This window comes from Streptomyces sp. NBC_00659, from assembly GCF_036226925.1.
In the GTDB taxonomy this organism is placed as follows: domain Bacteria; phylum Actinomycetota; class Actinomycetes; order Streptomycetales; family Streptomycetaceae; genus Streptomyces.
Genome location: NZ_CP109031.1, coordinates 7,406,687 through 7,461,906 on the forward strand (window position 1 = coordinate 7,406,687; position 55,220 = coordinate 7,461,906).

General features: G+C 71.5%; 59 protein-coding genes (1 of these 59 cut by a window edge). 30 read left to right on the forward strand and 29 right to left on the reverse strand.

Translation table 11 applies throughout. The features are described 5' to 3' along the window. The first annotated feature begins 60 nt into the window (after positions 1-60). Positions 61-699: a TMEM175 family protein gene (locus OG410_RS32300; protein ID WP_329302330.1), complete on the forward strand. Its 639-nt coding sequence runs from the start codon at positions 61-63 to the stop codon at positions 697-699. Here OG410_RS32300 and OG410_RS32305 read toward each other — a convergent pair. Next, positions 639-2,066, reverse strand: coding sequence for an MFS transporter (locus tag OG410_RS32305; RefSeq protein ID WP_443063920.1), 1,428 nt, complete (start codon positions 2,064-2,066; stop codon positions 639-641). The two genes, OG410_RS32300 and OG410_RS32305, sit on opposite strands and share 61 nt — an antisense overlap. 211 nt (positions 2,067-2,277) lie before the next feature. Between OG410_RS32305 and OG410_RS32310 the strand changes: the two genes are divergently transcribed. Both OG410_RS32310 and OG410_RS32315 read left to right on the forward strand, forming a co-directional pair. After that, complete coding sequence (locus tag OG410_RS32310; protein ID WP_326784745.1) at positions 2,278-2,679, forward strand: winged helix-turn-helix transcriptional regulator; 402 nt, start codon at positions 2,278-2,280, stop codon at positions 2,677-2,679. Positions 2,680-3,018: 339 nt separating this feature from the next. Next, positions 3,019-3,579, forward strand: coding sequence for a GNAT family N-acetyltransferase (locus OG410_RS32315; protein ID WP_329302331.1), 561 nt, complete (start codon positions 3,019-3,021; stop codon positions 3,577-3,579). On the opposite strand, the gene OG410_RS42665 is transcribed toward OG410_RS32315, so the two are convergent. The 5 genes from OG410_RS42665 to OG410_RS32340 all read right to left on the reverse strand — a co-directional run bounded on the left by OG410_RS42665 (position 3,531) and on the right by OG410_RS32340 (position 6,956). After that, positions 3,531-3,698 (reverse strand): hypothetical protein, encoded by a 168-nt coding sequence (locus OG410_RS42665; protein WP_443063921.1) that lies wholly within the window; start codon positions 3,696-3,698, stop codon positions 3,531-3,533. The genes OG410_RS32315 and OG410_RS42665 overlap by 49 nt on opposite strands. Positions 3,699-3,796: 98 nt before the next feature. Continuing rightward, the gene (locus tag OG410_RS32325) at positions 3,797-4,219 is read right to left on the reverse strand and encodes an acyl-CoA thioesterase (protein WP_329302332.1); all 423 of its coding nucleotides are present in this window, start codon (positions 4,217-4,219) and stop codon (positions 3,797-3,799) included. A 76-nt stretch (positions 4,220-4,295) separates the two neighbouring features. Then, positions 4,296-4,931 carry a hypothetical protein gene (locus OG410_RS32330; RefSeq protein WP_329302333.1) on the reverse strand — a complete coding sequence of 212 codons (636 nt, stop codon included), beginning with the start codon at positions 4,929-4,931 and terminating at the stop codon, positions 4,296-4,298. A 54-nt stretch (positions 4,932-4,985) separates the two neighbouring features. Further along, positions 4,986-5,636: a histidine phosphatase family protein gene (locus tag OG410_RS32335; RefSeq protein ID WP_329302334.1), complete on the reverse strand. Its 651-nt coding sequence runs from the start codon at positions 5,634-5,636 to the stop codon at positions 4,986-4,988. 102 nt (positions 5,637-5,738) lie between these two features. Continuing rightward, on the reverse strand, positions 5,739-6,956 hold the full coding sequence (locus OG410_RS32340; protein WP_329302335.1) for a pyridoxal phosphate-dependent aminotransferase: 1,218 nt from the start codon (positions 6,954-6,956) through the stop codon (positions 5,739-5,741). 84 nt (positions 6,957-7,040) lie between these two features. Between OG410_RS32340 and OG410_RS32345 the strand changes: the two genes are divergently transcribed. Then, positions 7,041-7,679: a winged helix-turn-helix transcriptional regulator gene (locus OG410_RS32345; RefSeq protein ID WP_329302336.1), complete on the forward strand. Its 639-nt coding sequence runs from the start codon at positions 7,041-7,043 to the stop codon at positions 7,677-7,679. Positions 7,680-7,845: 166 nt separating this feature from the next. On the opposite strand, the gene OG410_RS32350 is transcribed toward OG410_RS32345, so the two are convergent. Genes OG410_RS32350 through OG410_RS32360 form a run of 3 tightly spaced genes read right to left on the reverse strand, consistent with a single transcriptional unit; the run spans position 7,846 to position 11,528 of the window. Next, a complete protein-coding gene (locus OG410_RS32350) occupies positions 7,846-8,697 on the reverse strand; it encodes a hypothetical protein (RefSeq protein WP_329302337.1) in 852 nt (283 codons plus the stop codon). Then, complete coding sequence (locus OG410_RS32355; RefSeq protein WP_329302338.1) at positions 8,697-9,959, reverse strand: VWA domain-containing protein; 1,263 nt, start codon at positions 9,957-9,959, stop codon at positions 8,697-8,699. Before OG410_RS32355 ends, OG410_RS32350 begins: the two co-directional genes overlap by 1 nt. A gap of 57 nt (positions 9,960-10,016) precedes the next feature. Further along, positions 10,017-11,528: an IucA/IucC family protein gene (locus OG410_RS32360; protein ID WP_329302339.1), complete on the reverse strand. Its 1,512-nt coding sequence runs from the start codon at positions 11,526-11,528 to the stop codon at positions 10,017-10,019. A 94-nt stretch (positions 11,529-11,622) separates the two neighbouring features. Between OG410_RS32360 and OG410_RS32365 the strand changes: the two genes are divergently transcribed. Continuing rightward, positions 11,623-13,152: an IucA/IucC family protein gene (locus tag OG410_RS32365; RefSeq protein WP_443063821.1), complete on the forward strand. Its 1,530-nt coding sequence runs from the start codon at positions 11,623-11,625 to the stop codon at positions 13,150-13,152. A 142-nt stretch (positions 13,153-13,294) separates the two neighbouring features. Here OG410_RS32365 and OG410_RS32370 read toward each other — a convergent pair whose 3' ends face one another. The 4 genes from OG410_RS32370 to OG410_RS32385 all read right to left on the reverse strand — a co-directional run bounded on the left by OG410_RS32370 (position 13,295) and on the right by OG410_RS32385 (position 17,078). Continuing rightward, the gene (locus OG410_RS32370; RefSeq protein ID WP_329302340.1) at positions 13,295-14,266 is read right to left on the reverse strand and encodes an aldo/keto reductase; all 972 of its coding nucleotides are present in this window, start codon (positions 14,264-14,266) and stop codon (positions 13,295-13,297) included. A gap of 48 nt (positions 14,267-14,314) precedes the next feature. Next, positions 14,315-15,175 (reverse strand): SDR family oxidoreductase, encoded by an 861-nt coding sequence (locus OG410_RS32375; RefSeq protein WP_329302341.1) that lies wholly within the window; start codon positions 15,173-15,175, stop codon positions 14,315-14,317. 61 nt (positions 15,176-15,236) lie between these two features. Further along, positions 15,237-16,292, reverse strand: coding sequence for a ParB N-terminal domain-containing protein (locus tag OG410_RS32380; RefSeq protein ID WP_329302342.1), 1,056 nt, complete (start codon positions 16,290-16,292; stop codon positions 15,237-15,239). 420 nt (positions 16,293-16,712) lie between these two features. Continuing rightward, positions 16,713-17,078, reverse strand: a complete 366-nt coding sequence (locus tag OG410_RS32385; RefSeq protein WP_329302343.1) for a YybH family protein — start codon at positions 17,076-17,078, stop codon at positions 16,713-16,715. 101 nt (positions 17,079-17,179) lie between these two features. On the opposite strand from OG410_RS32385, the gene OG410_RS32390 reads away from it, so the two are divergent. Continuing rightward, positions 17,180-18,100 carry a LysR family transcriptional regulator gene (locus OG410_RS32390; protein ID WP_329302344.1) on the forward strand — a complete coding sequence of 307 codons (921 nt, stop codon included), beginning with the start codon at positions 17,180-17,182 and terminating at the stop codon, positions 18,098-18,100. A 79-nt stretch (positions 18,101-18,179) separates the two neighbouring features. Here the strand turns inward: OG410_RS32390 and OG410_RS32395 are convergent, their stop codons facing one another. The 8 genes from OG410_RS32395 to OG410_RS32430 form a co-directional block, all read right to left on the reverse strand. Continuing rightward, positions 18,180-19,745 (reverse strand): MFS transporter, encoded by a 1,566-nt coding sequence (locus tag OG410_RS32395; protein WP_329302345.1) that lies wholly within the window; start codon positions 19,743-19,745, stop codon positions 18,180-18,182. 46 nt (positions 19,746-19,791) lie between these two features. After that, positions 19,792-21,204 carry an FAD-binding oxidoreductase gene (locus OG410_RS32400; RefSeq protein ID WP_329302346.1) on the reverse strand — a complete coding sequence of 471 codons (1,413 nt, stop codon included), beginning with the start codon at positions 21,202-21,204 and terminating at the stop codon, positions 19,792-19,794. A gap of 142 nt (positions 21,205-21,346) precedes the next feature. Beyond that, positions 21,347-22,006 carry a 4'-phosphopantetheinyl transferase superfamily protein gene (locus OG410_RS32405; RefSeq protein WP_329302347.1) on the reverse strand — a complete coding sequence of 220 codons (660 nt, stop codon included), beginning with the start codon at positions 22,004-22,006 and terminating at the stop codon, positions 21,347-21,349. Beyond that, a complete protein-coding gene (locus OG410_RS32410; RefSeq protein ID WP_329302348.1) occupies positions 21,999-22,850 on the reverse strand; it encodes an alpha/beta fold hydrolase in 852 nt (283 codons plus the stop codon). Before OG410_RS32410 ends, OG410_RS32405 begins: the two co-directional genes overlap by 8 nt. 94 nt (positions 22,851-22,944) lie before the next feature. Further along, a complete protein-coding gene (locus tag OG410_RS32415) occupies positions 22,945-23,784 on the reverse strand; it encodes a hypothetical protein (protein ID WP_329302349.1) in 840 nt (279 codons plus the stop codon). Further along, positions 23,784-24,029, reverse strand: coding sequence for an acyl carrier protein (locus OG410_RS32420; RefSeq protein WP_329302350.1), 246 nt, complete (start codon positions 24,027-24,029; stop codon positions 23,784-23,786). The genes OG410_RS32415 and OG410_RS32420 overlap by 1 nt, the downstream gene beginning before the upstream one ends. Continuing rightward, the gene (locus OG410_RS32425; protein ID WP_329302351.1) at positions 24,026-24,904 is read right to left on the reverse strand and encodes a diiron oxygenase; all 879 of its coding nucleotides are present in this window, start codon (positions 24,902-24,904) and stop codon (positions 24,026-24,028) included. Before OG410_RS32425 ends, OG410_RS32420 begins: the two co-directional genes overlap by 4 nt. A gap of 31 nt (positions 24,905-24,935) precedes the next feature. Continuing rightward, on the reverse strand, positions 24,936-25,634 hold the full coding sequence (locus OG410_RS32430) for a class I SAM-dependent methyltransferase (RefSeq protein ID WP_329302352.1): 699 nt from the start codon (positions 25,632-25,634) through the stop codon (positions 24,936-24,938). A gap of 521 nt (positions 25,635-26,155) precedes the next feature. Here OG410_RS32430 and OG410_RS32435 point away from each other — a divergent pair. From OG410_RS32435 to OG410_RS32490, 12 genes are all read left to right on the forward strand, one after another. Continuing rightward, positions 26,156-27,307, forward strand: a complete 1,152-nt coding sequence (locus OG410_RS32435) for an acyl-CoA dehydrogenase family protein (protein ID WP_329302353.1) — start codon at positions 26,156-26,158, stop codon at positions 27,305-27,307. Positions 27,308-27,603: 296 nt separating this feature from the next. Next, on the forward strand, positions 27,604-28,065 hold the full coding sequence (locus OG410_RS32440) for a PhzA/PhzB family protein (RefSeq protein WP_329302354.1): 462 nt from the start codon (positions 27,604-27,606) through the stop codon (positions 28,063-28,065). A 45-nt stretch (positions 28,066-28,110) separates the two neighbouring features. Then, the gene (locus OG410_RS32445; protein ID WP_329302355.1) at positions 28,111-29,277 is read left to right on the forward strand and encodes a 3-deoxy-7-phosphoheptulonate synthase; all 1,167 of its coding nucleotides are present in this window, start codon (positions 28,111-28,113) and stop codon (positions 29,275-29,277) included. A gap of 86 nt (positions 29,278-29,363) precedes the next feature. Continuing rightward, positions 29,364-29,987: an isochorismatase family protein gene (locus tag OG410_RS32450; protein ID WP_329302356.1), complete on the forward strand. Its 624-nt coding sequence runs from the start codon at positions 29,364-29,366 to the stop codon at positions 29,985-29,987. Continuing rightward, positions 29,984-31,906, forward strand: coding sequence for an anthranilate synthase family protein (locus OG410_RS32455; protein ID WP_329302357.1), 1,923 nt, complete (start codon positions 29,984-29,986; stop codon positions 31,904-31,906). Before OG410_RS32450 ends, OG410_RS32455 begins: the two co-directional genes overlap by 4 nt. Continuing rightward, entirely contained in the window at positions 31,903-32,250 is a 348-nt protein-coding gene (locus tag OG410_RS32460; protein ID WP_329302358.1) for a hypothetical protein, read from the forward strand. The genes OG410_RS32455 and OG410_RS32460 overlap by 4 nt, the downstream gene beginning before the upstream one ends. 40 nt (positions 32,251-32,290) lie before the next feature. After that, a complete protein-coding gene (locus OG410_RS32465) occupies positions 32,291-33,124 on the forward strand; it encodes a PhzF family phenazine biosynthesis protein (RefSeq protein ID WP_443063822.1) in 834 nt (277 codons plus the stop codon). Between the two features lie 48 nt (positions 33,125-33,172). Beyond that, a complete protein-coding gene (gene phzG / locus OG410_RS32470; protein WP_329302360.1) occupies positions 33,173-33,811 on the forward strand; it encodes a phenazine biosynthesis FMN-dependent oxidase PhzG in 639 nt (212 codons plus the stop codon). 18 nt (positions 33,812-33,829) lie between these two features. Then, positions 33,830-34,738, forward strand: coding sequence for a flavin reductase (locus tag OG410_RS32475; protein ID WP_329302361.1), 909 nt, complete (start codon positions 33,830-33,832; stop codon positions 34,736-34,738). Between the two features lie 25 nt (positions 34,739-34,763). Continuing rightward, on the forward strand, positions 34,764-35,873 hold the full coding sequence (locus OG410_RS32480; RefSeq protein WP_329302362.1) for a phenazine antibiotic biosynthesis protein: 1,110 nt from the start codon (positions 34,764-34,766) through the stop codon (positions 35,871-35,873). After that, positions 35,873-37,252, forward strand: coding sequence for an aldehyde dehydrogenase family protein (locus OG410_RS32485; protein ID WP_329302363.1), 1,380 nt, complete (start codon positions 35,873-35,875; stop codon positions 37,250-37,252). The genes OG410_RS32480 and OG410_RS32485 overlap by 1 nt, the downstream gene beginning before the upstream one ends. Before the next feature lie 51 nt (positions 37,253-37,303). Next, entirely contained in the window at positions 37,304-38,128 is an 825-nt protein-coding gene (locus tag OG410_RS32490; RefSeq protein ID WP_329302364.1) for a class I SAM-dependent methyltransferase, read from the forward strand. Between the two features lie 63 nt (positions 38,129-38,191). Here OG410_RS32490 and OG410_RS32495 read toward each other — a convergent pair whose 3' ends face one another. Further along, positions 38,192-38,815 carry a pyridoxamine 5'-phosphate oxidase family protein gene (locus OG410_RS32495; RefSeq protein WP_329302365.1) on the reverse strand — a complete coding sequence of 208 codons (624 nt, stop codon included), beginning with the start codon at positions 38,813-38,815 and terminating at the stop codon, positions 38,192-38,194. A gap of 216 nt (positions 38,816-39,031) precedes the next feature. Continuing rightward, positions 39,032-39,994 carry a zinc-dependent alcohol dehydrogenase family protein gene (locus tag OG410_RS32500; protein ID WP_329302366.1) on the reverse strand — a complete coding sequence of 321 codons (963 nt, stop codon included), beginning with the start codon at positions 39,992-39,994 and terminating at the stop codon, positions 39,032-39,034. Positions 39,995-40,160: 166 nt separating this feature from the next. Between OG410_RS32500 and OG410_RS32505 the strand changes: the two genes are divergently transcribed. Genes OG410_RS32505 through OG410_RS32515 form a run of 4 tightly spaced genes read left to right on the forward strand, consistent with a single transcriptional unit; the run spans position 40,161 to position 42,347 of the window. Continuing rightward, on the forward strand, positions 40,161-40,805 hold the full coding sequence (locus tag OG410_RS32505) for a TetR/AcrR family transcriptional regulator (protein WP_329302367.1): 645 nt from the start codon (positions 40,161-40,163) through the stop codon (positions 40,803-40,805). A gap of 47 nt (positions 40,806-40,852) precedes the next feature. Continuing rightward, positions 40,853-41,077, forward strand: a complete 225-nt coding sequence (locus tag OG410_RS42670; RefSeq protein ID WP_443063922.1) for a hypothetical protein — start codon at positions 40,853-40,855, stop codon at positions 41,075-41,077. A gap of 56 nt (positions 41,078-41,133) precedes the next feature. Continuing rightward, on the forward strand, positions 41,134-42,048 hold the full coding sequence (locus OG410_RS32510; RefSeq protein ID WP_329302368.1) for a HipA family kinase: 915 nt from the start codon (positions 41,134-41,136) through the stop codon (positions 42,046-42,048). Further along, a complete protein-coding gene (locus OG410_RS32515; protein ID WP_326784733.1) occupies positions 42,045-42,347 on the forward strand; it encodes a SelT/SelW/SelH family protein in 303 nt (100 codons plus the stop codon). Before OG410_RS32510 ends, OG410_RS32515 begins: the two co-directional genes overlap by 4 nt. 6 nt (positions 42,348-42,353) lie before the next feature. Here the strand turns inward: OG410_RS32515 and aceB are convergent, their stop codons facing one another. Both aceB and OG410_RS32525 read right to left on the reverse strand, forming a co-directional pair. Then, the gene (aceB, locus tag OG410_RS32520; protein WP_329302369.1) at positions 42,354-43,988 is read right to left on the reverse strand and encodes a malate synthase A; all 1,635 of its coding nucleotides are present in this window, start codon (positions 43,986-43,988) and stop codon (positions 42,354-42,356) included. A 283-nt stretch (positions 43,989-44,271) separates the two neighbouring features. After that, on the reverse strand, positions 44,272-44,871 hold the full coding sequence (locus OG410_RS32525; RefSeq protein WP_329302370.1) for a nucleotidyltransferase family protein: 600 nt from the start codon (positions 44,869-44,871) through the stop codon (positions 44,272-44,274). 209 nt (positions 44,872-45,080) lie between these two features. Here OG410_RS32525 and OG410_RS32530 point away from each other — a divergent pair, with 209 nt between their 5' ends. Continuing rightward, positions 45,081-45,404, forward strand: coding sequence for a DUF5955 family protein (locus tag OG410_RS32530; protein ID WP_329302371.1), 324 nt, complete (start codon positions 45,081-45,083; stop codon positions 45,402-45,404). 81 nt (positions 45,405-45,485) lie between these two features. Here the strand turns inward: OG410_RS32530 and OG410_RS32535 are convergent, their stop codons facing one another. After that, positions 45,486-46,118 carry a response regulator transcription factor gene (locus OG410_RS32535; RefSeq protein ID WP_329302372.1) on the reverse strand — a complete coding sequence of 211 codons (633 nt, stop codon included), beginning with the start codon at positions 46,116-46,118 and terminating at the stop codon, positions 45,486-45,488. Further along, positions 46,115-47,482, reverse strand: coding sequence for a sensor histidine kinase (locus tag OG410_RS32540; protein ID WP_329302373.1), 1,368 nt, complete (start codon positions 47,480-47,482; stop codon positions 46,115-46,117). The genes OG410_RS32535 and OG410_RS32540 overlap by 4 nt, the downstream gene beginning before the upstream one ends. Before the next feature lie 223 nt (positions 47,483-47,705). Here OG410_RS32540 and OG410_RS32545 point away from each other — a divergent pair, with 223 nt between their 5' ends. Then, on the forward strand, positions 47,706-48,743 hold the full coding sequence (locus tag OG410_RS32545) for an ABC transporter permease (RefSeq protein WP_329302374.1): 1,038 nt from the start codon (positions 47,706-47,708) through the stop codon (positions 48,741-48,743). Positions 48,744-48,762: 19 nt separating this feature from the next. After that, positions 48,763-49,449 carry an ABC transporter ATP-binding protein gene (locus tag OG410_RS32550; protein WP_329302375.1) on the forward strand — a complete coding sequence of 229 codons (687 nt, stop codon included), beginning with the start codon at positions 48,763-48,765 and terminating at the stop codon, positions 49,447-49,449. Between the two features lie 240 nt (positions 49,450-49,689). Here the strand turns inward: OG410_RS32550 and OG410_RS32555 are convergent, their stop codons facing one another. Then, positions 49,690-50,493 (reverse strand): IclR family transcriptional regulator, encoded by an 804-nt coding sequence (locus OG410_RS32555; protein ID WP_329302376.1) that lies wholly within the window; start codon positions 50,491-50,493, stop codon positions 49,690-49,692. A 373-nt stretch (positions 50,494-50,866) separates the two neighbouring features. Between OG410_RS32555 and allB the strand changes: the two genes are divergently transcribed. Both allB and alc read left to right on the forward strand, forming a co-directional pair. Then, on the forward strand, positions 50,867-52,207 hold the full coding sequence (allB, locus tag OG410_RS32560; RefSeq protein ID WP_329302377.1) for an allantoinase AllB: 1,341 nt from the start codon (positions 50,867-50,869) through the stop codon (positions 52,205-52,207). Positions 52,208-52,244: 37 nt separating this feature from the next. After that, positions 52,245-53,384, forward strand: a complete 1,140-nt coding sequence (gene alc, locus OG410_RS32565; protein ID WP_329302378.1) for an allantoicase — start codon at positions 52,245-52,247, stop codon at positions 53,382-53,384. Positions 53,385-53,510: 126 nt separating this feature from the next. Here the strand turns inward: alc and OG410_RS32570 are convergent, their stop codons facing one another. Further along, positions 53,511-54,260 (reverse strand): 3-oxoacyl-ACP reductase family protein, encoded by a 750-nt coding sequence (locus OG410_RS32570; RefSeq protein WP_329302379.1) that lies wholly within the window; start codon positions 54,258-54,260, stop codon positions 53,511-53,513. A gap of 119 nt (positions 54,261-54,379) precedes the next feature. Between OG410_RS32570 and OG410_RS32575 the strand changes: the two genes are divergently transcribed. The 3 genes from OG410_RS32575 to OG410_RS32585 all read left to right on the forward strand — a co-directional run. Beyond that, entirely contained in the window at positions 54,380-54,709 is a 330-nt protein-coding gene (locus tag OG410_RS32575) for a transposase (protein WP_329302380.1), read from the forward strand. Between the two features lie 82 nt (positions 54,710-54,791). Next, positions 54,792-54,971 (forward strand): IS3 family transposase, encoded by a 180-nt coding sequence (locus OG410_RS32580; protein WP_329302381.1) that lies wholly within the window; start codon positions 54,792-54,794, stop codon positions 54,969-54,971. After that, positions 54,932-55,220, forward strand: partial view of an IS3 family transposase gene (locus OG410_RS32585; protein ID WP_329302382.1) — the 5' portion only. The gene runs 269 nt beyond the window's last position; the window shows 289 of its 558 coding nt (coding positions 1-289); it begins with the start codon at positions 54,932-54,934; the stop codon falls past the right edge of the window. The genes OG410_RS32580 and OG410_RS32585 overlap by 40 nt, the downstream gene beginning before the upstream one ends.

The window sequence follows — 55,220 nt, forward strand, 5'->3', positions numbered from 1 at the left end:
CCCGCGGAACCCATGTGCGGAAACCACGTGAGGACGCGGTCACAACGGGGAGAGTCGGGCATGAACGAGTCGGGCCGCGTGGAGGCCTTCAGCGACGGCGTCTTCGCCATCGCCATCACCTTGCTGATCCTGGAGATCAAGGTCCCCGAAGCCGGTGAGGACGGCGGACTGTGGCACGCGCTCGGAGAGCAGTGGCCCTCCTACGCCGCCTACGTCGTCAGCTTCCTGGTGATCGGCATCATGTGGATCAACCACCACCAGGTGTTCGGTTACGTCGCTCGGGTCGACCGCACCCTGATGTTCCTGAACCTGCTCCTGCTGATGGTGGTGGCCGCCATTCCCTGGCCGACGGCGATGCTCGCGGAGTATCTGCGCGAGGGCGAGGCGTCCCATGTCGCCGCAGCCGTCTACAGCTTGGTCATGGTGGTCATGGCCCTCGCGTTCCAGGCGGTGTGGTGGCACCTCACCCGCACCGGGCGCCTTCTCGACAGCCGCGTCGATGTGGAAGCCGCCCGGCGCACCCGCGTCCGCTTCGCCCTCGGCTCCCTCGCCTATCCGGCGACGGTCGCGCTGTCCTTCGTCTCGGCGCCGCTGACCCTGGCCGCCCACGGGCTGCTCGCGATCTACTACGGCTTCAATCAGGTTCCGGTGCCCATCCGTACGCCCGACGCCGTCGGGCCGGCGGAAGAGGGCTTGTGAGGAGGTTCTTCCTCCGCCGAGGCGGTCGAGGAGTCCCGCCCGGGGCGCAGGAGGGCGGCCGTCAGCGTCAGGGCCGTCGCCGCGATGACCGTGGCCACCGTGAACGCCAGCCGGTAGCCGTCCGCCGTCGCCGCCACGATGTCCTCGCCCGCACCGGTCAGGCGCTCGGTGCGGCCCGCCGCCAGTGTCGTCAGCACGGCGAGACCCAGTGAACCCCCCACCACCTGTGTGGTGTTGAAGAGTCCGGAGGCCAGGCCGGCGTCCTCGGCGCGGGCACCCGACATCGCGAGTCCCGTCACCGCGGGCATCGCGGCCGCGAATCCCGCGGAGAGCAGGAGGAGCGCGGGCAGCACGTCGGTGAGGTACGCCCCCTCGGTCGGGACGCGGCCCAGCAGGGCCAGACCGGCCGTGATGAGGGCGAGTCCGGCGAGCAGGACGCGGTACGGGCCGAAGCGGGCGACCGTGCGCGCCGACAGACTCAGCATCAGCGCGCCGATGACCACCGGCGCGGGCAGGAACGCCGTTCCGGTGAGCAACTCGCCGTAGCCGAGCACCCGTTGGAGGTAGAGGGCGCCGATGTACTGGAAGCCGTACATCCCGGCGATCATCAGGATCTGCACGCCGTTCGCGCTCGCCAGGGTCCGGGAGCGCAGCAGGCGCAGCCGCAGCAGGGGGCGGGCCGCCCGCGCCTGACGGACGGTGAACCCGGCGAAGAGGGCGAGGGTGAGCGCGCCGAGGGCGAGGGTGCCGCCGAGGCCCCGCTCGCCGGAGCCGACGATCGTGTACACGGTCAGCATCAGAGCGCCGGTGACCAGGGCGGCGCCGGGGAAGTCGGCGCCCCGGCCGAGGCCGGACCCCTTGTCGGGGGCGAGGATCCGGAGCGCGGCGACCCAGGCCGACACGCCGATCGGCAGGTTGATCAGAAAGATCCAGTGCCAGCCGAGGGTCTGCGTCAGCGCACCACCGAGGAAGGTGCCGAGCGCCCCGCCCGCGGCACCGACCGCGCTGAACACCGCGATGGCGCGGCCCTGTTCGCGGGGCTCGGGGAAGAGTGCCACCAGCATGCCGAGGACGACGGCCGAGGTCATCGCCCCGCCGGCGCCCTGGAGGGCGCGGGCGGCGATCAGCGTGCCCTGCCCGTCGGCGACCCCGCACAGCACGGAGGCCGCCGTGAACACCGCGAGGCCGGCCGTGAACATCCGCCTGCGTCCCACCAGGTCGCCGAGCCTCCCCGCGAGCAGCAGCAGTCCGCCGAACGGGATCAGATAGGCGTTCACGACCCAGGCGAGCCCGGGAGCGGAGAAGCCGAGGTCCCCCTGGATCGCGGGCATGGCCACGGTGACGATGTTCCCGTCCAGGATCGTCATCAGCGTGCCCGCGCACAGGACGGCGAGCGCGGCCCACCGGGAAGGTGTTCGGGGTGTCGACGGGTTCGCCGGTCCGGTCCGGGGCAGCATGACGGTGACCTCCGTGTTCTCCATGGACGGTGTCGGATCCATGGACGTTCTCCCTTGGTGCACGACTTGTAACGGGGTACATCGTCAGTGACCATGGAGACCGGCATAAGGAGGCACTTCGATGTCCCAGGGGAACACCGGTGTTACCTCGCAGGCAGTGCTCGCGCAGGCGTGCCCGGTCCGCGAGGTTCTTGACAGGGTCGCGGGAAAATGGAGCGTGCTGATCATCGTGGCCGCCGCGCACGGTCCGATCCGCTTCACGGAACTGGAGCGCAGCATCGAGGGGATCAGCCGCCGGATGCTGACGCTGACCCTGCGCAATCTCGAACGCGACGGCCTCGTCACCCGCACCGTGCATCCCACGGTGCCGCCAAAGGTGGAGTACGAACTGACCCCGGTGGCCCGGGAGTTGCACGCCACACTGCTCTCCCTGACCGACTGGGCCGAGCGGAACCGCGTCACCATCGCCGAGTCCCGCGCGGCCTACGACGCAGAGCACCGGCCGGAGTTGCTCGACGCCTAGGAACTCCACCGCTCCAGGCAGTGCCGCCCGTGCGGGGTGAAGGCGGCCGGCCACGGCAACGGTCCCCCGCACGGGCCGCGGCGGAGTCGTCCGTACGAAAACCATGCCGATGATCCAGCCACCAGCCACCGACAGTCCACTGCCACCTCAACTGGCGTCAACGCTCAACTGGTTGCAACGCTCACCAACCCAGCCGCGGCGGCAACAAGTCTGCCTACGTGGCAACAATCGTGCCTCTGCTCGCTCTGACAGGGAACCAAGGCTTGCACCACCCGAAGTACGGCATCGCGTGGCTGTCGGCACCGCCAGGGTGGTTCGCTTCCGTGGGAAGATCGCGATGTGAACGGCATACGATTTCGCTTCGCCGCTGATGCCGACTTGGCTTCCATCGTTCGTCTACGTGACGATGCCGCTCGATGGATGCTCGCTCAGGGGATCACCGGCCAGTGGCAGCCAGGTGAACTGGACGAGGGACACTTCCGCCAAGTCATGACGAGCGGAGAGGTCTGGGTCGCGGAAACCGTCGACCGTTTGGTCGGGGCTTGGGAGCTGTGGTGGGCTGATGAAGACGCCTGGGGGCCACAACCACCCCTGGCCGGTTACGTCCACCGCCTCATGGTGGACCGGACCAATGCTCCGCCGGGAACGGGGCGGCTGCTGCTCCAGGCCGCCGAGCGTCGTGTAGCCGCGGCAGGGCGGGCGTTGGTGCGCCTGGACTGTCTCGCCGGAAATACGCGCCTGAACTCGTACTACCTGAACGCCGGATATCAGGTCGTCGGACACAAGGCGGGCAAGCCCCAACCGGGCGGCATACGCAAGTCGTTCACCCTTCTCGAAAAGGCCGTGCCGGTTCACGGCGCGCGGCCCGCGCCCGCCTCCACGGTGACGATCGAGGGCTGACGGAAGGTCATTGCTCGCTGACCAGGGTGGGCAGCACGGGCGGCCTTGACGCCGGGCCGACTGTCTTCGATTACCGCACAAGCTGCCGGATCGACGCCCATTCGCTGCGCGGCGTACAGGAAAAGCGAAGCTTAGGCCGGCCGGTCGGTTCAGGCCGGTCGGGGCACCGGAGAGCCGCCGTGCTCGCGGGTCGGGTCCGGCAGAGAGGTGCGGGGGCTCAGTTCTCGTAGAAGGCCGGGTCGGTGGCCATCGACGCGAAGTGCTTCCGGGCGTCGGGCAGCAGTCTGCGTTCCGTGAGGTCCATCAGACCAGCGACCGCCGTGATCTCGGCGGCCACGGTGCCGTCCGCCTTGATGATGGTCTGCTCCACGCGGAAGCTCTTGCCCGTCCCCCAGAGGAAGGCGCACGTGACCTCGACGTCGTCGCCCGCGAGCAGTTCACGCCGGTAGCGGATCGTCGTCTCCAGCACGACAGGGCCCACCCTGCGGGCCGCCAGATCGGCCTGACCGATCCCGGACGCGTGCAGCAGCGACCAGCGGGCGTGCTCGGCGTACTGGAGATACACGCTCTGGTTGAGATGCCCCTGCACATCGGTCTCGTACCCGCGAACGGTCACGGGGACGGAAAACGGTTCTGCCACGACTGTCCTCTCGATCACTGCGACGACTGCGATGATTCTGACGGCGTCAACGGCTTGAACGGTGCCCCGGCGCGTCTCACGCTCGCCGGGGTGAGGCCAGGACGTACCGGGCGCCCGTGCGCGGCTCCGTGTGCTCACCGGCCTGCCAGCCCGCCTTCTCCAGGGCCGCCGCGCAGGCCCGCAGTGCCCCGGGGTCCGGCTCGTGCACGGCGATGGCCTCCGGCTGCGGTGTCGGCCGTACGCGGTAGCCCCCGCCCTCCGCTCCGGCGGGCCGGTGACCGGCCGCCTCCAGCGCGAGTGCCGCGGCCTGCACCAGATGCGTACGCTCCCAGGCGCACGGAAGGTCGGTCGCGCCGTCCGGACGGGTCATCCGGCGCAGCTCCAGGAGCCCCTGCCAGGCGCTGCGCACCTCTCTCAGCCGCGCGGGGCCCGCCTCGGGCCCCTCCTCGCCGCCGGTCCGCGCCGCGAACACCCCCGACGCCGCCGGAGCGGACGGCTCCGGAGCGCCGGCATCGTCCGAAGCACCGGGCGTCTCGCGCAGCCGGTGCCCGGCCGGGGTCAGGAAGTGGTCGCGCGGGGGACGAGGATGGCGGAAGGCGAGCCCGCGCTTCACCAGGGCGGCGAGCTGGGCCTCCGTGCCCTTCAGTCGCCCGGTCACGGGGTCGGCTGCCTCGATGACGTGCCGCTGCGCGGCGGTCGGCGGTCGTGTCACGGCGCGCTCCCTCCACCACCCGGTGGTGCCACGGCGCTCCGGCCCGGCCGCGGCTCAGTGTTCCTCCACTCCCTCTCCCGCCGAGGAGGGGAAGTCATGGGAACAGTACGCGTCGGGTCTGACATTCCAGCCGGCCACGACGTGCCGGCGGTGCTCCGTGCTGAGCCGGCTCATCGTCCCGGTGGCGAGCTGGAAGAGGGCGCCGGACCGGGCGCTCAGACCGAGCCGCCGCGCGGTCAGCACCCGCAGGAAGTGGCCGTGCGAGACGACGACCACGCTGCCCTCCGACTCGGAGAGCGCCGCGTCGATCCGGGCCAGCACCCGCTCGGCGCGCGCCCCGACCTCGTCCGCGTTCTCCCCCGGGTGTTCGGGCGGCCCGGGGGAGACACCGTCGGTGAACAGGAACCAGTCGGGCCGCTCCCGGTGGATCTCGACGGTCGTGACCCCCTCGTACCCGCCGTAGTCCCACTCGCGCAGGTCCGCGTCGACGCGCGCGTGGCCGATCCCGGCCAGCTCGGCCGTCTCCCGCGCCCGGCGCATCGGGCTGACGAACGCGGCCGCGATGTGGTGCCGGGCGATCAGCGGACGGAGCCGCCGCGCCTGTTCGCGGCCGTTGTCGGTCAGCGGGACATCGGTCGACCCCGTGTGCCGCCCGGACATCGACCATTCGGTCTCACCGTGCCGTACGAGGAGCAGGTCACCCATCGCCGTGCCTTTCCGTCCCTGCGTCGGCTGCTGTCCCTCGTACGGTGACACCGGGCGGGCCGGACCGCAGCACCGGATCCTCCGGTCGGCCCACCCGGCACCTCAGCCCTTCTCCTGCCGGTACCCGCTCAGGAACCGCCCGATCCGGCCGATCGCCGCGTCCAGGTCGTCGGCGTGCGGGAGCGTGAGGATGCGGAAGTGGTCGGGGCGCGGCCAGTTGAAGCCGGTCCCCTGGACGACCTGGATCTTCTCGCGCAGCAGCAGGTCCAGGACGAACTTCTCGTCGTCGTGGATCGGATGCACGGCCGGGTCGATGCGCGGGAACGCGTACAGCGCGCCCTTGGGTTTCACGCACGAGACCCCGGGGATCTCGTTGAGCTTCTCCCAGGCGCGGTCGCGCTGCTCGCGGAGCCGGCCGCCGGGCCCGGTCAGCTCGTGGATCGACTGGCGGCCGCCGAGCGCGGCCTGGATGGCGTACTGCGCCGGGGCGTTGGCGCACAGCCGCATGGAGGCCAGCATCGTCAGCCCCTCCAGATAGCTGCTCGCGTGCCGCTTGGGGCCCGTGACGACCATCCAGCCGGAACGGAAGCCGGCGACGCGGTAGGTCTTCGACAGCCCGCAGAAGGTGAGGACGACCAGGTCGGGGGCGAGGGCCGCGGCCGAGTGGTGGACTTCGTCGTCGTACAGGATCTGGTCGTAGATCTCGTCGGCGAACACCATCAGGCCGTGGCGTCGCGCGAGATCGAGGATGCCCTCGACGATCTCCTTCGGATAGACCGCGCCCGTCGGGTTGTTGGGGTTGATGATGACGACCGCGCGGGTCCGGTCGGTGATCTTCGCCGCCATGTCGTCCAGGTCCGGGTACCAGTCGGACTGTTCGTCGCAGAGATAGTGAACGGCCTTGCCGCCGGCGAGCGTTGTGACCGCGGTCCACAGCGGGTAGTCCGGGGCGGGGACGAGGACTTCGTCACCGTCCTCGACCAGGGCCTGTACGGCCATGGAGATCAGCTCCGAGACACCGTTGCCGAGGAAGACGTCGTCCACGCCGACCTCCAGGCCCCGGTCCTGGTAGCGCTGGGCGACGGCTCGGCGGGCGGACAGGATGCCGCGCGAGTCGGTGTAGCCGTGCGCCCGGGGCAGCATCCGGATCATGTCCTGGACGATCTCCTCCGGCGCCTCGAAACCGAAGAGGGCGGGATTGCCGGTGTTCAGGCGCAGCACGCTGTGGCCCGCCGCCTCCAGTGCGTCGGCGTGCTCGATCACCGGGCCGCGGATCTCGTAACAGACCTCGCTGAGCTTGCTCGACTGCCGGAACTCCATGCGCTGCGCCCTCCGGTTGTGGTGTTGCTTGGTTTTACCAAGTATGAGCTTGGAAAGTCCAACAAGATAGCTAGACTGCCTCACATGCCAGTGCGCCGAAGCTACGACCAGTACTGTTCCGCCGCCCGCGCCCTCGACGCGGTCGGGGACCGGTGGACCCTCCTGATCGTCCGCGAACTGCTCGGCGGACCGCGCCGGTACACCGATCTGCACGCCGATCTGCCGGGCGTCAGCACCGACGTCCTCGCCTCCCGGCTCAAGGACATGGAGCGCGACGGGCTGGCCGGCCGTCGGCGTCTGCCGCCTCCGGGCGCCGCCTACGTCTACGAACTCACCGCCCGCGGAAGGGATCTGCTGCCCGTCCTCCAGGCGCTCGGGGAGTGGGGCGCGCCTGCGCTGGGCGAGCCGCGGCCCACCGATGCCGTACGGGCCCACTGGTTCGCGCTGCCGCTGCTGCGCCAGCTGGACGCCGCGGGGGCGGGGGAGGGGCTGGTCGAAGTCCGCCTGGACGAAGGCCTGTTCCATGTGTGGCTCGGTGCCGGGGAGGGACCGCTCTACGGCGACGGGCCGGCCCCGCGGGAGCCGGACGCCCGTCTGGCGCCGGACGCGCGCGCGTGCGAGGCCATGAACCGGGGAGCCCTGACGCTGCTCGACGCGCTGCGCGGGCGGAGCGTCGACGTGACGGGCGACGGACCCCTGGCCGAAGCGCTCCGCCAGGCGTGACGCGTCCGGGGCGGGACGGGCACCCGCCCCGCGTCCCGCCGTCCCGCCGCCCCCCGCCCCGCGTCCCGCCGCCCCGCGCGGCTCCGTCCTGCCCCGTACCGCAGACGAGAGGCCCGCGCCGCTCCCCGTCAGGGAGCGGCGCGGGCCTCGGTCGACGGCCTGCGGGTCAGGCGCCCGGCGGAATCCGCGAGGGCCGCCCGCGGCCCTGCGTCAGCGAGTACCCCCAGATACCGGCGAGAGCCGCGAGGACGCCGCCGATCGCGGTCCACACCCAGCGGTCGGACCACCAGTCCGAGCCGTCGGGCCGGAGCGAGGACAGCACCGCCGTCCTGGAGCCGGAAGCGTCGTCGGAACCGTCCTCCTCGGGATTCTCCGCCGCCGTGATGGCGATGCCCGGGACCAACGGCTCGGCGAGCGAGCCGTCGACCGCCGCCGAACCGCCGATGTCCTTGGAGTCCACCTGGAGTTGCGCGCTCATCGGCAGACCCAGATCGGCCGCGCCGAGACCGGTGGCGGTGAGCCGGACGTAATAGGTGCCCGGCAGCGGGTCGTTGGCCCAGGTCTCCGACCAGGCGCGCACCGTGCGCAGGGTGCAGGACAGCTCCACGGAGGACGCGTCCGCCCCCGCCGTCCGGGTCTGCGCCCCGTACTGGCAGGCCTGACGGCGCCGCAGTCCGTCGTACACGTCGATCTGCCAGGTCTCGGCGCCTGCGCGCCTGGACGCCTCGGGCAGCTTCACCGTCGCCTTCACGGTGGGGCGCTGCCCCGCGTCCGCCGCGAACTGCCAGTACAGGTAGTCACCGGCGGAGGCGCCGGCCGTGGCCTGCACGCCCTGCTCGATCTCGGTCGCCGTACGGAAGGACGTACCGGCCTCGGTGGGCGCGGAGTCGTCACCCGAAGGGCTCGCGGACGGCGTGGAGTCGGCGAGGGCCGGGGAGGCGGCCGCGCCGAGCAGCGCGGGCGCCGCGGCGACCCCCGCGAGGAGGGCGGCGGTGCTCAGTACACGTCGGATACGCATCAGTTGGTCCTCCAGACCGAGAACCGCCAGCGAGAGATCCAGCCCCACAGCAGACCCGCGAGGAAGCCGGTCAGCACCAGGGCGCCGAGCAGCCACCAGCCGCGTCCGAGGCCGAAGGAGGCCACGTCACTCGCCTGGTCGGGGCCGTCGACGACGTCGACCGTCAGTTCCAGCGGCAGACCGGGCGTGGTCTTCACGCCGGACGTGGCCGAGAAGGAGTTGGACACCTGCAGGCACACGACCTCTGCGGGCGCGTCCTCGTCGTCGCTCTCCGCCTTCGGGTAGCGCAGGCCGGTCGAGACGACGTCCGTGCGGCCGTTCCCGGCCGACTCGCCGCGCACGATCTCCCGGCCGTGCACGGTGACGGCGCGCAGCAGCACCCCGTAGTCGCGGTTGACCTGACGGTCGGCCGCGATGCTCACCGAGGCACGCAGCTCCTTGCCCGGCGCGACCTCCACGCGGTACCAGCGGTGCTGCGCGAACTCCTCGCGGTCGGTGTAGAGACCCGACTTGACGGCGGGCGCCCCGGTGCACGAGTCGGCACCCTGCACGGCCACCGGCTTCACCACCGGATCGGCGGCGCGGTCCACCAGCTGGTTGACGCGGTCGCTGAGCTGCTCCTTGTGCTCCACCGAGGTGTACGTGCCCCCGGTGGCCTCGGCGATGCAGCTCAGCTGCCTGCTCACCTTGACGTTGGGGACCAGCCCCAGGGTGTCGATCGTCAGGCCGATGCCCTTGGCGGCGATCTCGCGGGCCACCTGGCACGGGTCGAGCGGCTGGCAGGTGTCCTCGCCGTCGCTGATCAGCACGATGCGACGGGTGCCCTCACCGCCGTCGAGGTCGTCGGCCGCCTTGAGCAGGGCGGGTCCTATCGGGGTCCAGCCGGTCGGGCTGAGGGTCGCGACGGCGGTCTTGGCCTCGGTGCGGTCCAGCGTCCCCACCGGGTAGAGCTGGGCCGTGTCCTTGCAGCCGGTCTTGCGGTCGTCCCCGGGGTAGTTGGCGCCGAGGGTGCGGATGCCGAGTAGTACCTCCTGCGGCGTAGCGTCGAGCACTTCGTTGAACGCCTGCTTCGCCGCGGACATCCGCGACTCGCCGTCGATGTCCCGGGCCCGCATCGAACCGCTGACGTCCAGCAGGAGTTCGACCTTGGGCGCGGTCGCCGTCGTTTCGTCGGCGACCGCTCCGGCCGGGTGGGCGATCCCGGCGGCCAGGGCGGCGAGCAGAGCGAAGGCGCCCGCCGCCAGCCGTTGTCTTGTGATCATCGGCGGATCCTATTGATCAAAGGTGCCGCTCGTAAAAACGAGAGGTGTCCCGCGACATCACATACCGGCTCCGGCGAGTGGCCGGGGAAGCCGTGTCCACAGGTCACCGGGGGTCTCGGGGGAGAGCCGCATCAAAGTGAGCGCTTTGGCGGGGAGCGGCTCACCGAGGAGCGCGGGAAGGTCCGCGGTGCGCGGGAGATCCGCCGCGACGCTGTCAAGTGCCTCGCGGAGCGCGGCCGTCGAACCCGCCGTCGCGCCCAGGGCACCGCCGACGAGGGAACCGAAGAGCTTGCGGCGCAGAGCGGTCTCGTCGTCCGTCACGATGCGCCCGGACAGCCGCGGGGCCGGGACGCCGTGCCGGGCCAGCCGGGCCGGGCTCACCCGGATGTCGGCCAGGTCGCGGTAGACGAGCCGGACGGGGGAGCCCGCGCGGTCGAGGATCACGAGCAGGTTCTGGCCGTGCGCCTCCAGCGCCACCCCCGACTCCAGCAGCCGCAGCCCCGTGGTGAGGACGAGACGGGTGAACTCGGCCAGCCAGGAGGCCTTTTCGGGCAGCGAGGTCAGCGGAAGGGCGGCTACCGGCACGCACCTCTCGCCCGCGTCCGCGTAGCCGTCCGGGGACTCCCGCACCACCGCCGCGAGATCGGGGAACCCGGCGGAGGCCGCGCCGAGGGTACGGGTGATGTGCAGCGGAACGTCCAGGACCGCCAGCATCCCCTCCATGAACGCCGAGACCGTCTCCGCCGTTTCCACCGAGTACACCGAGATGTCCCGCACCGACGAGGTCAGCCGGGCACTCAGCGCGGTCTTCACATGCGGCCCGTCCGGCACCGCGAGGGTCCTCAGCGACATCAACGGGTGAGCGGCGAAGCCCTCCTGGACCGGGGCGTCCAGCACATGAGCGGTCTGCCAGGGATGCACCGGGATCAGCACCCGCTCCCCGTCCCGCAGCCACTTCGGCCACTCGCCCGTGACGAGACAGCCGTCCACCGCCACCAGGCCCAACTCCACCGACGGCCGGTGCTCCGGCCCGTACGCGAGCTGTTCGGCCACCGAGAACCCGGGCCGCGCACGGCAGTTGGGGTGATACGGGTGCCCGTCGACGATCCGCTGTTCCCACACCCAGCTCGCCTCGGGCTCTTCGGAAGTGCCCCAGGACGCCGCCCGGTCCGCCCGCGACAGGGCCATGGAGGCGACGCTGTGCGCGAGTTCGGCCGCGAAGGCGGGACCGTGCGGTACGCCGAGGGCGTCGACGAGCAGCTCCGGACGGTCGTACGTCCGCCCGGCGAGCCGCACTTCGGTCACATAGGCGGAGGTCGCGTACGGGTCGGCGTGCGGCCCGCGCAGCCGCCGGCCGTCCGTCAGGCTCAGCGTGAGACCCTCACGGTCCGTGTCACGGCGGGCGATCCAGGGCAGCGGCTCGTACGCCAGCGCGCGCCACAGCCGGGTCAGCACGGCCGCCCGGGCACCGGGCAGAGCCTCCGCGTACGGCGCCGACAGCCCGGGACGTACGACGCTCAGCTCCTCGGCGAACGCGGTCTCGGTGTCGGGCGTGGAGGGATGGGGCACAGGCGGGCTCCTTGGGTACGGGGACTGTGTCGTGATCACCCGCCGCGGCGGACATACTTGATCACCAGTGCACCGCATGAATCGAATGGACCGGATGGATCGCGTGGACTACAAGCCGACCGTGTTCCCCCAGTTCACCGCGGGCGACATGGACGAGGCCGCCGACGCGTACGCCGCCGCGCCGTTGCTCAATTGTCTCCTTCGCGAGCTGGCGGAACCCACACCGGAACCGGGCGTCCACCGGCTCCGCGCCGATGGCCGGATGCTGCGCGTGCGGGGGACGCGGCGCCCCGTCGAGCCCGAGGTGTACACCGGGAGAGCCTGGCACCGGCTCACCCACCGGGAACTGGTCGCCTTCGCCGCCGAGGAACTGCGCCGGTCCACCGGAGCGGCCAACTCCGAGCTGCCCGCGGAGATGACCGACAGCCGGGACGTGGTCGCCGCCCTCCTGCGCGCCCGCGCCGGGGCGACGCCCCCCGAGGACCCGTATCTGCGTTCCGAACAGTCCCTGATCACGGGGCACCCGTACCACCCGGCGCCCAAGACCCGTGGTGGCGGCCCGGTCACCGGCTGGCTGCCCTACGCGCCCGAGGCGTACACCCGCTTCCCGCTGGAACTGCTCGCCGTGCGGGAGGACATGGTCGTCGAGGAGGGCGACACGAGGGCCCTCGACACCCTGGGCAGGGCCCCCGCCGGATACCGGCTGCTGCCCGCCCACCCCTGGCAGTCGACCCTGACCGGCGCCGGCCGGGAGATCCGGGACGCCTTCGCGGACGGCCGGCTCCTGCGCCTCGGACCCACCGCCCGCCCGTTCTGGCCGACGGCCGCGGTCCGTACCCTGTACGCCCCCGAGGGCGACCTGTTCGTCAAGTTCAGCCTCGACGTCCGCATCACCAACGACATCCGCCGGCTGTGGAAGCACGACCTGCTCAAGATGCGTGCCACCGACGCGGCGACCGCCGCCGCCTTCGCGGCGCAGCCGGGGCCCGCCGCCTGGCTGAGCGACCGCGGCTACCGCACCGCCGACTTCGCCTTCGAGGAACTCGCCGTCCTGGTCCGCGACGGACTGCGCGACCACCTCGTCCCCGGCGCGACGCCGCTGCTCGCCGCCGCCCTGGTGGAGGGGTTCGACGGCGACCCGCTCGACCGGCTGACCGAGCCCTCGGCCTGGTGGGCCGCCTACCTCCGCCAGGTGGTGCCCCCGGTGCTGGAGGCGTTCGCCCGCCACGGAGTCGTCGTCGAGGCCCACCTGCAGAACACCCTGGTCGCCGTGGACGCCGCCGGCACGCCCGTCCAGGCACTGTTCCGGGACGCCGAGGGAGTGAAACTGCTGCCGGGGGTGACCCGCGCGGCCGGCTGGGAACGGCTCGTGTACTGCCTGATCGTCAACCACCTCGCCGAGCTGGCCGCCCTGCTCGCCGAGCGGTTCCCGGGCACGGACCCCTGGCCCGCCGTACGACGCGAACTCCAGCGCTGCGGCGCGGACCACGACCTCCCCGAGATCGCGGCCCTGCTCTCCTCACCCACCGTCCCGGGCAAGACCAACCTGCTGCTCCGCTGGACCCGGGCGGACGGCGCCGACGCCCGCTATGTGCCCCTGCCGAACCCGCTGGCCGAGGCCTGACTCCCGAATCGAGCAGTCCCGCGAGGTCCGGGAAGTCCAGGGTCGACCCCTTCGTCCACGGGATCCGACGGCACAGCCGCGGCCGACCGGCCATGGCCGTGCCGGCCGACATCGTCCGCTCGATCGCGCCGGCTGTCCCGGGTCACCAGGCGTAGGCTTCCGGCGCCGGCCGGTGCCCGGGGAAGATCTGGTCGAGTCGGTCCAGCGCCTTCGGCTCAAGCCGCACGTCCAGCGCCGCGACCGCGCTGTGCAGGTGATCCAGTGTTCGGGGGCCGACGACGGGCGCGGTGACCGCGGGCTGCGCCAGCAGCCAGGCGAGTGCCACATGCCCCGGCTCGTGGCCCAGCTCGGCGGCGAAGTCCTCGTACTCCTGGATTTGTTCGCGCCGGGTCGCCAGTGCGGCGGCGGCCCGGGCGGCCGTCCGCCGGATGCCGCTGCGCTCCTGGCGCAGCACGCCGCCGAGCAGTCCGCTGTGCAGTGGGGACCACGGCAGCAGCCCGACGCCGTAGTGCAGGGCGGCCGGGGCCACCTCCAGCTCGACCGTGCGTTCCAGCAGGTTGTAGACGGACTGTTCGCTGACCGGGCCGAGGAGACCGCGGGCGCCGGCCGACTCCTGCGCCGCCGCCAGGTGCCAGCCGGCGAAGTTGCTGGAGCCGACGTAGGTGATCTTCCCTTGGGTGACCAGGACTTCCATGGCCTGCCAGATCTCCTCCCAGCGGACCGACCGGTCCACGTGGTGCATCTGATACAGGTCGATGTGGTCGGTGCGCAGCCGCCGCAGGCTGGCCTCCACGGCGCGGCGGATGTGCAGCGCCGACAGCCCACCCTCGTTGGGTCCGTCGCCCGTCTTCGAGTAGACCTTGGTGGCGAGTACGACGCGCTCGCGGCGTCCGCCGCCCTGCGCCAGCCAGTTGCCGATGATGGTCTCCGTCCGGCCGGGCTGTTCCGGCCAGCCGTACAGATCCGCCGTGTCGACGACGTTGACGCCCAGGTCGAGAGCGGTGTCGAGGATGCGGTGGGCCTCCGCCTCCTCGGTGTGCACCCCGAAATTCATGGTGCCGAGGACGAGCCGGGAGACCTTGAGGCCGGTGCGGCCGAGCTGGGTGTACTCCATGGTGAGCCCTTCTGGAAGTCGGCCGTACCGGGGCGGAGGACGTACGGATCACACAACCGCGAAGTCGGCGGTGTGGTCGGCCGCCCACCGGGTGAAGCTACGGGCGGGCCGTCCGGTCAGCTCCGTGACGGCCGGCAGCACCGGCAGCGCGGTGGAGGGATCCCTCGCCGTCTCGGACCACTCGCGCAGCAAGTCGCCGGCGATGCCAGGACGCAGGAACCGTTCCGCGTCCGACCGCCACTGCTCGGCCGGTATCCGCTCCACCCGGAGCGAGCGCCCGATGGCCTCCCCGATCGCCGCGACCTGCTCGGCCTGGGAGACGAGCGCGGGACCGGTGATCGTGTGGCGGGCGCCGTGCCGACCGTCGCCGAGGAGGGCTGCCACCACCGAGGCCGCGATGTCCGCCTCGTGGATCACGGGGCAGACCGCGTCCGGATACGGCAGCCGGACGACGCCCTCGTCACGGATGGAAGCGGCCCACCACAGGGCGTTGGTCGCGAACGGCGCCGGCCGCAGCACCGTCCACTCGGGGACGCCGCTGCCGGCCAGCGCGTCCTCGGCGGCCCGGTAACGCGGCAGGACCCAGGACCCGAGGTCGCGCTCGGTGAGTCCGGCGGCCCATGCGCCGGTGAACAGGACGACGCGGCGCACTCCCGCTTTCCGGGCCGCCTCCGCGAACGGGCCGATGGCGGGCAGAACCGGGAAGAGGAATGCCTTTTCGACACGGCTGAGTGTCGCGGAAAGACCTTCAGGTAAGGTCAGGTCCCCCTGGATTACCGTCAGTCCGGGCTGCGGCTCGACTTTCTGCGGGTAGCGGGTGAGTATGAGGACATCTTTTTCGGCGGCAAGCAGTTCGCGCACAATGTGCCGGCCTATTTTACCGGTCGCCCCGGTCACCAGAATTGACATGGGGAAAGCTTAGAGAAACAGCCACTTTAGGGAAAGCGTGTTGTCTTTTCGGACCGTTCCGTCAGGCAACGGTGTCCACCGTCCTTCTGTCCCCGGCGTCGTCGACGGTGCGGGCCCGCTCCTCCAACTGTGCCGCCGCCTGCCGCCAGGCGGCGGCGAACTCACGGGCGGCGGCGGCCACCTGTCCCACCCAGTGCGGCGGGATCTGGTCCACCAGCTCGCCCCACCGGTTGCTTGCCACCGCGTTGGTGTCCAGTAACCGCAGCAGGAAGCGGCCGTGATCGGTGAGGCGGACCGAGGGGTCCCGCTTCAGTGTGACGAGCGTCTTGGCCATGGCGATCGAGGCGAGGCTGTCGGCCTCGTCGGCGGACGGGTCCTCGGCCGCGCCGGCCTGGCTGCCGCGACGGGCGGGCAGCAACGGGCTGGTGCCGTTCTGTATTCGCTCACGAACATCACGGGCGGTGGCCAGGGAGAGGCCGCTCTCCCTGGCCACCGCCCGCAGGCTGGCGTCGGGGTGGGCCAGTACGTACTCGCCCGCGAGTTTGCGCCGCTCCGCGGTGTCCACGACCCGAGTCTTGCCGTCCAGACCGATGCGGACGTTCAACCGAAGAAGCGCATCACCCGAACGCCTGCGGATGGAGCCGACCGTCTTGGGCGACAGCCCCGCGGCGGTGGCGATCATCCGGTCCGACCACTCGGGATGGGATCGCATGATGCGCAGCGCGGCGGCGTTGCGGTCGGAACGGCTCAGCGGCAGACCGTGGTTGGCGTTGCGGCTGACGGCCAGCAGGAAGGCCTCGGCCGCGTCGCCGTCGAAGTACTGGACGTCGATGTGCGTCCGGCCCTTGAGCCGGGCGGCCCGCAGCCGGTGGACGCCGTCGATGACCCGCGAGGTGGCGCGGTGGACGATGATCGGCGGAAGGGGTGAGACGCATTGGGCGAGTTGCTGGACATGCTCCTCGTTCTCACCGGCCAGGCGCGGTGAGTCGTCGGTCACCAGCGCGTCGAGAGCGACCCGAACAACGGGGATCGTGTCTGCCTGGGCGTTCCAGAGTTCGGCCGAATCGCATGTTGCGGATGTTGGGGACGGAAGCCTCCTGGTTTCGGGCAGAGCCATTCTCATTCTCCTTTTTCAACGATCCGTTGTACTGGGGTGAACAGATATGAGATGGACACGCGGGCCGGAGGGCGGTACCGCGGGGACGACCGCGCGGTACCGTCCGATCCGACTGGGTGTATGGGTGCCGCTCAGCCGCTCAGGCCGGGAGCGTGGTTGCACCGACAGCGCGAGGGCATGGGAAACCGGGCCGCCCGCGAGGCATGCCGCGGTGAGATCGCCGCGAGGAACGGGCGTGCCGGGAATGGATTGGGCCGGGCATCCGGCCACAACGCATGACCACTTCGTGTGCGTGCCATGTAGGTCAGCCCCCCGTTGGCTTAGAACCTGCTGGGCAGAATATCCGCCCCGATCGGTGCGTCAACAACCGATAACGGGCCAGATGGGCTCGGTGGATCTGTGCGACACGGTCGAGGGCCGTCAGCTGGTGGGCGGACGGAACTCCGGCTGGTCGATGATGCGCAGCCAGCTGCCGTCGGGCTGTCGGCGGACCACCTGGGCGCGAGCGCCCGAACCGTCCTTCGGTGGTGTGGCGGTCAGGGCGATGTCGCCGCAGACGAGAGTCGGAAGCGGCTCCTCCGCCTCGAAGTGGGGCGCGTGGGTGAGCACCTTCTCCCACAGCTCGCGAATGGCCTCCCGGCCCACTGTGGTGCTGCCGGCCGGGTAGGCCATCACCGCCCCCTCCTCGTACAGTGCGGCGAGGCCGGTGGCGTCACCGGCGTTGGCGCGTTCCACGAAGAGGCGGGTGAGATCCTCCGGCTTCAGGGCCTTCTCGTTCTCGGGCACGACGTTCCTTTCCTGGGACCGAATTCCGGCCTGCCAATGTTCTAACGTTGGCTCATATCAAGTCCAATCAATCATCCCGATCGCCTCTATAATCAGAGGTTATGGAGCTCAGGCAGCTAAAATATTTCCTGGCCGTGGCAGAGGAATCCAACTTCACCCGGGCCGCCGAGCGCGTGCATGTCAGCCAGCCAGGGATCAGTGCTCAGATCCGCCAGTTGGAGAACAGCCTGGGCACGACCCTCATCGACCGGTCCGGCCGCAGCGCGGGACTCACCGCGGTGGGAGAGGTGGCCTTCCACCACGCACGCGCGGTGCTGGCCGCCGTGGAGGCGCTCCGGCACGCCGTGGACGAGATGAACGGACTGGTGCGCGGTCGGCTGGTCGTCGGCATGGTGACAGCGTGTACGGTCACGCCGCTGTTCGAAGCGTTGGCGAGCTTCCATCTGGCCCACCCCGGGGTCGAGATCAGCCTCGTCGAGGACGATTCCGCCAAGCTGGTCGACTACGTCCGTGAGGGAACCGTCGACCTCGCGCTGATCGGCGCGGCCGGCCGGGCGCCGGAGGACCTGGACGGACAGCAGGTGATCAGCGAGGCGATCGTCGCCGCGGTGCCGCCCGGGCATCCGCTGGCCTCGGAGGACGGCGTGACCCTCGCCGAACTGAGCGCCTACCCCGTCATCTGCCTGCCCAAGGGCACCGGCATCCGGGCCGTGCTGGACCAGGCGTCGGCCGCACGAGGCCTGACGCCCACCGTGGCCCTGCAGGCCAGCGCGCCGGGCGCGGTGGTCCATCTCGCCGAGCGCGGACTGGGCGTGGCGGTTCTGTCCGAATCCATGCTTGCCCAGCACCCGCAGTTGCGGACCGTGCCCATCACCGACGCCGACATCGCCGCGGTGCTGGCCCTGGTCTCCGCGCCCACCAAGAGCCCGGCGCTGCGCGAACTGCTCGTGCACTGCCAGGATTCCTTCGGGGCTCCGGCGGACAAGGGCCTGGTCTCGGCCGGCAAGACCGCCGCCGACTGAAACCGCTTCGCCGTCGCGCGTATGCCGTCGGCGCCGACCGGAGTCGGCGCCGACGGCATACGTCGTTGAGGAGTCGGGGTCAGCGCTCCGCGGCCACCGTCGCGGGGCTGTCCGCGTCCGGCGCGGGGGCCTTCGGAGCCTGCGCGGCCTGGAAGTCGGCAGCCCGGATCAGCACCAGGGACAGCAGGCCGCCCAGCAGCGCGAGTCCGGCCGAGATGGTGAGCAGGGTGTTCAGACCGTCGACGTAGCCGTCGACGGCGAGCCGCTTCACGGTCTCCCGCTGTGCCTCGGGCACCAGTGCCACGGCCTGGTCGGTCTCGCCTCCCCGTACCAGGGCGGCGAGCTGGTCGCTGCGCTCGCCCACCCCCGGGACACCCGCCAGACCGTCGCGGAGACGGTCGCTGATGATCACGGCGAAGGTGGAACCGAGGACCGCGACACCGGTGCTCACGCCGAGTTGCCGGAAGGTGCCGCTGACACCCGAGGCCATCCCGGAGCGGGAGAAGTCGACGACGCCCACCGCGGTGGAGGCGAGCGGCGGGTTCACCAGACCGGCGCCGACACCGCCCAGCACCAGGCCGGGGATGAAGTGCTCCCAGCCGGTGTTCTCGTCGACCCCGCCCATCAGCAGCAGGGCCGCGCCGACCATGAGCAGCCCGACGCCGATCAGGAAGCGGGCCGGGATCTTCGCGCTGACGCGGCCGGCCACCAGTGAGGCCACCAGCATCGACAGTGAGGCGGCCAGCAGTCGTACACCGGTCTCCAGGGACGAGTACTGGAGCACTTCCTGGAAGTAGATGGCCAGGAAGAGGAACATCGCGAACAGCGAGCCGTTCATGGAGAACGCCGCGATGGACCCGCCGACGAAGGTCGGGATGCGGAACAGCTTCAGGTCGAACATCGGCTGCTCGACCCGTGATTCGACCACGAGGAAGGCCAGTAGCAGCACGGCGCCGACGATCAGGAACGTCAGCGCGCGTGAATCGCTCCAGCCGTCCTCACCGGCGAGGATCAGCCCGTAGACGAGGGTGGCCAGGCCCGCGGTGAGCAGGACGAAGCCGGGCCAGTCCAGCCGGCGGGCGAACGGCGACTTGGCCTCGTCCACCCGCAGCGAGATGATCAGGGCGACCAGGATGCCGACCGGCACGTTGATCAGGAAGATCCCCCGCCAGCTGATGCCGCTGGAGATGAGACCGCCGGCCACCGGGCCGATCGCGGAGGCGAGACCGGTGACCATGCCCCAGACTCCGAACGCCATGCCGCGTTCCTTGCCCTCGAAGCCGCCCGCGAGCAGTGCCAGGCCGGTCGCGAACATCACCGAGCCGCCGACGCCCTGGAGGACCCGGGCGAGGACCAGCATCAGCGGCGACTGCGCCATGCCGCACAGCAGCGACGCGAGCGTGAAGAGGACGACGCCGATCGAGTAGAGCCGCTTGCGGCCGAACCGGTCCGCGATCGTCCCGCTCGTCAGCAGCAGGGCCGCCAGCGCCAGCGCGTAACCGTCGATCACCCACTGGAGGTCGGCGAAGCTGGCCTCCAGGTCTTTCTGGATGTCGGGCATCACGACGTAGACGATGGTGGTGTCGAGCAGGAGCATGAACGTCCCGCCACACACCCCCAGCAGCGTCCACCATTTCTTATGCATCTGGGTTCCTTCTGATTGTCGAGCGGATCGGTCGGGGAGCGCGGTGCTACCGAGGGGCGTCGGCCGGCGGGATGTTGTGGTTGTGCCGCAGCAGGTTCGCTGGGTCCCACACCGCCTTCAGCCGCTGCAGCCGCCGGTAGTCGTCGGGGGAGTAGGCCATGGCCACCTGGTCGGGGGTGGCGTGGGCGCCGTAGAGGAAGTTGAGGGACCGTCCGGTGGTGAGCGGCGCCAGGGTGTCGGTCAGTCGGGTGTGGGCGGTCTGGACGGTGTCGGCCGTTTCCGGCGTGACCCGGTTGAGCACCGCGAGCAGGTAGGCGGCGTTCCGGTTGCCGACGCTGTTCGCCGGCTCGGGCGCGCGGCCCATGGCACCGCCGAGTTGGCGCACCTCCACGATGCTGGTGACCGGTGCGTCGGGCCCGGTCAGGGACAGCACCCGGCGCACAGCGTCCGCGTCCAGCCCGCTGAGCATCGCGTTGGTGCCGCTGTACCCGGCGGGTGGGACCGGGTCGTTGTGGATGGTGCCGGACTCGGTGTACGGCAGGATCCGCACGGTGTCGGCCAGTCGTGGGCCGAGGGCGCGCAGCGGTGCGACCAGGCGCTCGCCCTCGCCTGCCTCGCCGAGGAAGGCGATGCGCACGTGGACCACGTACCGGCCTCGCAGCGGCGGGGGAAGCGACGGCAGATCGGGCAGCGGGACCAGCGCGAGCGAGGAGGTCATCTCCTCGGGGACACCGGTGGTCCAGTCCAGCCAGGCGTTCATGACCTCCTCGGCCAGGGAGCCGTCGAAGTACAGAGCGCCGCCGTACAGCCGTTCCACGGGTACCAGGCCGACGTCCATGCCGGTGACGATGCCGAAGTTGTCCCGGCCGCCGCGCAGCGCCCAGAAGAGCTCGGGTTCGTGGTCCGCGTCGATCTCCCGCAGCCGGCCGTCCACGGTGACGGCACTGATCTGCCGGACATGGTCGGCGGCGTACCCGAACCGGCGGGCCAGCAGGCCCAGGCCGCCCCCAAGGGTGTAGGCCACCGCGCCGACGTGCGGCGCACTGCCGCTGAGCGGCGCCAGCCCGTGCCGGGCGGCGGCGGTCACCACCTGCTGCCAGGTCACTCCCGCGCCCACCCGGGCGGTACGGGAGGCCGGGTCGATCCGCACCTCGTTCATCCGACGGGTGCTGATCAGCACGCCCGTCCGGGCGGGTAGGGCCGGACTGTGCCCGGTCGCCTGCACACCGACCGGCAGGCCGTGCGCGGCGGCGAACTCCACCGCGAGCCGTACGTCCTCGTCGTCGACGGCGCCGACCACCAGGGCCGGGGCATGTGGCCGGAAGGTCTGGTAGCGGACGCGTTCCTCGTCGTAGCCGTCGTCGCCCGCAGCCAGGACCGGGCCGCGTACGCTCCCGGCGAGTTTGCTCGTCGCCGCCTGGTCGCCCCACGGGGCGTCGGTCCGGGGGTGAGGAGTCACGCTGTGGGTTCCTTTCGTCGGACGGATGGCGGCGCCGTCGAGGACGGGGGTGGCATCGACGGCGCCGCCATCCGCTGTTCATGGTCGTGAGCGCTGAGCCAGAAGTCCAAGACCTAGTTTTTTGGTGCTGCCTAACTTTTGGTTATGGCGCGACGTCGCTGCGGGTATCCGCCGAGGTCCGAGGGCACCAGGGGCCGGACGACCCGCCGACGCCGACCGCCACCGCGAAGGCGTAGGCCGGGGTGACGACGTCGTGTACCACTGCGTACCGACCCCCCGCCCGGGCCCACAGGCCGTCGCCGTACGACCGGAGCCGGACGCGCCAGAAGAGACCGCCGTGCGCCTCGTGGCAGTCCGTCAGCGCCTTGAACGCGGCCTCCTTCGCGGCGAACAGACGCCGCAGCTGCTCCCGGCCGCCGTCCGGCCACAGCAGTTCCCGCTCGGTGTCGTCGAGGAGGAACCGGTGCAGGCGCCGCTCGGGCAGCCGGAACTCCAGATCGACGCCGACCGCCCGCGCGCCCGGCGCGACGACGGCCACGGCCAGACCATGGGCGTGGGTGACGGAACCCGGGTAGCCGTCGGGGAAGACCGGGGCGCCGCTGCGGCGGCGGCCGACCACGGTCGTCGCGCTGCCCGCGCGCCGGAGCACCGTCCCGGCCGCGGCACGGCCGGCCCGATGCTGCGCGGCGGTGCTGTCCGCGGGGGTGACCGGGACGCTCTCCAGCAGGACCCGCTGGGGACGCCCGGGGCCCCCGAGCAGCCATTCGCTCGGGGGCCCCGTGGCCGTCGGCCGCTCAGTCACCCGGCCCGGCCACCCGTTCGATGAACTTCACGACCTCCCGCTGGAACCACTCGGGCTCCTCGAGGAACGCCAGGTGGCCGCCGCGCGGCACGGTGACGGTCGTGGTGTCCGGGAAGAGCCTGGACATGTCCTCCACCGCGCTGGTGCTCAGCGAGAAGTCGTCGCCGCCCACGAAGAGCAACGTGGGCTGCTTCACCCGGGTCATGATGTCCGGATCCAGCGGCGCCTTCACCGACACCGCCAGACCGGCCCGCAGCGACTCCACGGTGTGGATGCCGAGGAAGTTCTGCTTACGGCCCATGAACCCGATCGGCCCGGCCGCCTCCACCGCCTCGTCGCCGGAGACCAGGGGGTACAACTGGTCGTAGAGAACGCCCAGTCCGTTGGTGTCGAGGGTCTTCAGCCAGGCTTTGGTGATCCTGCGCAGGCGCTGCGGCCCGTGCGGGCTCATCGCCGGTCCGGCCAGCACCAGCCCGTGGACCCGCTCGGGGTACGCCACGGCGAAGTCCCGGCAGACCAGGGTGGAGAACGAGGTGCCCACGAGCACCGCCTTCTCCAGGCCCAGGTGGTCGAAGAGGGCCTTCAGGTCGGTGATGTGGTCCTCCCACACCGGCTCGCCCACCTGGGGACCGGAGTCGCCCTGGCCGCGCAGGTCGTAGGAGGTCAGCCGCGCGGTCGAGGCCAGGCTCGCGGTGTACGACCGCCATGACTTGCGGTCCATGAAGAAGTTGTTGACAAGGACCACGTCGGGGCCGGATCCGCGTCGTTCGTAGGTGAGCGACACCTCGTCGTTCACCCGGACCATGCCGGTCTCGATGGCGTCGTCCACGGTCGTGTTGGTCATCGGTTCACCTCGGGCGGGAGCAGTCGGACGAAAGGGCGGCCCGATGGCCGGGCCGGACGGGCCGCGTTCCGCTGGGGTGCCGCGGCCGGGCGGCTCAGGCTGAATCCAGCAACGCCTCGGCGGCCGCTCGGGCGTCACCGAACCGTGTGGTCAGGGCGTGCACCCACCGTTCGAGGCCGAAAGCGCAGCAGCTGGTGGAGGCCGGCCGGCCGTCGGGCAGCGCGATGGCGCAGCGCTCCCCGAAGAAGTTCCGGTGGTAGTTGACGGAGCCGATGGCCAGCCCGTCGACGACGAACTCCTCCTTCACCGGGAACAGCCGCTGCATGGTGGCGCGCGACCCGGTGCGGTCGAAGAACGGGTCGGTGGCGACCTGCGTCTCCATCTTCAGCCCCAACACGTCGGCCAGCCCCAGCACCACCCCCTTGAACCGCTCCAGGTGGTCCGTGGCGCCCTCCGGCGTCCCGATGAAGACGATCTCGCGCATGGAGAATCCGAGCAGCCGGCGCAGGCCCTCGTAGTGCGTCTCGTTGCGAAAACAGGTGGCCGCCGTCGTGACCCGGTGCTCCTCCGCGGGAAGCGTCCGGCCCCGCAGGTCGAAGTAGACCGAGTAACACGCCGCCGAAGGCAGTGCGAGACCAGTGTCGTTCAGGACCGACGCGGGCAGCTCCCGCAGTGGCTCCTCGGCGCCGGCCCGCAGCTCCGCCAGCCGGCCCGGGTCGGCCGAGGCGGCGGCCAGACCCAGGTGCGGGAAGTTCTCGTAGTAGTCGATGTCCTCCAGATCGCCCGCCTGTATCAGGAACGGGTAGCGGCGTTCCTGGGCCTCCGCCTTCTGCGCCCAGGACAGCACCAGGGAATCGAACGCCCGCAGGAGACGGAGCTCGTCGGGTCCCAGGACACCGAGACCGGTGTCCGTCGTGCCTGTGGCGCCGGCCATCAGGTCGCCGCTCCGGCCAGGAACCGCTTCTCGATGGAGCGCAGCGTGCGGAAGTCGTCCACGTCGATCTCCTCGGGGTCGATGACCTCGCCGCTCAGCTCCTCCAGCAGGTAGAGGAACTCGACGAACGCCAGCGAGTCCACCGCGCGGCGGTCGATCAGGTCGTCGTCCAGGCCCAGCTCGCCCACCTCGGGGTTGCGCTGGTGGATGAAGTCGAGAATCTTCGAGATCTTGTCGTCGCTCATGCGGGGGTCCCCTGAACCTGAAGGCCGTTACGGGCGAGGAACTTTCGGGTGCGGTTGAGGATGCGGTCGTGCGCGGCGTGCCGTGCCGGGTGTTCCAGCAGCCGGCGCCGGAGCTCCAGCGGATCGGGCAGACCGGCGTCGCGGTAGACGGCGGGGTTGTACAGACTGCGGACGCTGTACTCGAGGTAGGACTCCAGGTATTTGGCGAGCACCGGGATGTCCTGCGGCCGGGTCTCCCTGACCTGCTCCAGGAGCTTGCCGAACAGGTGGCGGCCGAAGGCGACATGCCTGCTCTCGTCCTGATGGTGGACCCGGTTGATCTCTCGTGCGATCTCGGGGAGGGCCTGGTCCGTGGCCATGAGGGCGTTGAAGTGGTCGACGAGCTCCTCGAATATCAGGATGCGGGCGAAGATGACCAGCTCGGTCGCGGCGTCGCCCACCCCTTCGATCCGGTTCATGCCGACCTGCGGCACCGGCGGGTACACCTTCCCGCCGTACTTCAGGCAGAAGGTCCCGAAGAACCACATGTGCTCGTTCTCCTCGCCGATGAAGTGGTGCAGGAACTCCGACGCATCGGCGTAGGTCTTGGTGTGGATGCGCAGCACGACCTCGCTGAGGAGTTCGCGGATGCCATGTACGTTGAGGCTGAAGAAGTTCACCGCCTCGTGCCGCGTCAGCGCGAGCTGCTGTTCACGCGTCAGCGCGTCCCACTCCTCGGTCCCGGCCAGGGTGACGAGTTCCTCGCTCATCCACGGAAGGTCCTTCTCAAGGGTCTCCGGCCAGTCGAAGATCGTGTAGGGGTTGTAGTAGTCCGACTCCGCCATCGCTTCGAGCCGGTCCAGATCCAGCTTCACGGGCTTGACGGTGGTAGCCATGGGTAGACCTCTTTCTGCCGATTTGTGCTCGTCAGATCCGCTCGGCCAGGATGGACCAGACCGGAAGCTGGGTCCGCCCCTGGTCGTCGATCTCCACCTGTGTGCCGGTCTTCGCCAGGAAGCCCAGGGTCACCTCGGCCACGCCCCAGTAGGTGGTCCGGCGCAGCTCGGTGACCGACCACCCGGCCTCCTCCAGCACCTGACGGACCGTCTCCTCCGGCACGGACAGAGGCTCGGGCATACCGCCGGGGACCGCGGCGAAGCACAGCATGTCGAGCCACGCTCCGGGCCGGCCGGCCCGGTGGAGCGCGGCGGCGTACCGGCGACGGCCGTCCGCGTCCAGGGTGTGGAACAGCGCGCTGTCCAGGATCGTGTCGAACCGGTCCTCGAACCCGGCCAGGCTGGTGGCATCGGCGACGGCGAACTCGATGTCCGCGCCGCCGGCCCGCTCGGTGGCCTGCTCGATCGCCGCCGAGGCGGCGTCGACGGCCGTGACCCGATATCCGTGCGAGGCCAGGAAAATGGAATTGTCACCCAAGCCGCACCCGGCGTCCAGTACGTCGCCGCGTATTCGTCCGCGCCGCTCGAATTCAATCACACCCGGCTGCGCCTCGCCGATGTCCCAGGGTGCCCTGGTGATACCTGCGTCTCCCAGGAGTTCACCTCCGAGATAGACGGCGTTGAAGTCGGCGGTGGCGAAATCATAGGTCTCTTCCGTGTTTTCTTTCATGCGCGTCTCCCGGGGTGGAGGGGCCTTCTTCAGGCGCTGCCGAACCAAAGGGATTACCATACGGCGGTCCTGTGTGTAAGGCGCGGACCGAGCGGCGCCTTGGGTCATGATTGAGTATGGAGCGGTCGGCTCTGATCGTTGCCGGGCGGTTTGCGGAAGCGCTTGTAAGTGATCCGAGCAGCGGTGTTCAACTGAGGGAAATCCTCAGTCGCCCGGGGCGTACGCTATGCGATCAGCCGCTTCCGGTCGGGGCGTGCGGCACGGGATGTGCAATTCCCCTGTTTCGCCGGGTGAATGGCGCCCGCTTCCGGGAAGTGGAATGTCGAATTTCGTATCTGCGGCGCGTTCTTCCGGGTGGTCGCCCAGATGTCGTCCACGTAGGATGCCGTGGCGGAAGGGGTAAACGGCTGTCCGAAGCCGGAAGGCTCATCCCCGTCGGGGTGTCCGTGTCCAGGGAATCTGGAAAGGAAATGCCATTGCGCGGCTCAGGGAACTACTCCGAAATTTCGAATGCCGAGCTCGTGGGCAGGGCTGCCGAACTCCGGGAAGAACTCTGGAAGAACGCGGCTGATTCCGACCACGCACGCCGGCTGCCCGACGATCTCGTCGCCCGTGTCACCGCGGCCGGCCTGATCAGGCTCCTGACCCCCCGGCAACTGGGCGGCCACGAGACCCCGGTCCGTACCCTGCTGGAGGTCTGCGTCGAGCTGGGCCGCGGCTGCTGTTCGACCTCCTGGGTCACCGGTGTGCTGAACGTCGGGAACTTCGTGGTCTCGCTCTACCCCGACCGCACCCGCGAGGAGGTGTGGGCCGGTCACCCCGACGCCCGCACCGCACTCATCCTGGGTGCCCCTGTACGGACCGTGGAGAAGGCGGACGGCGGTGTCCGGGTCAGCGGTGAGTGGCCGTACGCGTCGGGGTCGACGCACGCCGACTGGATCGGCGGCCTCGTCCTCGCGGACACCGGCACCGGCCCCCAGCCGCACATGGCGCTGATGCCGGCCGCCGACGTGCGTATCCGGGACACCTGGCACTTCGTTGGCATGCGTGCCACCGGCAGCAACACCGTCGTCGCCGAGGACGTCTTCGTACCCGCCCACCGCCTCCTGCCGTACGGGCCGCTCCTTACGGGTCACACGGACGGGCTGGTCCCGGCGGACCGCCCCTATCGCTCCAGCCTGACCGGCGTGTTCATGGTCGGTCTGATCGGCTCGATGATCGGCGGCGCGAGCGCGGCCCTGCAGTACGCGCTGGAGCATGCGCCGACCCGCCGGGTGGCCGGCTCCACCTACGCCAGCCAGGCGGACTCGCCCGCCGCCCAGCTGGGTCTGGCCGAGGCGGCCACCCAACTCGACACCGCGGTGCTGCACGCCCGGCGGCTGGCCGACTCGGTGGACGACCACGCGAAGGCGGGCGAGAATCCGTCCCTGGACGTGCGGGCCCGGGCCCGGATGGACGCCACCCATGCCGTCCAGCGATGTCGCGTCGTCGTCGAGGAGATCGTCTCGGTGTACGGTTCCTCCGCCTTCGACGAAGCCAACCCCCTGCAACGGATCTGGCGCGACGTCGGCGTCGGCAGCCGCCACGCGGGATTCGGCATGGGCGTTCCCCAGCAGGCCTACGGCGCCGCGCTGGTCGGCAGGAACCCCCGCGAGCTGACCATGATGCTCTAGTGCCGCGACAGGCAACGTTCGCCCCGTCGCGACTCCCGGCACGCTCCCCCAAGCTCTCGGCTTCGCTCGAGCAGGGGGACCCCCATGGCGCCGCTCCTTGACGGGCAAACATTGCCTGCCGCGGCACCAGCACCGTACGGACCGGCCGGCCCGGTGCACCGCGAACCGCCCGACGCGGACCCGAGCCCGGCGTTCGCCCCTTCCGCGCCGCGTACCTCTTTCCCAGCGCCACCGAGCGGCCCACGCATGTCGCCGCACAGCAGCCGCACTCCCCCTCACGGAAAGCGAGAGAGCGCATGTCCGACGAGAACGAGGTCCGCGACCAAAACCGTGCCATCGTCGCCCAGTACATGAACACCCGAGGCCAGGACCGCCTGGAGCGGCATCTCCTCTTCACCGAGGACGGCACCGGCGGTCTGTGGACGACCGAGACCGGCGAGCCGATCGTCATCAACGGCCGGGACCGGCTCGGCGAGCACGCCGTCTGGTCGCTCAAGTGCTTCCCGGACTGGGTATGGACCAATGTCGAGATCTTCGACACCCAGGACCCCGACCGCTTCTGGGTGGAGTGCGACGGAGAAGGTCGGATCCTCTTCCCCGGATACGAGCCCGGCATCTACCGCAACCACTTCCTGCACTCCTTCCTGTTCGAGAACGGAAAGATCAAGCAGCAGCGTGAATTCATGAACCCGTGCCAGCAGTTCAGAGCCCTCGGCATCGAGGTTCCCTCGGTCCGCCGGGACGGCATTCCCACCTGACGCCCGCTGTCCGACATTCGATTTTCCATGCCGCAGGGGGAGACTGTGCGCACCACCGTTCATGACATTCACGCGAGCCCAGCCCTTCAACAACCTGAGTGGGACGACCCGGCCCGGGTACGGGGGGTCCGCGATGCCCTCTCCGGTGAACCGCCGCTGGTCACCGCCGAAGGGGCCGTGCGGCTGCGGCGGCTGCTCGCCGAGGTGGCGGCCGGCCGCGCCCACCTGGTGCAGGCAGGCGACTGTGCCGAGGACCCGGCCGAGTCCACCCCACACCATGTGCGGCGCAAGGCCGAGCTGCTGGACCGGCTCGCCGACACCGCGCGGGCTGTCGTCGGCAAACCGGTCCTGCGGATCGGCCGGATCGCCGGGCAGTTCGCGAAGCCCCGGTCCAAGCCCGTGGAAGAGGTCGACGGCGTGACCGTGCAGGTCTTTCGCGGCCATATGGTCAACGCCCCCGAACCCGGCAACCGGCGCCCCGACCCGGAGCGCATCCTCAACTGCTACCGGGCGGCCGGCGACATCGTCCGGGAACTCCGCCTGCTCAACGAGGGCCGCCCGGACGCCGAACAGGTGTGGACCAGCCACGAGGCACTACTCCTCGACTACGAGGTCCCGATGCTGCGGCCGGCGGGCCCGGACGGAATGTTTCTCGGCTCGACCCACCTCCCGTGGGCCGGGGAGCGGACCCGCCACCCGGACGGCGCGCACGTGCGGATGCTGTCCGCCGTCGTCAACCCGGTCGCCTGCAAGGTCGGTTCCGGCACCACCACCGAGGACATCCGCACGCTGGCCGACCGGCTCGACCCGGACCGGCAGCCGGGGCGGCTGGTACTGGTCGCCCGGATGGGCAACGGGTTCGTCTCCAGCCGACTGCCCCCGCTGGTGGAGGCGGTCCGCGCCGCCGGACACCCGGTGGTGTGGCTCTGCGACCCGATGCACGGAAACACCGTCACCGGCCCGGACGGACACAAGACCCGGCTGCTGGACGCGATGACAGGTGAGATCCAGGACTTCAACGAGGTGATGGCGAAGGCGGACGGCGTGAACGGCGGCCTGCACCTCGAGAGCACCCCCGACGACGTCACCGAGTGCGCCGCCGACGCGTCCGAGCTGGGCTCCGTCGGCGACCGGAACACCACCTTCTGCGACCCCCGGCTCAACCCGGGGCAGAGCGTCGAACTCGTCTCCGTGTGGGCCCGCACCCTCTGAGCCCCCACCGGCCACCAGGTCCGCCGCCTCCCGCGACGACGCGGCGCGCCCGCTTGCACCCCTCCCGCACCGAAAGGAGCCGTTCCATGGTGGGCATCCCCGCCATCGCCCCGTACGACCTGCCCACGCAGGACAGCCTCCCGGCGAACCTGGCCGACTGGACGCCGGCCGCGGACCGTGCGGCTCTGGTGGTCCACGACATGCAGCGCTTCTTCCTGCGCCCTCTGTCCGACCCGCTGCGTGCCGGGCTCGTCCACCACGCGGCCCAACTGCGCAAGCGAGCCGCGTCGCTGGGTGTACCCGTCGCCTACTCCGCGCAGCCCGGTGGCATGACCTCCGAGGAGCGCGGGCTGCTGGCCGACTTCTGGGGGCCGGGCATGCGCACTTCCCCCGAGGACCGCGAGGTCGTCGACGAGCTGGCCCCGGCGGACGGCGACTGGCTGCTGACCAAGCGCCGCTACAGTGCCTTCTACCGCTCCGACCTGCTACAGCGGCTGCGCGACGCCGGCCGCGACCAGATCGTGCTGTGCGGGGTCTACGCCCACATCGGCGTACTGGCCACCGCGATCGACGCGTTCAGCCACGACATCCAGGTGTTCCTCGCCGCCGACGCCGTCGCGGACTTCTCCGCCCGGCAGCACCGGTGGACGCTGGAGTACGTCGCCCAGCGGTGCGGGGTGGTCGTCCTGAGCGACCAGGTGTTCGCATGAACACCCCGGGGCGCGGCGGGACGGACCTCCTCGACCGGCTGCTCGCCGAAGAGCGGCCGCCCGCCTTCGCCTTGCTGCACCGGCCCGAGAGCGGTGACCCGGACACCGTCGAGGTCCTGCTGGGCGAAGTATCCCACCCCGACTCGCTGGCACGGCTGCCGCTGCCGTCCGGCGCCCCCGGCGCCCCGCGGCATGACGCCCTGGTCCTGGTGCCCTACAGGCAGCTCGCCGAGCGTGGCTTCGCGGCGCCCGACGACGGGGCGCCCCTGATCGCCCTGACCGTGAACGAGCAGGCCTCGCTGCCGCTGGAGGACGTCCTGGAGCGGCTCTCCCCGGTGCCGGTGCACCTCACCGGAAGCCGCTTCGACCTCTCCGACGAGGAGTACGCCGAGATCGTGCGGCGCGTGGTCGCCGACGAGATAGGCACCGGCGAGGGCGCGAACTTCGTCCTTCGGCGCACCCTGCTCGCCGACCTGAGCGACTACTCCCCGGACCGCGCGCTGGCGGTCTTCCGGCGGCTGACCGAACGGGAGGCCGGCGCCTACTGGACGTTCGTCATCCATGTCGACGGCCGGGTGTTCGTCGGCGCCACCCCCGAACGGCACATCTCCGTGTGCGACGGCCGCGCCGTGATGAATCCGATCAGCGGGACCTACCGCTACCCGCCCGGCGGACCGACCCTCGACGGCCTCACCGCCTTCCTGCAGGACCGCAAGGAGACCGACGAGCTCTACATGGTGCTCGACGAGGAACTCAAGATGATGTCCCGGGTGTGCGCCGACGGCGGCCGGGTCACCGGGCCCGCCCTCAAGGAGATGGCACGCCTGGCCCACACCGAGTACTTCATCGAGGGACACACCCGCCGTGACGTACGGGAGATCCTCCGCGAGACGCTGTTCGCGCCGACCGTCACCGGCAGCCCGGTGGAGAGCGCGGCCCGGGTCATCGCGCGCTACGAGCCGCAGGGCCGCGGCTACTACAGCGGGGTCGCCGCCCTGATCGGACGCGAAGCCTCGGGCGAGCGGTCGTTGGACTCCGCCATCCTCATCCGCACCGCCGACATCACCCCGGACGGCCGGATGCGACTGGCGGTCGGAGCGACCGTGGTGCGGCATTCGTCGCCGGAGGCGGAGGCCGCGGAGACCCGCGCCAAGGCCGCCGGGCTGCTCCACGCACTGGAGGCGGAAGAACCGGGCCCTCAGGCGTCTCCCGCCGTGCCCGGCACGACCCGGTTCGCCGACCACCCGGCGATCCGCGCGGCACTGGGGGGACGCAACACCGGCATCGCCGACTTCTGGCTGGCCTCCACCGAGCCGGGCTCCCTGACGGTGCCGTCCCTGGTCGGCACAAAGATCCTGGTGGTGGACGCCGAGGACGACTTCACCGCGATGATCGTGCAGCAGCTCGAAGCCCTCGGCCCCACCGCGCAGGTCGCGCGGTACGACGAGCTCCACGACCCGGCCGGCTTCGACCTGGTCGTGATGGGCCCGGGGCCCGGAGACCCGCGCGCCCTCACCGACCCGAAGATCACGGCCCTGGACGCGGCGACGGCGCGGCTGCTGCGCGACCGCATGCCGTTCCTCTCGGTCTGTCTCAGCCACCAGGTCCTCTGCCTCCGGCTGGGTCTGGAGCTGGTGGCCCGGGACGAGCCCAACCAGGGCGTGCAGCGGTCCATCGACCTGTTCGGGAGACCGGAGCGCGTCGGCTTCTACAACACCTTCTCGGCCGTCAGCCACGCCGCCCACCACGACGTGCCGGGCGTGGGGCGGGTGGCGGTCAGCCGCGACCCCGCCACCGGGGAGGTGGACGCGCTGCGCGGCGGCCGCTTCGCGTCCTTCCAGTTCCACGTGGAGTCGGTGCTCACCATGGACGGGCCCCGGCTGCTCGCCGACGCGCTGCGGGGGGTTCTGGCCCGGTGAGACTGGAGATCGCCTGGTGGGACCTGGACGGTTCACCGCAGACCGTCGACTCGCTGCGGGCGCACCTGCGGGACGGGGTCGCCGACGACTGGGCCGACGTCCCCGGACTGCGCGCCAAGTTCTGGATCGCCGACCGGGACGGCAACCGCTGGGGCGCCGTCATGGTGTGGGAGGACGACCGCCCCGCCACCGGCGAGCTGCCGCCCAACCGGGCCGCCGAGCTCATCGGCCGGCCCGTCGGCCACCGCATGGGCTTCGACGTCGAGGCCGTGGCCGAGGGGCTGCACGCCCTGCCCGTCCTGCACGGCCTCGGCGCTGCGCTCTCGTCCCCCGCGCCCCACTGACCACCCGCCCGTACCCGACGCACCGTCAGGAGACGTGCCGATGCACGAGTACCTGCTCGTGGACGCCTTTTCCCGGGAGCCGCTGTACGGCAACCCGGTCGCCGTGTTCCTCGACGCCGAGGATCTGCGCGCCGATCAGATGCAGCGCATCGCCCGGGAGATGAACCTCTCCGAGACCACCTTCGTGCTGCCTCCCCGGCAGGGCGGTGACGCCCGCATAAGGATCTTCACGCCGGTCAACGAACTCCCCTTCGCGGGGCACCCGTTGCTCGGTACCGCAGTCGCGCTCGGGGAGACCCGCAAGCGGGACCGGCTGCGACTGGAGACCGCCATGGGCGTCATCCCCGTGGAACTCGGCGACGACGACGGCGCGGTGACCGTCCGGATGCGTCAGCCGCACCCCGTCTGGGAGCCCTACGAGCACGCCGGGGAACTCCTGGCGGCGCTGGGTGTGCCCGCCTCCACCGCACCCGTCGAGGTCTACCGCAACGGCCCCCGGCACGTCTTCGTCGGCCTGGAGAGCGTTCCCGCGCTGTCCGCGCTGCGGCCGGACCACCGGGCCCTCTCCCGTTTTTCCGACATGGCCGCCAACTGCTTCGCGGGGGAGGGGACGAAGTGGCGGGCCCGGATGTTCAGCCCTGCCTACGGGGTGGTCGAGGACGCGGCGACCGGCTCGGCCGCCGGACCCCTCGCCATCCACCTGGCCCGGCACGGCCTGGCCCGATACGGGCAGTCGCTGGAGATCCTGCAGGGCGTCGAGATGGGCCGTCCCTCCCTGATGCTGGCCACGGCCCGGGGCGACGGCGAGAACGTCGAATCCGTCCACGTCGGGGGCCACGGCGTCACGGCCGGGAGGGGAACCCTCTTTGTCTAGGGCAATCAGTCCGATCCGAACGAAGCGGCCCGGCGAGGAAGGCGTGCGATGAACACGAGCAGGTTCGAGAGCATCACCGGTACAACCGATCTCCGGTTCCCCGAGTACGACGACCCGCCGCCCGAACCCATGGGACTGGTACGCGACTGGCTGGACCGCGCGGTGGAGCTGGAGGTGCGTGAGCCGCGGGCGCTGGCGCTGGCGACCGCCGACCGACGCGGGCGTCCGTCCACCCGCATCGTCGCGTTCCTCACGGCCGACGACGACGGCCTGCTGTTCACCACTCACAGCACCAGCCGCAAGAGCCAGGAGATCGTCGAGACCGGCTGGGCGTCCGGACTGCTCTACTGGCGCGAAACCGGCCAGCAGATCAGCCTGAACGGGCCGGTGACGGCCGTCCCCGAGGACCGGGCGGACGCACTCTGGGCCGCCCGCCCCGTCCCGCTGCACGCCATGTCGGCGGCATCCCGGCAGAGCGAGCCGCTCGCCGACCCGGGTGCCCTGCTGGCCCGCGCGGAGGAACTGGGCGCCACGGGGTCCGCCCTGCCGCGCCCCGAGCGGTTCGTCGGCTACGTCCTGCGCCCGGACGAGGTGGAGTTCTGGTGCGCGCGCTCGGACCGGCTCCACCACCGGCTCGGCTACCAGCGGGACGGGGACGCCTGGCGCCTCACCCGGCTCCAGCCGTAGCGAAGAGAGGCGGCTTTCATGGACACGGTCAGCTTCACCTCGGCGATGGCGCGAGTACCGACTCCGGTGACCGTCGTGGCGACGTACGGCCCGGACGGCGTTCCGTACGGGTTCACCGCCAGCTCGTTCTGCTCCGCGTCACTGGACCCGCCCCTGGTCCTGGTCTGCCTGGACAAGGGCGCGAGCACCCACCCGGCGTTCACGGCAGCCGAGAGGTTTCTCGTCAGCGTGCTGGGACGCGGGCAGCACCAGGTGGCCCGCCGTTTCGCGACGTCCGGCATCGACCGGTTCGCGGCCGGAGACCTGCGCCCTCTGGAGCTGGGTCTGCCGGGACTGCCGGGGGCCTCCGCGCGGATCGCCTGCACCCTGCACTCCGTACTGGACGCCGGAGACCACACGGCCCTGCTCGGCCGCGTCGAGCGGACCTTCGTCGGCGACCGGACCCCCCTGGTCCACGTCGACCGCCGCTTCCACCATCCCGCCCAGGACCGGCCGGCCTCGGCCCGGCGGACCGCCGACCCCGACTCCAGGAGTCAACCGCCCATGCAGGAACGCGCGTTCCCCCTGATCTTCGCCGACCGGGTCGGTGCGACCGCCGAGTTCTACGAGCTGCTCGGCTTCACCCGGCAGAGCCAGAACCCCCCGGAGGGCGAGCCTGCCTACATCGGCCTGCGGCGGGGCACCACGGAACTGGCCGTGGTCTCGGCGGACTGGCCCGCCGCCCAGTGCGGCGTCCCGTCCGCTCCGGGACCGTGCTTCGAGATGTTCGTCCTGGTCGACGATCTGGACACCACCCTCAAGCAGCTCGCCGACATCCGGGTGCCCCTGCTGCGCGCCCCCGCCGACATGCCGTGGGGCGAACGCATCGCCCATGTCGCCGACCCGGACGGCAACCCCGTCGCCGTCGCCTGCGCCATCCACTCCTGACCACAGACCTTCCCCGGGACGTACCATGACGCTGGATATCGCCGAGCTCATCGACTTGCTCGAACCACCGCCGGACACCCGGCCCGATCCGGACTCCTTCGTACGCGCCGCCATGGACTGGCACTTCAGCCCGGCCACCGGCTCACCGTTCTGGCTGAACCGGGCCCGAACCCTGGAGTTCGACCCCCGCACCGACGTCCGTACCCTCGCGGACCTCGCCCTCTTCCCGAACGTCTCGGGCGAACTGCGGTACGCACCGGTCGCGGACCTCATACCGCGCGGCTACGGCGAACACCCGGACGTGGTCGGCGTCTTCGAGAGCGGTGGCACCACCGGTGTGCCCAAGCGGGTCGTCCTGCTGCGGGACTGGCTGGAGCGGATGCTCGCCTGGAGCAACGCCGCCCTGGACGCGTACGGTTTCCCGCGCGGCACCGACTGGCTCGGGCTGGTCCCCTCCGGCCCGCACATCGTCGGCGAGTACTTCCGCCGCAGCGCGGCCGCCTTCGGACGCCACGGCTTCGCCATCGACCTGGACCCGCGCTGGGTGAAGCGGTGTATCGCAGAGGGGCGCGGGGCGGAGGCCTCCGCGTACGCGGAGCATGTGATCGACCAGGCCGCCGACGTCCTGCGCAACCAGGAGATCGGCGTCCTCACCATCACCCCGCCGCTGCTGGAACGGCTGGCCCGGCGCGAGGACCTCGTCGACATCGTCAACGAGAAGGTGCGGGCGATCCGCTGGGGCGGTACCCAGCTCGACCCGGACTCCCGCCACCTCTACCGCACCGAGGTCTTCCCCGGCACAGTGCTCGCCGGCAACTACGGAAGCACCATGATCGTCGGCTTCGCCGGTGAGCGCCCGGGGCTGTCCGACGACGACCCGTGCGTCTTCGACACACTCGGCCCACACGTCACGTTCGGCGTCGTCGACCCCGAGACCCGCGAGCCCGTCGCCCTCGGCGAGCGCGGGAGGGTGGTGGCGCACCACCTCAGCCGCTCCTTCCTGCTGCCCAACAACCTCGAACGCGACCTGGCCACCCGGGTGGCGCCGCCCGAGGGCGGGTTCGGGGACTCCGTCGCGGACATCGCCCCCGTCGCGACCTTCGAGAGCGAGCAGGTCATCGAGGGGGTCTACTGATGGCCGCCACCCCCGACACCGTGCTGGCGGCGCTCGGCCCGCGAGGTCCCTACCGCGCCCGCAACCGCCTCACCGTCACCGACGTACGGGGCGAAGCGGCCGCCGAACTCAGCATGGTTCCCAGCCTGTTCGTGAACCGTTCCCTCGCCGCCCTCCGGTCGGCCGCCCCGCTGGGCCCGGACGAGCGGGCCGCCGCGCTGCGCCGGGCCGCGGACCTGTTCTCCACCGGCACGGTCGCCGGTCGCACCGTCGCGGAGTACGAACACGACGTCAGCCGGGTCGGCGGCATCCCCATCCAGGTCGTCCGCGTCGCCACCCGTTCCCTCGCCACCCGGCTGGCGGCCGCGTGGGAGAGCGCCTGGCAGGCCAGGCCCCAGGGCGCCGTCGACGACTGGCGGGACCCCAGGACCCGAGCCGGCCGTGCGATATGGACTCGGCGCGGCGAGGTGTTCGCCGTGAACGCGGCCGGTAATCACCCCGGCACCCACAGCCTGTGGCCCGAGGCGCTGGCACTCGGGTACCGCGTCGCGGTGCGGCCCTCCCGGCGCGAGCCCTTCACCCCCCACCGGCTGATCAGCGCCCTGCGCGCCGTCGGTTTCGGCGACGACCACGTGGCCCTGCTCCCCACCGGACACGAGCAGGCCGACGACCTGCTGCGGGGAGCGGACCTCGGCATGGTCTACGGCGGCGACGACGTGGTGCGCCGGTACGGGGCCGACCCGACGGTGTTGACCCAGGGCCCCGGCCGGTCCAAGATCCTGCTCACCGGGGACGTCGACTGGCGCGACCACCTCGACATCATCGTCGACTCGGTCGCCCATCACGGCGGCACCGGTTGCGTCAACGCCACCGCGGTGTACGTCGAGGGCGACCCGGCACCGCTGTGCGAGGCCCTCGCCGAACGCCTCGGTGCCCTGCCGGCCGTCGCGCCGGACGACGACAAGGCGGTGCTCCCCGTGCAGCCCGCCGCCGCGGCCCGGGCCCTGGCGGCGCATCTCGCACGGCGGGCCGAGGGCGCCCGGGCATGGCGCGGCGCCGACGACGTCGTCGCCGAACTCGGCGACGGAAGTGCCGCGTTGCGCCCGGCCGTGCACCAGGTCGACCGGCCCGACGCGCCGCAGACCGGGGTCGAGCTGCCGTTTCCCTGCGTCTGGGTCGCTCCCTGGACCCCGGAGGCGGGCATCGCGGTGCTGCGCGGCAGCCTCGTCCTCACCGTCCTGACCCACCAGGAGGAGCTGATCGACCGGCTCCTCGACGAGCCGACCATCAGCAATGTGTACGTGGGCGACGAGCCCACCTACCGGATCGCGCCGGGCCTGCCCCACGACGGGTTCCTCGGTGAGTTCCTGATGCGCAGCAAAGCGGTCGTCCGGCACTGATCCGCACCGGCACCGCACTCACGTCTCACCTCGGAAGGGACCACCTCACCCATGCACGCTGTTTCGTACACCGCCCAGTGGATGGCCGCCGCCCGCGCCCTGGAGTCAGAGCGCGAGGACGCCCTGTATGTCGACCCGCTGGCCCGCGAGCTCGCCGAGCCCAAGGGCTTCGAGCTGATCGACCGCTACGCGGGCGGCGGACTGCTGCCGTTCATCACCATCCGTACCCGCTACCTCGACGACGCGATCGGCGACCTGCTCGCCGACGGCACCATCCACCAGGTGGTGCTGATCGCCGCCGGCATGGACACCCGCGCCTTCCGCCTCGACTGGCCCGACGACGTCGACCTCTACGAGGTGGACCACGGGCCCCTCATCCAGGAGAAGCGGCGCCGTCTGGACGCCCTGGGCGCCAAGCCCACGGTGCGCCGCCACGAGGTGTCCGCCGACCTCACCCGGGAATGGCTGCCCACGCTCGAGGAGGCGGGCTTCGACCCGTCCCGTCCCACCCTGTGGGTCGCGGAGGCGCTGACCTTCTTCCTGACCGAGGAGCAGGCCGCGGGCCTGCTGCAACTACTCGCCTCGGCCTCCGCGCCCGGCAGCCACCTGGCCTTCGACATCCTGGGCCGGGGCCTGCTGCGCAGCCCGTTCTCCCGGCCCTTCCTGGACAAGCTGGCCGCCGACGGCACCCCGTGGATCTTCGGCACCGACGAGCCGGAGCCCTTCCTGGAGGCCAACGGCTGGGACGTCGCCGATCTGAAGGAGCCGGGACAGGCGGGCGCCGGCGAGGGCCGCTGGCCCTACGACGTGCAGCCCCGCGGGCGACGGCACGCGAACCGGCTCTGGCTGATCCGGGCCAAGATCGCCACGGGCTGACCTCCGGCACACACCGGGGCCGGGGCCGGAGGCCGGCCCCGACCCCGGGCCGGGTGTGCGGCCTCACCGGTCGCGAAGCTTCGCCCGTAACGCCTCGTTCTCCACCGTGAGGGCCTCGATCCGCTGCTGGACCGGCAGCAGCACCTCCTCGAGTTCGGCTTCCGAGAAGCGGGGGGTGATGTGTTTGGAGCAGTTCCAGGCGAGTCCCTCGACGCGGATCACCATCAGCTGCTCCGGCCTGCCGTCCGTACGGACGTCGGCGAGCCGCTCGCCCAACTCCGGTGCCCGTGAGGTGTCGAGGGCCTCCGCACGCGCCATCACCTTCAGCCGGATACGGTGCGCGTAGTCCATGAAGAACAGGGACACCCGGTCGTCGCCCCGGAGGTTGCCGGTGGTGATGTACTGCCGGTTGCCGCGTACCTCCAGGTATGCCAGAGTCCCGGCATCCAGTACGTGCACGAAGCCGGGCGGTCCGCCCCGGTACTGCACGTAGGGCCAGCCGTCGGCGCTCGTGCTGGCCAGGTAGAAGCCGTCTCTCGCCGTAATGAACGCCGCCTCGGCGGGGCCGATCCGGTCGGGTTCCTCCGGGTCCCCGCCGAGCATGCGCTCCATCGCATCGGCACTGCCCCGCTCCCGCTGCACGGTACGGACGTCGTCGGTGAAGGCGAGATGGGCGTATCGGTTCATGATTCCCCATTTCCGATAATGGAGCCTGTGTCATGATCAAGGCTGACGATAGTCCCGGTTCCATTGCAGGCAAAGGCAGTTGGGCGCGTCTTGGCTCGTACAGGACTTTCGTGGCCGGTGATCGTCCAGAGGCCGTCGTCGACGGATCGTCGGAGGCTGCGGCGAGAGCGGGCGACAAGGCTCTTGCCCGGCGCGGCGAACGCCGTCTCTGCCCGCTCAGGGCACCAGCACGACCCTCCCGAACACCTCTCCCGCGTCCATCTTGCGGTGGGCCGACGCCGCCTGGTCCAGCGCCAGCACCTCGTGCACCACCGTGCGCAGGTCCCCGAGCGCGGCATCGGCGAACTGGGACGACCGTACGGCCTGCCGGTCGGAGCCGGGCACGGTGTCGGAGCTGAAGGTGGCGAACGACAGCGATCTGCGGAAGGCGTCCATCAGCCGCATGCCGAAGTCCGCCGGCGGCTGCCCACCGACCACGCCGACGGCCACGTACCGTCCGTTGGAGTTCAACATGTCCAGGAAAAGAGGAAGTTGGGGACCCCCCACGACATCGATCACCACGTCGAAGCCCGCCGGTGCGTCCTGGCCGCCCTCACCGGAGCGGTTCAGGACGTGCGTGGCGCCCAGCTCCTTCAGGCGGGCGCCACGCTCGGCCGATGAGGTGGTGACCGCCACCGAGCCCGCGCCGTTCCTGGCCGCGAGCTGGACCGCCGTGATCCCGATGCTGCCCGCCGCACCGCGCACGAGCACCGTCTCCCCGGGTGCGAAACGGGCCCGCTCCAGGGCGAAGTGGGCGACCACGCCGGAGCCACCGAGAGCGACCGCGTCGGTGCCGCTCAGGCCGCGGGGCAGCGGCAGCACATCATCGACCGAGGTGACGGCCTGCTCGGCATACCCACCGGACAGGCCGGTGAACGCCCATACCCGCTGCCCGATCCACGAGGCGTCCACGCCCTCTCCCACCGCGGTGACGCTTCCCGCGACCTCGCTGCCGAGAAGATGGCCCGCCCGGAAGCCGTAGGCGGCGAGCGTTCCCCGGCGGATCACGGCGTCCACACCGCCCACTCCGATCGCCTCCGTGGCGATCCGCACCTGCCCCGGAGCGGGAACCGGCACGGGCATGTCGATGACCTCCAGGCCCTCAGGGTCTCCGAACGCCCTGATGACGACGGCTTTCATTGCTGCTCCTCGGGTAGGCCGGTGGACGGACGGACACGACTGCTGCGACCGTGGGTATCGAATCGGCCCCACCACCGGGACCACCGGCGGATCTCCGGGGCGGGGCGGCGGCACCGCCGTCGGACCGTAACGGACGCCCCTGTCCGTCTGGCTGAAGTGAGAGACGATGACCGGCCACTTGCCTCGGACCGTGCGCTCCGACACCCGCGACAACCGGGCCCGCATCCTGGACGCCGCCCGCTCGGTGTTCGGCGAGGAGGGCCTGAGCGCGCCCATGCGCGACGTCGCCCGGCACGCGGACCTCGCCCCCGCCACGCTGTACCGGCACTTCCCGACCAAGCGGGAACTGATCGCGCAGACCTTCACCGAGCAGCGCCGGGCCTGTCACGCCGCCGTCCGCTACGCCCTCGCGGACGCGGACCCGTGGCACGGATTCCAGAGCCTGATCGAGCGGATCTGCGAACTCCACGCACACAGCCGCGGATTCGCCGACGCTTTCATGACGGCCTTCCCCGAGTCCATGGACTTCGCCGCCGACCGCGAGCGGACCGTGCGCGCGATCGCCGAACTGGCCCGCCGCGCCCAGGAGACAGGCGAGCTCCGCCGCGGCTTCATCGTGGACGACCTGATCCTCATGCTCACGGCCCACCAGGGCCTCCAGCACACGCCCCTCCCGGCCCGGCTCACAGCCTCCCGCCGCTTCGCCGCCTACGTGATCGAGGCGTTCCGCGCCGCACCGGAGACGGGAGCGCGCACCTCCCTGCCGCCGGCATCACGCCTGCGGCACGCGGACTCGCCCACCACGCAGTGAACTCGGCAACCCTGCCGCTCACGGACCTGTTCGCCCGGAAGGCCGCGGTGGTCGGCACGATCCGGGTGCGCCGCGTCCTTGAATCGCTTCCCGGCATCGGTGCCATCCGCGTCGGCCGACTGCTCGCCGACCTCGGGACCTCCGAGGGCCGCCGCGTCCAGGGCGCCGTACATACTGACCGGTCAGTACGGCCGGGGCGGGGGTCAGGTGGGCGGTGTGTCGGGGCGGGCGTAGGGTCGGAGGTCCCGTCGACAGGTGATTCCCGCTGCTGAACACCTGCGAAGTCGGCCATGTACGGCAAGGTTGAAGAGATTGGTGGCCTGAGAAAGTGTTGAAAGAGGTCACCGCGACCCGCTACGTCGCACCCCTGAGCTCAGGCGGCTCCGTGCCCGGAGTCATGGAGGCCGACGACTTCGGGACCTACGTCGTCAAGTTCACGGGGGCCGCCCAGGGCCACAAGGCGCTGGTCGCCGAGATCGTCGTCGGTGAGCTGGCCCGGGCTCTCGGGCTGCGCTTCCCCGAACTGGTCCTCGTCCACTTCGACCCGGTCTCCGGCGCGCACGAACCCCATCAGGAGGTCCAGGACCTGCTCCGGGCCAGTGCCGGGCTCAACCTCGGCATGGACTACCTGCCGGGCGCGAAGGACTTCACCCCCGAGGTCGCGCGGACGTTCCCGGTCGACCCGCTGGAGGCGGGCAAGGTGATCTGGCTGGACGCCCTCACGGTCAACGTGGACCGCACGGTGCACAGTTCGAACCTGATGATCTGGCCCACCTTCGGCATCGCCCCGCCCCGCCTCTGGCTGATCGACCACGGCGCCGCCCTCGTCTTCCACCACCGCTGGGACGCCTCCGCGCCGGAGAAGTCGTACGACTTCAGGAGCCACGCGCTCGGCGGCCACGGCCCCGACACCCGTGCGGCCGACGCCGAACTCGCCCCCCTGGTCACCGAGGAGCTGCTGCGCACGATCCTGGCGCAGGTGCCCGACGCCTGGCTCATGGACGAGCCGGGCTTCGCGAGCCCCGACGCGGTCCGCGAGGCGTACGTCGGCTACCTCCTCGCCCGTGTCCGCGCCTCCGCGGCCTGGCTCCCCACGGACTTCCCGAGCCGGGAACAGCTCGCGGCCGAGGACGCCGACCGCGCGGAGCGGACCCAGCGGGGCCGCCCGGACTGGCTCAAACGCGTCCCGGACCTGCACGGCAAACCGTCGGCGGAACAGGATTGGTCGGTGCATCTGGGATGACGGACGTCCAGCGGGTCCAGATCGAGTACTGCACCCAGTGCCGCTGGCTGCCCCGCGCGGCCTGGCTGGCCCAGGAACTGCTCACCACCTTCGAGGCGGAGCTGGACGAGCTGTCCCTGAAGCCCGGCACCGGCGGTGTCTTCGTCGTCCGGGTCAACGACGAGGTGATCTGGGACCGCCGCGAGCAGGGCTTTCCCGAGCCGACCGCGGTCAAGCGCCTGGTGCGCGACCGAGTGGCCCCGGAAAGATCCCTGGGCCACTCGGACCGTACGGCCGACGGAGCGGGTGCGGCGGACTGAGCCGGGTCAGCCGGTGAGCTGCTCGTAGGCGGGCAGGGTGAGGAAGTCCGCGTAGTCCTCGTCCAGCGCGACCTTCAGGAGCAGGTCGTGCGCCTGCTGCCAGCGGCCGGCCGCGAAGGCCTCCTCGCCGATCCCGGCGCGGATGTCCGCGAGTTCCCGCGCGGCGATCTCACGGGCCAGCTCCGGGGTGGCCGCCACGGTCCTGCCGTCGTGCTCGAAGACGACACCCGCGTTGATCCACTGCCAGATCTGCGAGCGCGAGATCTCGGCGGTGGCGGCGTCCTCCATGAGATTGAAGATGGCGACCGCGCCCAGGCCGCGCAGCCAGGCCTCGATGTAACGGATGCCGACCTGAACGGCGTTGACCAGACCGTCGTACGTCGGCCGGGCGTCGAGCGAGTCGACGGCGATGAGGTCGCCGGCCGCGACCGACACGTCCTCGCGCAGCCGGTCCTTCTGGTTCGGCCGGTCGCCGAGGACGGCGTCGAAGGAGGCCATCGCGATCGGGACGAGGTCGGGGTGCGCCACCCACGAGCCGTCGAAGCCGTCGCCCGCCTCACGGTCCTTGTCGGCCTTGACCTTCTCGAAGGCGACCTTGTTGACCTCCTCGTCGCGCCGCGAGGGGATGAACGCGGCCATGCCGCCGATCGCGTGCGCGCCGCGCTTGTGGCAGGTGCGGACGAGGAGTTCGGTGTACGCGCGCATGAACGGGGCCGTCATCGTCACCGCGTTGCGGTCCGGCAGGACGAACTTGGTCCCGCCGTCACGGAAGTTCTTGACGATGGAGAACAGGTAGTCCCAGCGGCCCGCGTTCAACCCGGAGGCGTGGTCGCGGAGTTCGTAGAGGATCTCGTCCATCTCGTAGGCGGCCGTGATCGTCTCGATCAGGACGGTCGCGCGGACCGTGCCCTGCGGGACGCCGACGTAGTCCTGCGCGAAGACGAACACGTCGTTCCACAGGCGGGCTTCGAGGTGGGACTCGGTCTTGGGCAGATAGAAGTACGGGCCCTTGCCGAGGTCGAGCAGCCGCTGGGCGTTGTGGAAGAAGTAGAGGCCGAAGTCGACCAGCGCACCGGGCACGGGCGTGCCGTCGGCGGCGACGAGGTGACGCTCGTTCAGATGCCAGCCGCGCGGTCGCATCACGACGGTCGCGAGCTCGGCGTCCGGCCTGAGGGCGTACGACTTTCCGGACGCCGGGTCGGTGAAGTCGATGCGGCGGGCGTACGCGTCGGTCAGGTTCAGCTGACCGGTGACCACGTTCTCCCAGGTGGGCGCGGAGGCGTCCTCGAAGTCCGCGAGCCAGACCCGGGCGCCCGAGTTGAGGGCGTTGATGGTCATCTTGCGGTCGGTGGGGCCGGTGATCTCGACCCGGCGGTCGTTCAGCGCGGCCGGAGCGGGGGCCACCCTCCAGGAGTCGTCCGCGCGGATCGCGGCGGTCTCCGGGAGGAAGTCGAGCGTGGAGGTGCGGGCGATCTCGGCACGCCGCTCCGCGCGGCGGGCGAGGAGCTCGTCACGCCGGGGCGTGAACAGCCGGTGCAGCTCGGCCACGAAGGCCAGGGCCGCTTCGGTGAGGACCTCCTCCTGCCGGGGCAGGGGCTCGGCGTCGACGATGGCCAGCGGGGACGGCGCTGGTGCGGACATGAGCTGTCACTCCTTCAGCGAGCTGCGTGCGGGCGAGCTGTTGACGACGATCCGCGTACGGGGCCTGCGGGCGAGCCGCATGCCGGTCGAACGAGCGAACCATGGACGGCGTCATCGTGCCTGGCACCCGGTGCCGCGGCGTGTGCGGACGGCTCCGGGCGCCCTCGGTACGACGAGACGCTTCTGAGCAGTGGATACTAATTTCCTCATGGTGGAAGTTCAATGGTTTGTTGATGTCGAGACTCTCCAGGTCGACGGAAGGTGGCGCTCGGTGCCACCCCGTTCACTCGAGGTGGACCAGGTCGGCCTCCGTGTCGATGTCGTACGCCCGCGCCACATCCCCGCACTCGACGAGGACGACCGCCTCGTCGTGCGCCTTCAGATAGGCGCGCGCCCCCCGGTCGCCGGTGGCGGCCGCCGCGATCCCGGCCCAGTGACCGGCCCCGAAGAGCACCGGATGGCCGCGTTCACCGTCGTACGCCGCCGCGGCGAGCGTCAGCGGGCCGGTGTACGCGGCCAGCACCCGGGCCACCGCCTCCCGGCCGATCCCCGGCTGGTCGACCAGCGACACCAGGACGGCCCGCGCACCCGAGTCCGTCAGCGAGCCGAGCCCGGCCCGCAGCGAGGAACCCATGCCCTCCTCCCAGCGAGGGTTGTCCACGAGGACGCACCCGGGCAGCGAGGCCTGATCCCGTACGGCATCGGCCCGCGCGCCGAGGACGACATGGACGCGGGCGCAGCCGCCGGCGCGCAGCTCGCCGACCGCGTGTTCGACGAGGGGCCGCCCCCGGTGGGGCAGCAGTGCCTTGGGGCGGCCCCCGAGACGCCGTCCACCGCCGGCCGCCAGCACCAGCCCCACCACCTCGCCCTTGTTCTCCGTCATGTCCCCTGCATACCCGACCGGGCCGGAGCGTGCCCCGGAACCCGGGCCGTCACCGCGGTGTCCCCGGGCTGAATTTCGGTCCGCGCTGTGGCGCCGGCGTACCGGGTGGCGTTTACTGGCCCGCGTCCCCCGGCGCCCGACCACCGCCATGGGGAACTGGAGCCGACATGAGCGGGACCGACGTATAACGGCGCGCGAGGGGGAGAGCTGTGCTGCGGAGCTTGGGGCAGAGACCGGTGACGGGCAGCGACGAGGATCCGAGGGTGACGGAGTTGCGTACCGCCGTCGCCCGGCTGCGCCGTGAACTCGCCGTGCATCCGGTGGAGTTCCCCGACCGGGGCATCGCCGAGGACGAGCTCGCGTCCCTCGCCGCGATGGCTGCCGGAGGCGTCCCGGAGATTCCCCGGCTGCGCCGCTCGCTCCTCCTGGTCGCGGGCGCGATCGGCTCGGTGAGCGCTCTGGCGACCCGCCTCGCGGACGTCCGCAGCGCGGTCGAACTCTTCGGGGAACCCCCGCACCGAACCTGGCGCTGACCACGGGCGGGACCGTGCCCGCGGAGCGGCAGCCCTCCCGTCCGGTCCGGCCGGGACCTCCCGGGGCGTGTCGGACAGGCCCTAGCGTCCCCTGCGGATGACACCCCGCTCGGTGGCCGCCGCCACGGCCGAGGTGCGGGAGTCCACACCCAACTTGGCGTAGATGTGCACCAGATGGGATTTCACGGTCGCCTGGCTCAGGAACAGCTCCTTGCTGATCCGCTGGTTCGAGAGGCCGTCCCTGACCAGTTCGAGGACCTCCAGTTCGCGTCGGCTGAGGGCGGCGGCCGGAGTACGCATGCGGTCCATGAGCCGGTCGGCGACCTTCGGGGCGAGCGCCGAGTGACCCGACGCGGCGGTGCGCACGGCGGCGGAGAGCTCCTCGGGCGGAGCGTCCTTGAGGAGGTAGCCGGAGGCGCCCGCCTCGACCGCGGCGAGGATGTCCGCGTCGGTGTCGTACGTGGTCAGGACGAGGACCCGGGGTGCGCCGGGGCGTGCCGTGATGACCGCCGTGGCCTCCGCCCCGTGCATCCCGGCGCCGAACTGGAGGTCCATGAGGACGACGTCCACACCACCGGCCCCCGCCCGCTCCACCGCGGCCTCCGCCGTCGGCGCCTCCGCGACGATCTCGAAGTCCGGTTCCGCGGACAGCACCGCGCGCAGTCCGGCACGGACGACGGGGTGGTCGTCCGCGAGCAACAGGCGGACCGTCATACCCGGCTCCCCGCGGCGCGGGCGGGCTTTCCCGCGGCGCGGGCGGGCTCGGGCCCGACGGCGCCGGCGGAGGCCGTCCCGGGCGGCTCCCCGGTGACGGGCAACGGCAGCGTGACCGCCACCGCCGTGCCCTGCCCGGGAGCCGACTCGACGGTGAACGTCCCGCCCAGCGACCGCGCGCGTGAACGCATCGCGGGAAGACCGAAGCCCCCGTCCGAGGAGCCCCCGCCCTCACGGTCCCGGTCGCGACCGGAGTGGTCTCGTACGGCGTGGTCTCGACCAGCATCGTCTCGACCGGCGTGGTTCCGGTCCGTGTGGTCCGCGTCCGGCCGTACGCCGCCGGGGGTGAAGCCGGCCCCGTCGTCCACCACGTCCAGCGCGACCGAGGTGTCCATGAAGCTCAGCGTGATCTCCACGCGATCCGCGTGCGCGTGGCGCAGCGCGTTGCCGAGCGCCGACTGCGCGATCCGCAGCAGGGCCACCTCGTACGGAGTCGGAAGCCCGGCCGGCGGACCGCTCACCGAGAAGCGGACCTTCGGCGTGTCCACGGCGGCCGACCGGCACAGCCGCTCCAGCGCGGCGGCGAGCGAACCGTGTTCCAGACCCGGAGGGGTGAGCGCGCGGACGAAGCGACGGGCTTCGGCGAGGTTGTCCTGCGCGGTCGCCCGGGCCTGCTCCAGATGCGGTGCGGCGGGGGAGTCCGCGGGCAGCAGTCGCTGGGCGGCCCGCAGCAGGAGCTGGATGCTGGACAGGCCCTGGGCGAGCGTGTCGTGGATCTCGCGGGCGAGCCGCTCCCGTTCGGCGAGCGTGCCCGCGGCGCGTTCGGCCTCGGCCAGTTCTGCACGGGCGGCGATGAGTTCCTCGATCAGCTCGCGGCGGCGCTCGCTCTCCCGGTACAGCGCCTCGTACCCGAGGACCGTGGCGACCGCGACCCCCGCCCCGAGCAGCGGCCCGATGAACGCGCCGGGCGTCAGGGGCGCGCCGTGCGCGACGAAGCTCGCGACGGCCGCCCCCGCCGTCAGGGCCACCGCGGGCAGGCTCCAGCGCACCGGCAGCAGGTGCAGTTGCAGGAAGTAGAGAGGGAACGCCACCCACAGCCCGTCCGGTGAGAGTGTGACGAGTGCCAGCCAGCTCACGCTGAGGGCGGCCACCCACAGCGCGGCCGTACGCCGTGAGCGGTGCACCGCCCCGGAGACCGCGCCCGCCGCGAGCACCACCCCCGTCACGAGGACCGACACGACGACCGCCGCCGGGTGCCCGGTGTCCCCGCAGCGGACGGCGGCCAGCAGGAGAAGGCCCGCGAGCAGGGCGTACAGGCACAGCCGCAGGACGGCGACGACGGGGGAGCGGAGGGGGACATTCATGGTCGTTCCAGGGTAGGCGGGCCGGTGCCGGACCCGGTCAACCGAAAGGTTGAAAGCGGGCTGCTCCCTTCGCCGGCGCGGTCCTCCTCCCGGGTCCGCGGGCCGCCGTCCCTTCGGTTCCGCGCGGTGCGTCTCCCGGCGATCCGCGCGCCCCACCTTCGGACCCGGGGAAGCGTGCCGCGGGGCGATGCCCCGGACGGGGTCCGGGCGGCAGGGTCGAGGCATGTTCGTCGCATGGAGAGACCTACGGTTCGCCAAGGGGCGGTTCGCCCTGATGGGAGCCGTCGTCGTACTGATCACCCTGCTCGTGGGGCTGCTGTCCGGGCTGACCGCCGGGCTCGCCGAGGAGAACACCTCCGCGGTCACCGCGCTGCCCGCCGACCACCTGGCCTTCGCCGCGCCGGCCGCGGGGCAGCCGGTGTCCTTCACCGGGGCGCGAGTGCCGTCCCGTGCCTGGGAGACCTGGTCCGGCACACCCGGCGTCACCTCGGCCGAGCCGATCGCCATCCGCACCCTGAACGCGGCCGCCGGGGATCGTACGGCCGCGGTGTCCGCGTTCGCCGTGCGGCCGGGGTCGGGCATCGCCCCGCCGGGGGTCGCCCCGGGCCGTGCCGTGCTGTCCGAGAAGGCCGCCGCCGCGCTCGGCGTGACGCCCGGGGACCGGGTGGGGCTCGGCGGCGCCGAGCTGACCGTCGCGGGCGTGGCCGGCCGTGCCTCGTACAGCCACACTCCGGTCGTGTGGACCGACCTCTCCGGTCCGGCGACCGTGATCGCCCTGCGTACCGACGGAGCCGATCTGCGGGCGGCCGACCGTGCCGCCGGCACGAAGACCTTCACCAAGGGCGACGCCCTCACCGCCATCGGCTCCTACCGGGCCGAGAACGGCTCGCTCCAGCTCATGCGCGGATTCCTCTTCGTGATCTCGGCACTCGTCACCGGGGCGTTCTTCACGGTCTGGACGATCCAGCGGGCGCCCGACATCGCGGTCCTGAAGGCGCTGGGCGCCTCCACGCCGTATCTGCTGCGCGACGCGCTGGGCCAGGCGGTGTTCCTGCTCGCCGCAGGGACGCTGCTCGGCACCGGGCTCGCGGCCGGAGCCGGCGCGCTCGTGCGGGGCGGCGGTGTGCCGTTCGCACCGGCCGGACCGGCCGTGCTCGGACCCGCCGCCGTGACGATCGCTCTCGGGGTGCTCGGCGCGGGTCTGTCCGTCCGGCGGATCACCGCCGTCGACCCGCTGACCGCGCTGGCGAGCGCCCGATGAGAACTCCGGAGACTGCCCGATGAGCCTGACCCTCGACGACATCACCCTCACCTACCCCGACGGCGACGGCCGTGTGACCGCTCTGGACGGCGTCGGCCTCCTGGTGCCCGCCGGAACGACGACGGCCGTCGTGGGGCCCTCCGGATCCGGCAAGTCCAGCCTCCTCGCGGTCGCCGCGACCCTGGTCGCCCCGGACCGCGGACGTGTCCTCGTCGGCGGTACGGAGACAGGGACGCTGACCTCCGCCGAGCGGGCCGTCCTGCGGCGGCGCGAGATCGGCATCGTGTTCCAGCAGCCGAACCTGCTGCCCTCGCTGACCGCGCTGGAACAGCTCCAGGTGATGGGCCACCTGGACGGGCGCCGCCGAGTGCCGCGGCGCGCGAGGGAGTTGCTCGCCGAGGTCGGGCTCGGCGACCTGGCCCACCGGCGCCCCCACCAGTTGTCAGGCGGTCAGCGGCAGCGGGTGAACATCGCCCGAGCGCTGGTCAACGAGCCGTCGGTGCTCCTGGTCGACGAGCCGACCAGCGCGCTCGACCACGAACGCGGTACGGCGGTGATCGACCTGTTGCTGCGGCTCACGCGTGAGCGCGCCACGGCGACCGTCCTCGTGACACACGACCGCGCCCGCCTCGGCGAGGCGGACGCGGTACGGGAGATGACGGACGGGCGCCTGGAGATGCCCGTCCCGGTGTCCGGGGCGGACTGAGCGGGGCGGGGTGCGGTGCGCGGTGTCGGAGGCGTACACCGCGACGGGCGGGGAGCGGTGCGCGGGGCCGGGGGTGGTCTGAGCCGGGCGGGGAGCGGTGCGCGGGGCCGGGGGTGGACCGAGCCGGGCGGGGAGCGGTGCGTGTTGTCCGGGGTGGACCGAGCCGGGCCTGGAACGGTGTGCGGCCTCCCGCCCCCGTCCTCGCGGACACGGCCGGGGCCCGGTCAGCCCGAGCCCGGGTCAGCCGGCGCCCGGTCCCGAGCTGGCCAGAGCCTCCGACAGTTCGGCCGCGACCTGCTGGAGCACCGGCACGATCTTCTCGGTGGCGGCCTCGGTGACCCGGCCGGCCGGGCCGGAGATCGAGATCGCGGCGGCGGTCGGGGAGTCGGGCACGGAGACGGCCAGGCAGCGGACGCCGATCTCCTGCTCGTTGTCGTCGACCGCGTAGCCGGTCCGGCGCACCTCGTCGAGCGCGGCGAGGAAGCCGTCCGGCGTGATGATCGTCTTCTCCGTCGCGGCGGGCATTCCCGTACGGGCGAGCAGCGCCCGCACCTCGTCGTCCGGAGTGTGGGCCAGCAGCGCCTTGCCGACGCCCGTGGAGTGCGGCAGCACCCGGCGGCCCACCTCGGTGAACATGCGCATCGAGTGCTTGGACGGCACCTGGGCGACGTACACGATCTCGTCCCCGTCGAGCAGCGCCATGTTCGCGGTCTCGCCGGTCTCCTCCACCAGGCGCGCCAGATAGGGGCGGGCCCAGGTGCCGAGCAGCCGGGAGGCGGACTCGCCGAGGCGGATCAGCCGGGGACCGAGCGCGTACCGGCGGTTGGTCTGCTGTCGTACGTATCCGCAGGCCACGAGGGTGCGCATCAGCCGGTGAATGGTGGGCAGCGGCAGCCCGCTGCTCGCGGAGAGCTCGCTCAGGCCGACCTCGCCCCCGGCGTCCGCCATGCGCTCCAGCAGATCGAAGGCGCGCTCGAGGGACTGGACGCCGCCACTGGGAGCGGACGATCTGGCGTCGGTGGTGCTGGCGCTGGACGGCGGCACGGCGGCGGTCCTTTCGGGGCGCGGTATCGAGCGGGGTGACCCGAAGAGTCTCGAAGGGGGCGGCGGCGGGCGGGCAGAGACGCAGCCTACCCGGCAGCGCATCCCCTGCCGGGTAAGGTGAGACTACATTCTGTCTGTCGGAAATATGACTCCGCAATGCGGAAGATTGTGCGGTCGGGTGTATCGGATGCATTGGGTGTATCGGATGTATTGGGGGGGGCGGGTGCGCGGTCGGCTCGGGGGAGGCTGGAGAGGTGGGCCCTTGACGGAGCGGGGGCCGGAGTGAAGACTTCTTCAACAGAAAGTTGAATTCCGTTACGCGGAAGCAACCCGGCGGTAACGGGAGTCAACGGCGGCGGAGAAAGGGGTCCGGGTGTCCGATGCCGAACTGGTGCTGCGCTCGAGGCGCGTCATCACCCCCGAGGGGACGCGCGCCGCTTCGGTCGCGGTCGCCGGGGGAAAGATCACGGCCGTGCTGCCGTACGACGCCGAGGTGCCGCCCGGCGCCCGGTCGGAGGACGTCGGCGACGACGTCGTGATGCCCGGACTCGTCGACACCCACGTCCATGTGAACGACCCCGGCCGCACCGAGTGGGAGGGTTTCTGGACCGCGACGCGCGCCGCGGCCGCCGGCGGCATCACCACCCTGATCGACATGCCGCTCAACTCCCTCCCGCCGACCACCACGGTTGGCCACCTACGCACGAAGCAAGAGGTCGCCCGCTCCAAGGCGCACATCGACGTCGGCTTCTGGGGCGGCGCGCTGCCCGGCAACGTCGAGGACCTGCGGCCGCTGCACGATGCCGGTGTCTTCGGGTTCAAGGCGTTCCTGTCGCCGTCCGGGGTCGAGGAGTTCCCCGAACTGGACCAGGACCAACTCACCCGGTCCCTCGCCGAGATCGCCGGCTTCGGCGGCCTGCTGATCGTGCACGCCGAGGACCCGCTCCACCTGGCCGCCGCCCCGCAGAAGGGCGGCCGCAGCTACGCCGACTTCCTCGCCTCGCGCCCCCGGGACGCCGAGGACAGCGCGGTCAAGAGCCTCATCGCGCAGGCCGCGCGCCTCGACGCGCGGGTGCATGTGCTGCACCTGTCGTCGAGCGACGCGCTCCCGCTGATCGCCGCCGCCAAGGCGGACGGCGTCCGGATCACCGTGGAGACCTGCCCGCACTACCTCACCCTGACCGCAGAGGAAGTCCCGGACGGCGCCAGCGAGTTCAAGTGCTGCCCGCCCATCCGCGAGGCCGCGAACCAGGACCTGCTGTGGCAGGCGCTCGCCGACGGAACCATCGACTGCGTGGTCACCGACCACTCGCCGTCGACCGCCGATCTCAAGACGGACGACTTCGCGACCGCGTGGGGCGGCATCTCCGGCCTCCAGTTGAGCCTGTCCGCCGTGTGGACCGAGGCCCGCAGACGGGGCCACGACCTGGAGGACGTGGTCCGCTGGATGTCCTCCCGCACGGCACGACTGGTCGGCCTGGGCGACCGCAAGGGCGCCATCGCGACCGGTCACGACGCCGACTTCGCGGTGTTCGCCCCCGACGAGACCTTCACCGTCGACCCCGCCGCGCTCCAGCACCGCAACCGGGTGACGGCCTACGCGGGCAGGACCCTCAGCGGTGTCGTGAAGTCGACGTGGCTGCGCGGCGAACGCGTCGTCGTCGAGGGCAGGTTCACCGAGCCCGCCGGACAACTCCTCGTCCGCCACCCGTAATCGCAACGCCCGACCCCCGAAAGGCAGATCGATCATCGTGACGGCGCAGCGCCCGACCGTTCCGGCCATCTTCACCGGAGACGCGAACCCCTACCGAGGCGGCGACCCGTACGCGGACTACCGCACCGCCGACTTCCCCTTCACCCGGTACGCCAACCTGGCGGACCGGCGGCTCGGCGCGGGGGTCGTCGCCGCCAACGACGAGTTCTTCGCCCAGCGCGAGAACCTCCTCGTGGCCGGAGCCGCCGAGTTCGACCCCGAGCACTTCGGTCACAAGGGCAAGATCATGGACGGCTGGGAGACCCGGCGGCGCCGCGGTGTCTCGGCCGAGCATCCGTGGCCGACCTCCGAGGACCACGACTGGGCCCTGGTGCGCCTCGGCGCCCCCGGGGTGATCCGCGGGATCGTCGTCGACACGGCCCACTTCCGCGGCAACTATCCGCAGGCGGTCTCGGTCGAGGGCGCCTCGGTGCCCGGTTCACCCTCGCCCGGGGAACTTCTCGCGGACGAGGTGAAGTGGACGACCCTGGTTCCGCGCACCGCGATCGGCGGTCACGCGGCCAACGGGTTCGCCGTCTCCGTGGAGCAGCGCTTCACGCACCTGCGCGTCAACCAGCACCCCGACGGGGGCATCGCGCGACTGCGGGTGTACGGCGAGGTCGTGCCCGACCCGCGCTGGCTGTCCGCCCTCGGCACGTTCGACGTGGTCGCCCTGGAGAACGGCGGACAGGTCGAGGACGCCTCCGACCTCTTCTACTCACCGGCCACCAACACCATCCAGCCCGGCCGCTCGCGCAAGATGGACGACGGCTGGGAGACCCGCCGGCGACGCGACGACGGCAACGACTGGATCCGCTACCGGCTCGTCGCCCGGTCCGAGATCCGCGCCGTCGAGATCGACACGGCGTACCTGAAGGGCAACAGCGCCGGATGGGCCTCGGTGTCGGTGCGGAACGGCGACGAAGGCGACACGGGGGAGTGGACGGAGATCCTGCCCCGCACCCGTCTCCAGCCCGACACCAACCACCGCTTCACCCTCCCGGCAGCCGCCGTCGCCACGCACGCGCGCGTGGACATCTTCCCGGACGGCGGCATCTCGCGGCTGCGCCTCTTCGGCTCTCTGACGGAGGACGGGGCGTCAGGGCTGACGGCACGGCACCAGGAACTGGGCGGCTGAGCCTCCGGCCGGGCTGTCAGGTTCCGTGCCCGGTCGGAGCCGTCCGGTTCTGTGCCCGGTTCGGCGGGTTCGTTCCTGGTGAAGCCCGCGCAGGGGCCGCCCTGTAGCGGCGGCCCCTGCGGGTTGTCACGCCGCGTGCCCTCCGTCCACCGCGAACTCGGCCCCCGTCACGTATCCCGCCTCGTTCCCCGCCAGATACGCGACGATCGACGCGACCTCGTCGGCGGCGCCGAAGCGGCCCACGGCGGTCATCGCGCTCTGGCCCCCGGCGTAGGGGCCGTCCGCCGGATTCATGTCCGTGTCGATGGGACCGGGATGGACGATGTTGGCGGTGATCCCGCGGGCGCCCAGTTCCCGCGCCAGCGCCTTGGTCAGGCCGATCAGCGCGGACTTGCTCATCGCGTAGAGCGTCCCTCCGGGACCGGGCACGCGCTGTGTCATGCAGCTGCCGATCGTGACGATCCGCCCGCCGGCCCCGAGGTGCGGTGCGGCGGACCGGGAGGCAAGGAAGACCCCCCGGACATTCACGTCGAGCACCCGGTCCACGTCAGCCAGGGACAGGGACTCCAGCGGACCCAGGACCCCGACCCCCGCGTTGTTGACGAGTACGTCGAGCCGTCCGAACTCCGCGACGACCCGGTCCACCACCCCGCCGGCCTCCGCCGCGTCCGAGGAGTCCGCGCACAGGGCGAGTCCCCTGCGTCCGAGCGCCTCGACGCCCCGTACGACGTCCTCCGCGGCTTCCTTGCCCCGCACATAGGTGACGGCCACGTCCGCACCCTCCTGGGCCAGGCGCAGCGCCGTCGCGGCCCCGATGCCCCGGCTGCCACCGGTCACGAGTGCCACCTTGCCGTTCATGGTTCCCTGAGATGTCATGCGCCCATCCCAGCGGTCGAGCCCGCCCGACGCTGGCGGCGGACGGACACCGAACTCGCCGGGCGGGTGAGGGTCCCCTCGTAACGTGGAGTCCGTGATACCAGGGGAAGTTGAGGGTCATGGGGCCCGAGCAACAGAAGTACGACGCTGAGTTCCGTGAGGGTGCTGTACGCATCGTGATCGAGACGGGCAAGCCGATCCCGGAGGTCGCTGAGGACCTCGGTGTGCATCCGGGGACGCTGCACAGCTGGGTCTCACGCTGGAGGAGGAACGGTTCGGCCTCGTCGGACCGGCCCGCGCCCGCTGAATCGGGCGGCCGGCTACGAGAGGGCGAACGTGCTGAGCCGGAGCGGCTGCGCCGGGAGATGAGCGAGAAGAACAAGCGTATCCGCGAGCTGGAGATGGAACGTGATGTCTTCAAACGCTGCATTGCTTTGTGGGTGAAGTAGCTGTGACGGACCCGGCCCAGCTGGCCGGGGTGATCAGCGACTGCAAGGCCGAGCGGAACATTCCGCATACTGTGTCTGCCGCGTGCTGGGCGTGAGCGGGTCGTGGTTCCACAAGTGGAAGGACAAGCCCGTCACCACCCGCGAGGTGCGGCGCGGACAGCTGGCCGAAGCCATCAGGCGGGTCTTCGACGCCTCGGGCGGCACCTACGGCTCCCCGAAGGTGTGGATCACGCTCGCCAGGGAGGATGGCGCGTCTCGGTGAATACCGTCGCCAAGACCATGGCCGAGCTCGGCCTGGCCGGGCGGAAGATCCGGCGACGCCGCGGGCTCACTCGCCCGGGCAGGCGGGCCGCGGCCCCGGACTTCGTGCGCCGAGACTTCAGCGCCGACGCTCCGGACCAGGTATGGGCTGGAGATATGACCGAGATCGTCACGAGCGAGGGCAAGCTGTACCTGGCCACGGTGATTGATCTGTTCTCGCGCCGCCTGCTCGGCTACGCGATGGGCGAGC

What these genes read in the sequence shown, in the direction of transcription:
- OG410_RS32300 (WP_329302330.1), top strand. Translation starts at nt 61, where the DNA reads ATGAACGAGTCGGGCCGCGTGGAGGCCTTCAGCGACGGCGTCTTCGCC.
- OG410_RS32305 (WP_443063920.1), bottom strand. Translation starts at nt 2,066, where the DNA reads ATGACGATCCTGGACGGGAACATCGTCACCGTGGCCATGCCCGCGATC.
- OG410_RS32310 (WP_326784745.1), top strand. Translation starts at nt 2,278, where the DNA reads ATGTCCCAGGGGAACACCGGTGTTACCTCGCAGGCAGTGCTCGCGCAG.
- OG410_RS32335 (WP_329302334.1), bottom strand. Translation starts at nt 5,636, where the DNA reads ATGGGTGACCTGCTCCTCGTACGGCACGGTGAGACCGAATGGTCGATG.
- OG410_RS32340 (WP_329302335.1), bottom strand. Translation starts at nt 6,956, where the DNA reads ATGGAGTTCCGGCAGTCGAGCAAGCTCAGCGAGGTCTGTTACGAGATC.
- OG410_RS32345 (WP_329302336.1), top strand. Translation starts at nt 7,041, where the DNA reads ATGCCAGTGCGCCGAAGCTACGACCAGTACTGTTCCGCCGCCCGCGCC.
- OG410_RS32350 (WP_329302337.1), bottom strand. Translation starts at nt 8,697, where the DNA reads ATGCGTATCCGACGTGTACTGAGCACCGCCGCCCTCCTCGCGGGGGTC.
- OG410_RS32355 (WP_329302338.1), bottom strand. Translation starts at nt 9,959, where the DNA reads ATGATCACAAGACAACGGCTGGCGGCGGGCGCCTTCGCTCTGCTCGCC.
- OG410_RS32365 (WP_443063821.1), top strand. Translation starts at nt 11,623, where the DNA reads ATGGATCGCGTGGACTACAAGCCGACCGTGTTCCCCCAGTTCACCGCG.
- OG410_RS32370 (WP_329302340.1), bottom strand. Translation starts at nt 14,266, where the DNA reads ATGGAGTACACCCAGCTCGGCCGCACCGGCCTCAAGGTCTCCCGGCTC.
- OG410_RS32375 (WP_329302341.1), bottom strand. Translation starts at nt 15,175, where the DNA reads ATGTCAATTCTGGTGACCGGGGCGACCGGTAAAATAGGCCGGCACATT.
- OG410_RS32380 (WP_329302342.1), bottom strand. Translation starts at nt 16,292, where the DNA reads ATGGCTCTGCCCGAAACCAGGAGGCTTCCGTCCCCAACATCCGCAACA.
- OG410_RS32390 (WP_329302344.1), top strand. Translation starts at nt 17,180, where the DNA reads ATGGAGCTCAGGCAGCTAAAATATTTCCTGGCCGTGGCAGAGGAATCC.
- OG410_RS32395 (WP_329302345.1), bottom strand. Translation starts at nt 19,745, where the DNA reads ATGCATAAGAAATGGTGGACGCTGCTGGGGGTGTGTGGCGGGACGTTC.
- OG410_RS32410 (WP_329302348.1), bottom strand. Translation starts at nt 22,850, where the DNA reads ATGACCAACACGACCGTGGACGACGCCATCGAGACCGGCATGGTCCGG.
- OG410_RS32415 (WP_329302349.1), bottom strand. Translation starts at nt 23,784, where the DNA reads ATGGCCGGCGCCACAGGCACGACGGACACCGGTCTCGGTGTCCTGGGA.
- OG410_RS32420 (WP_329302350.1), bottom strand. Translation starts at nt 24,029, where the DNA reads ATGAGCGACGACAAGATCTCGAAGATTCTCGACTTCATCCACCAGCGC.
- OG410_RS32425 (WP_329302351.1), bottom strand. Translation starts at nt 24,904, where the DNA reads ATGGCTACCACCGTCAAGCCCGTGAAGCTGGATCTGGACCGGCTCGAA.
- OG410_RS32430 (WP_329302352.1), bottom strand. Translation starts at nt 25,634, where the DNA reads ATGAAAGAAAACACGGAAGAGACCTATGATTTCGCCACCGCCGACTTC.
- OG410_RS32440 (WP_329302354.1), top strand. Translation starts at nt 27,604, where the DNA reads ATGTCCGACGAGAACGAGGTCCGCGACCAAAACCGTGCCATCGTCGCC.
- OG410_RS32450 (WP_329302356.1), top strand. Translation starts at nt 29,364, where the DNA reads ATGGTGGGCATCCCCGCCATCGCCCCGTACGACCTGCCCACGCAGGAC.
- OG410_RS32455 (WP_329302357.1), top strand. Translation starts at nt 29,984, where the DNA reads ATGAACACCCCGGGGCGCGGCGGGACGGACCTCCTCGACCGGCTGCTC.
- OG410_RS32465 (WP_443063822.1), top strand. Translation starts at nt 32,291, where the DNA reads ATGCACGAGTACCTGCTCGTGGACGCCTTTTCCCGGGAGCCGCTGTAC.
- phzG (WP_329302360.1), top strand. Translation starts at nt 33,173, where the DNA reads ATGAACACGAGCAGGTTCGAGAGCATCACCGGTACAACCGATCTCCGG.
- OG410_RS32475 (WP_329302361.1), top strand. Translation starts at nt 33,830, where the DNA reads ATGGACACGGTCAGCTTCACCTCGGCGATGGCGCGAGTACCGACTCCG.
- OG410_RS32480 (WP_329302362.1), top strand. Translation starts at nt 34,764, where the DNA reads ATGACGCTGGATATCGCCGAGCTCATCGACTTGCTCGAACCACCGCCG.
- OG410_RS32485 (WP_329302363.1), top strand. Translation starts at nt 35,873, where the DNA reads ATGGCCGCCACCCCCGACACCGTGCTGGCGGCGCTCGGCCCGCGAGGT.
- OG410_RS32490 (WP_329302364.1), top strand. Translation starts at nt 37,304, where the DNA reads ATGCACGCTGTTTCGTACACCGCCCAGTGGATGGCCGCCGCCCGCGCC.
- OG410_RS32495 (WP_329302365.1), bottom strand. Translation starts at nt 38,815, where the DNA reads ATGAACCGATACGCCCATCTCGCCTTCACCGACGACGTCCGTACCGTG.
- OG410_RS32500 (WP_329302366.1), bottom strand. Translation starts at nt 39,994, where the DNA reads ATGAAAGCCGTCGTCATCAGGGCGTTCGGAGACCCTGAGGGCCTGGAG.
- OG410_RS32505 (WP_329302367.1), top strand. Translation starts at nt 40,161, where the DNA reads ATGACCGGCCACTTGCCTCGGACCGTGCGCTCCGACACCCGCGACAAC.
- OG410_RS32515 (WP_326784733.1), top strand. Translation starts at nt 42,045, where the DNA reads ATGACGGACGTCCAGCGGGTCCAGATCGAGTACTGCACCCAGTGCCGC.
- aceB (WP_329302369.1), bottom strand. Translation starts at nt 43,988, where the DNA reads ATGTCCGCACCAGCGCCGTCCCCGCTGGCCATCGTCGACGCCGAGCCC.
- OG410_RS32525 (WP_329302370.1), bottom strand. Translation starts at nt 44,871, where the DNA reads ATGACGGAGAACAAGGGCGAGGTGGTGGGGCTGGTGCTGGCGGCCGGC.
- OG410_RS32535 (WP_329302372.1), bottom strand. Translation starts at nt 46,118, where the DNA reads ATGACGGTCCGCCTGTTGCTCGCGGACGACCACCCCGTCGTCCGTGCC.
- OG410_RS32540 (WP_329302373.1), bottom strand. Translation starts at nt 47,482, where the DNA reads ATGAATGTCCCCCTCCGCTCCCCCGTCGTCGCCGTCCTGCGGCTGTGC.
- OG410_RS32545 (WP_329302374.1), top strand. Translation starts at nt 47,706, where the DNA reads ATGTTCGTCGCATGGAGAGACCTACGGTTCGCCAAGGGGCGGTTCGCC.
- OG410_RS32550 (WP_329302375.1), top strand. Translation starts at nt 48,763, where the DNA reads ATGAGCCTGACCCTCGACGACATCACCCTCACCTACCCCGACGGCGAC.
- OG410_RS32570 (WP_329302379.1), bottom strand. Translation starts at nt 54,260, where the DNA reads ATGACATCTCAGGGAACCATGAACGGCAAGGTGGCACTCGTGACCGGT.
- OG410_RS32575 (WP_329302380.1), top strand. Translation starts at nt 54,380, where the DNA reads ATGGGGCCCGAGCAACAGAAGTACGACGCTGAGTTCCGTGAGGGTGCT.